This is a genomic window from Rhizobium sp. WYCCWR 11128, from assembly GCF_013416305.1.
Lineage (GTDB): Bacteria > Pseudomonadota > Alphaproteobacteria > Rhizobiales > Rhizobiaceae > Rhizobium > Rhizobium indicum.
This window is the reverse complement of sequence record NZ_JACCEZ010000001.1, coordinates 1,184,145-1,241,815: the sequence shown is the minus strand read 5'-3', so window position 1 is coordinate 1,241,815 and position 57,671 is coordinate 1,184,145. Positions and strand designations below refer to the sequence as shown.

The 57,671-nt window shown below is 61.8% G+C and carries 53 protein-coding genes (2 of these 53 cut by a window edge); 41 read left to right on the top strand and 12 right to left on the bottom strand.

What is annotated here, in order from left to right; all coding sequences use genetic code 11:
* Both HX898_RS06000 and HX898_RS05995 read right to left on the bottom strand, forming a co-directional pair.
* Positions 1–921, bottom strand: partial view of a Gfo/Idh/MocA family oxidoreductase gene (locus HX898_RS06000; protein ID WP_180194224.1) — the 5' portion only. It extends 180 nt beyond the left edge of the window; only the first 921 of its 1,101 coding nucleotides appear in the window; its start codon is at positions 919–921; its stop codon lies off the left edge, out of view.
* Positions 922–955: 34 nt separating this feature from the next.
* Positions 956–2,155, bottom strand: coding sequence for an ROK family transcriptional regulator (locus HX898_RS05995; RefSeq protein ID WP_003539497.1), 1,200 nt, complete (start codon positions 2,153–2,155; stop codon positions 956–958).
* A 202-nt stretch (positions 2,156–2,357) separates the two neighbouring features.
* Here HX898_RS05995 and HX898_RS05990 point away from each other — a divergent pair, with 202 nt between their 5' ends.
* The 6 genes from HX898_RS05990 to HX898_RS05965 all read left to right on the top strand — a co-directional run bounded on the left by HX898_RS05990 (position 2,358) and on the right by HX898_RS05965 (position 8,319).
* A complete protein-coding gene (locus HX898_RS05990) occupies positions 2,358–3,662 on the top strand; it encodes an extracellular solute-binding protein (protein ID WP_180194223.1) in 1,305 nt (434 codons plus the stop codon).
* Positions 3,663–3,745: 83 nt separating this feature from the next.
* Complete coding sequence (locus HX898_RS05985) at positions 3,746–4,684, top strand: sugar ABC transporter permease (protein ID WP_180194222.1); 939 nt, start codon at positions 3,746–3,748, stop codon at positions 4,682–4,684.
* On the top strand, positions 4,677–5,525 hold the full coding sequence (locus HX898_RS05980) for a carbohydrate ABC transporter permease (protein WP_003539503.1): 849 nt from the start codon (positions 4,677–4,679) through the stop codon (positions 5,523–5,525). Before HX898_RS05985 ends, HX898_RS05980 begins: the two co-directional genes overlap by 8 nt.
* 22 nt (positions 5,526–5,547) lie before the next feature.
* A complete protein-coding gene (ugpC, locus tag HX898_RS05975; RefSeq protein WP_180194221.1) occupies positions 5,548–6,621 on the top strand; it encodes a sn-glycerol-3-phosphate ABC transporter ATP-binding protein UgpC in 1,074 nt (357 codons plus the stop codon).
* 342 nt (positions 6,622–6,963) lie between these two features.
* Positions 6,964–7,731: a prolyl oligopeptidase family serine peptidase gene (locus HX898_RS05970; protein WP_180194220.1), complete on the top strand. Its 768-nt coding sequence runs from the start codon at positions 6,964–6,966 to the stop codon at positions 7,729–7,731.
* Between the two features lie 87 nt (positions 7,732–7,818).
* Entirely contained in the window at positions 7,819–8,319 is a 501-nt protein-coding gene (locus tag HX898_RS05965; RefSeq protein WP_180194219.1) for a GFA family protein, read from the top strand.
* Positions 8,320–8,474: 155 nt separating this feature from the next.
* On the opposite strand, the gene HX898_RS05960 is transcribed toward HX898_RS05965, so the two are convergent.
* Entirely contained in the window at positions 8,475–9,245 is a 771-nt protein-coding gene (locus HX898_RS05960; protein WP_180194218.1) for an alpha/beta hydrolase, read from the bottom strand.
* Between the two features lie 168 nt (positions 9,246–9,413).
* Here HX898_RS05960 and HX898_RS05955 point away from each other — a divergent pair, with 168 nt between their 5' ends.
* Positions 9,414–10,412, top strand: a complete 999-nt coding sequence (locus tag HX898_RS05955) for an AraC family transcriptional regulator (protein WP_246697885.1) — start codon at positions 9,414–9,416, stop codon at positions 10,410–10,412.
* A gap of 215 nt (positions 10,413–10,627) precedes the next feature.
* Here the strand turns inward: HX898_RS05955 and kdgD are convergent, their stop codons facing one another.
* From kdgD to HX898_RS05940, 3 genes are all read right to left on the bottom strand, one after another.
* Complete coding sequence (gene kdgD, locus HX898_RS05950; protein WP_180194217.1) at positions 10,628–11,554, bottom strand: 5-dehydro-4-deoxyglucarate dehydratase; 927 nt, start codon at positions 11,552–11,554, stop codon at positions 10,628–10,630.
* Positions 11,555–11,586: 32 nt separating this feature from the next.
* Entirely contained in the window at positions 11,587–12,561 is a 975-nt protein-coding gene (locus tag HX898_RS05945; protein WP_180194216.1) for a mannonate dehydratase, read from the bottom strand.
* A 65-nt stretch (positions 12,562–12,626) separates the two neighbouring features.
* Positions 12,627–13,337: a FadR/GntR family transcriptional regulator gene (locus HX898_RS05940; RefSeq protein ID WP_180194215.1), complete on the bottom strand. Its 711-nt coding sequence runs from the start codon at positions 13,335–13,337 to the stop codon at positions 12,627–12,629.
* Positions 13,338–13,470: 133 nt separating this feature from the next.
* On the opposite strand from HX898_RS05940, the gene HX898_RS05935 reads away from it, so the two are divergent.
* Genes HX898_RS05935 through HX898_RS05915 form a run of 5 tightly spaced genes read left to right on the top strand, consistent with a single transcriptional unit; the run spans position 13,471 to position 18,601 of the window.
* Complete coding sequence (locus HX898_RS05935; protein WP_138389235.1) at positions 13,471–15,066, top strand: ABC transporter substrate-binding protein; 1,596 nt, start codon at positions 13,471–13,473, stop codon at positions 15,064–15,066.
* A gap of 20 nt (positions 15,067–15,086) precedes the next feature.
* Positions 15,087–16,115 (top strand): ABC transporter permease, encoded by a 1,029-nt coding sequence (locus tag HX898_RS05930; protein ID WP_065279877.1) that lies wholly within the window; start codon positions 15,087–15,089, stop codon positions 16,113–16,115.
* Positions 16,112–17,014, top strand: coding sequence for an ABC transporter permease (locus tag HX898_RS05925; RefSeq protein WP_138389234.1), 903 nt, complete (start codon positions 16,112–16,114; stop codon positions 17,012–17,014). The genes HX898_RS05930 and HX898_RS05925 overlap by 4 nt, the downstream gene beginning before the upstream one ends.
* A gap of 1 nt (position 17,015) precedes the next feature.
* Positions 17,016–17,861, top strand: a complete 846-nt coding sequence (locus HX898_RS05920) for an ABC transporter ATP-binding protein (protein ID WP_138330055.1) — start codon at positions 17,016–17,018, stop codon at positions 17,859–17,861.
* Positions 17,858–18,601 (top strand): ABC transporter ATP-binding protein, encoded by a 744-nt coding sequence (locus HX898_RS05915; RefSeq protein WP_018241961.1) that lies wholly within the window; start codon positions 17,858–17,860, stop codon positions 18,599–18,601. The genes HX898_RS05920 and HX898_RS05915 overlap by 4 nt, the downstream gene beginning before the upstream one ends.
* A 22-nt stretch (positions 18,602–18,623) precedes the next feature.
* Here the strand turns inward: HX898_RS05915 and HX898_RS05910 are convergent, their stop codons facing one another.
* Positions 18,624–19,679 carry a LacI family DNA-binding transcriptional regulator gene (locus HX898_RS05910; RefSeq protein WP_180194214.1) on the bottom strand — a complete coding sequence of 352 codons (1,056 nt, stop codon included), beginning with the start codon at positions 19,677–19,679 and terminating at the stop codon, positions 18,624–18,626.
* 247 nt (positions 19,680–19,926) lie between these two features.
* Between HX898_RS05910 and HX898_RS05905 the strand changes: the two genes are divergently transcribed.
* The 12 genes from HX898_RS05905 (at position 19,927) to HX898_RS05850 (ending at position 32,603) form a co-directional block, all read left to right on the top strand.
* The gene (locus tag HX898_RS05905; protein WP_180194213.1) at positions 19,927–22,449 is read left to right on the top strand and encodes a hypothetical protein; all 2,523 of its coding nucleotides are present in this window, start codon (positions 19,927–19,929) and stop codon (positions 22,447–22,449) included.
* A 65-nt stretch (positions 22,450–22,514) separates the two neighbouring features.
* Positions 22,515–23,774, top strand: a complete 1,260-nt coding sequence (locus HX898_RS05900; RefSeq protein WP_180194212.1) for an ABC transporter substrate-binding protein — start codon at positions 22,515–22,517, stop codon at positions 23,772–23,774.
* 11 nt (positions 23,775–23,785) lie between these two features.
* Positions 23,786–24,823, top strand: coding sequence for a sugar ABC transporter permease (locus HX898_RS05895; protein ID WP_180194211.1), 1,038 nt, complete (start codon positions 23,786–23,788; stop codon positions 24,821–24,823).
* Complete coding sequence (locus HX898_RS05890) at positions 24,820–25,869, top strand: carbohydrate ABC transporter permease (protein WP_003539547.1); 1,050 nt, start codon at positions 24,820–24,822, stop codon at positions 25,867–25,869. Before HX898_RS05895 ends, HX898_RS05890 begins: the two co-directional genes overlap by 4 nt.
* Positions 25,870–25,900: 31 nt before the next feature.
* Complete coding sequence (ugpC, locus tag HX898_RS05885; protein ID WP_171598808.1) at positions 25,901–26,980, top strand: sn-glycerol-3-phosphate ABC transporter ATP-binding protein UgpC; 1,080 nt, start codon at positions 25,901–25,903, stop codon at positions 26,978–26,980.
* 315 nt (positions 26,981–27,295) lie between these two features.
* Positions 27,296–27,505 (top strand): hypothetical protein, encoded by a 210-nt coding sequence (locus HX898_RS05880; RefSeq protein ID WP_018069607.1) that lies wholly within the window; start codon positions 27,296–27,298, stop codon positions 27,503–27,505.
* Positions 27,506–27,514: 9 nt separating this feature from the next.
* Positions 27,515–27,889, top strand: a complete 375-nt coding sequence (locus HX898_RS05875; RefSeq protein WP_180194210.1) for a GFA family protein — start codon at positions 27,515–27,517, stop codon at positions 27,887–27,889.
* A 161-nt stretch (positions 27,890–28,050) separates the two neighbouring features.
* A complete protein-coding gene (locus HX898_RS05870) occupies positions 28,051–29,343 on the top strand; it encodes an efflux RND transporter periplasmic adaptor subunit (protein ID WP_180194209.1) in 1,293 nt (430 codons plus the stop codon).
* Positions 29,344–29,355: 12 nt separating this feature from the next.
* Positions 29,356–30,072, top strand: coding sequence for an ABC transporter ATP-binding protein (locus HX898_RS05865; RefSeq protein WP_064647993.1), 717 nt, complete (start codon positions 29,356–29,358; stop codon positions 30,070–30,072).
* Positions 30,062–31,264 carry an ABC transporter permease gene (locus HX898_RS05860; RefSeq protein WP_012757411.1) on the top strand — a complete coding sequence of 401 codons (1,203 nt, stop codon included), beginning with the start codon at positions 30,062–30,064 and terminating at the stop codon, positions 31,262–31,264. The genes HX898_RS05865 and HX898_RS05860 overlap by 11 nt, the downstream gene beginning before the upstream one ends.
* A 74-nt stretch (positions 31,265–31,338) precedes the next feature.
* Positions 31,339–31,698: a VOC family protein gene (locus HX898_RS05855; protein WP_180194208.1), complete on the top strand. Its 360-nt coding sequence runs from the start codon at positions 31,339–31,341 to the stop codon at positions 31,696–31,698.
* A gap of 290 nt (positions 31,699–31,988) precedes the next feature.
* Complete coding sequence (locus HX898_RS05850; protein ID WP_180194207.1) at positions 31,989–32,603, top strand: GntR family transcriptional regulator; 615 nt, start codon at positions 31,989–31,991, stop codon at positions 32,601–32,603.
* Between the two features lie 50 nt (positions 32,604–32,653).
* Here HX898_RS05850 and HX898_RS05845 read toward each other — a convergent pair whose 3' ends face one another.
* Positions 32,654–33,466, bottom strand: coding sequence for a ferredoxin--NADP reductase (locus HX898_RS05845; RefSeq protein ID WP_003539571.1), 813 nt, complete (start codon positions 33,464–33,466; stop codon positions 32,654–32,656).
* Between the two features lie 357 nt (positions 33,467–33,823).
* On the opposite strand from HX898_RS05845, the gene pcsA reads away from it, so the two are divergent.
* The 14 genes from pcsA to HX898_RS05775 all read left to right on the top strand — a co-directional run bounded on the left by pcsA (position 33,824) and on the right by HX898_RS05775 (position 50,211).
* Positions 33,824–34,552: a phosphatidylcholine synthase gene (pcsA, locus tag HX898_RS05840; RefSeq protein WP_026154145.1), complete on the top strand. Its 729-nt coding sequence runs from the start codon at positions 33,824–33,826 to the stop codon at positions 34,550–34,552.
* Positions 34,553–34,561: 9 nt separating this feature from the next.
* Positions 34,562–35,542: a quinone oxidoreductase gene (locus tag HX898_RS05835; protein ID WP_180194206.1), complete on the top strand. Its 981-nt coding sequence runs from the start codon at positions 34,562–34,564 to the stop codon at positions 35,540–35,542.
* Positions 35,543–35,581: 39 nt separating this feature from the next.
* Complete coding sequence (locus HX898_RS05830; protein WP_180194205.1) at positions 35,582–37,150, top strand: ABC transporter ATP-binding protein; 1,569 nt, start codon at positions 35,582–35,584, stop codon at positions 37,148–37,150.
* Positions 37,140–38,225, top strand: a complete 1,086-nt coding sequence (locus tag HX898_RS05825) for an ABC transporter permease (protein ID WP_180194204.1) — start codon at positions 37,140–37,142, stop codon at positions 38,223–38,225. The genes HX898_RS05830 and HX898_RS05825 overlap by 11 nt, the downstream gene beginning before the upstream one ends.
* Entirely contained in the window at positions 38,222–39,142 is a 921-nt protein-coding gene (locus HX898_RS05820) for an ABC transporter permease (RefSeq protein WP_180194203.1), read from the top strand. Before HX898_RS05825 ends, HX898_RS05820 begins: the two co-directional genes overlap by 4 nt.
* 49 nt (positions 39,143–39,191) lie before the next feature.
* Positions 39,192–40,268, top strand: a complete 1,077-nt coding sequence (locus tag HX898_RS05815; RefSeq protein ID WP_138329502.1) for a BMP family ABC transporter substrate-binding protein — start codon at positions 39,192–39,194, stop codon at positions 40,266–40,268.
* A gap of 145 nt (positions 40,269–40,413) precedes the next feature.
* Complete coding sequence (gene ytfQ, locus HX898_RS05810; RefSeq protein WP_003539585.1) at positions 40,414–41,376, top strand: galactofuranose ABC transporter, galactofuranose-binding protein YtfQ; 963 nt, start codon at positions 40,414–40,416, stop codon at positions 41,374–41,376.
* A 230-nt stretch (positions 41,377–41,606) separates the two neighbouring features.
* Entirely contained in the window at positions 41,607–43,130 is a 1,524-nt protein-coding gene (gene ytfR, locus HX898_RS05805; RefSeq protein ID WP_171598799.1) for a galactofuranose ABC transporter, ATP-binding protein YtfR, read from the top strand.
* On the top strand, positions 43,127–44,140 hold the full coding sequence (locus tag HX898_RS05800) for an ABC transporter permease (protein WP_171598798.1): 1,014 nt from the start codon (positions 43,127–43,129) through the stop codon (positions 44,138–44,140). The genes ytfR and HX898_RS05800 overlap by 4 nt, the downstream gene beginning before the upstream one ends.
* Positions 44,137–45,105, top strand: a complete 969-nt coding sequence (gene yjfF, locus HX898_RS05795) for a galactofuranose ABC transporter, permease protein YjfF (protein WP_018445370.1) — start codon at positions 44,137–44,139, stop codon at positions 45,103–45,105. Before HX898_RS05800 ends, yjfF begins: the two co-directional genes overlap by 4 nt.
* 16 nt (positions 45,106–45,121) lie before the next feature.
* Positions 45,122–45,907, top strand: coding sequence for a FadR/GntR family transcriptional regulator (locus HX898_RS05790; protein WP_180194202.1), 786 nt, complete (start codon positions 45,122–45,124; stop codon positions 45,905–45,907).
* Positions 45,908–46,071: 164 nt separating this feature from the next.
* Positions 46,072–47,433 (top strand): bifunctional UDP-N-acetylglucosamine diphosphorylase/glucosamine-1-phosphate N-acetyltransferase GlmU, encoded by a 1,362-nt coding sequence (glmU, locus tag HX898_RS05785; RefSeq protein WP_180194201.1) that lies wholly within the window; start codon positions 46,072–46,074, stop codon positions 47,431–47,433.
* A gap of 108 nt (positions 47,434–47,541) precedes the next feature.
* A complete protein-coding gene (gene glmS / locus HX898_RS05780; protein WP_180194200.1) occupies positions 47,542–49,368 on the top strand; it encodes a glutamine--fructose-6-phosphate transaminase (isomerizing) in 1,827 nt (608 codons plus the stop codon).
* A gap of 135 nt (positions 49,369–49,503) precedes the next feature.
* Positions 49,504–50,211, top strand: a complete 708-nt coding sequence (locus HX898_RS05775) for a DUF502 domain-containing protein (protein WP_062943253.1) — start codon at positions 49,504–49,506, stop codon at positions 50,209–50,211.
* Between the two features lie 81 nt (positions 50,212–50,292).
* Here HX898_RS05775 and recG read toward each other — a convergent pair whose 3' ends face one another.
* Complete coding sequence (recG, locus tag HX898_RS05770) at positions 50,293–52,398, bottom strand: ATP-dependent DNA helicase RecG (protein ID WP_180194199.1); 2,106 nt, start codon at positions 52,396–52,398, stop codon at positions 50,293–50,295.
* A 91-nt stretch (positions 52,399–52,489) separates the two neighbouring features.
* Here recG and HX898_RS05765 point away from each other — a divergent pair, with 91 nt between their 5' ends.
* The 3 genes from HX898_RS05765 to HX898_RS05755 all read left to right on the top strand — a co-directional run bounded on the left by HX898_RS05765 (position 52,490) and on the right by HX898_RS05755 (position 56,824).
* Positions 52,490–52,795: a succinate dehydrogenase assembly factor 2 gene (locus tag HX898_RS05765; RefSeq protein WP_171598794.1), complete on the top strand. Its 306-nt coding sequence runs from the start codon at positions 52,490–52,492 to the stop codon at positions 52,793–52,795.
* Positions 52,792–56,292, top strand: a complete 3,501-nt coding sequence (gene mfd, locus HX898_RS05760; protein ID WP_180194198.1) for a transcription-repair coupling factor — start codon at positions 52,792–52,794, stop codon at positions 56,290–56,292. Before HX898_RS05765 ends, mfd begins: the two co-directional genes overlap by 4 nt.
* 64 nt (positions 56,293–56,356) lie before the next feature.
* Positions 56,357–56,824 (top strand): OsmC family protein, encoded by a 468-nt coding sequence (locus HX898_RS05755; RefSeq protein WP_180194197.1) that lies wholly within the window; start codon positions 56,357–56,359, stop codon positions 56,822–56,824.
* A gap of 13 nt (positions 56,825–56,837) precedes the next feature.
* On the opposite strand, the gene HX898_RS33415 is transcribed toward HX898_RS05755, so the two are convergent.
* The 3 genes in view from HX898_RS33415 to HX898_RS05745 are tightly spaced (at most 11 nt apart) and all read right to left on the bottom strand, a layout consistent with a single transcriptional unit that may run on beyond the window.
* A complete protein-coding gene (locus HX898_RS33415; protein ID WP_348649442.1) occupies positions 56,838–57,071 on the bottom strand; it encodes a GrpB family protein in 234 nt (77 codons plus the stop codon).
* Positions 56,978–57,388, bottom strand: coding sequence for a GrpB family protein (locus tag HX898_RS05750; protein ID WP_281411916.1), 411 nt, complete (start codon positions 57,386–57,388; stop codon positions 56,978–56,980). Before HX898_RS05750 ends, HX898_RS33415 begins: the two co-directional genes overlap by 94 nt.
* 11 nt (positions 57,389–57,399) lie before the next feature.
* Positions 57,400–57,671, bottom strand: the 3' portion of a protein-coding gene (locus HX898_RS05745) for a DsbA family oxidoreductase (protein ID WP_180194196.1). 400 nt of this gene lie beyond the right edge of the window; the window shows 272 of its 672 coding nt (coding positions 401–672); the start codon falls outside the window, past its right edge; it ends in the stop codon at positions 57,400–57,402.

Sequence of the window (57,671 nt, the reverse complement as noted above, 5' to 3'; positions counted from 1 at the left end):
CGCCATGTCGGCAACGCCGAGCGAGCGATAGTTGCCGTCGGCATAGGGTGATGTGACCGGCTGGTCCTCGAACGAACCGCCCTTCTTCAAATATTCCACCGGGCCGCCGAACTTGTTCGGATCGGGAACGATCAGCGTGCCCTCGGTTCCGTAGACCTCCAGCGGCACATGCTTGTGGCCGGCGACATCGAAGCTCATGGCGATCTGGACGACGGCGCCATTGGCACAGGCCATCATGCCGGTGACATGCGTCGGCACATGCACGGGAATGCGTTCGCCGTTTCGCGGTTCGCTGGTGATCAGCCGTTCCGGCCGCGGCGTCGTCGCAAAACCCGCAACTTGTGAAACAGGTCCGAGAAGATTGACGAGATCGGTGATGTAATAGGGGCCCATATCGAGCATCGGCCCGCCGCCGATTTCGTAATAGAAGGCCGGGTTCGGATGCCAGCGCTCATGGCCCGGGCACATGAAGGTTGCCGAGCCGCCGACCGGCTGGCCGATGACGCCTTGGTCGATCAAGGCACGCGCCGTCTGGTGGCCGCCGCCGAGGAAGGTGTCGGGGGCAGCGCCGATGCGGAGATTCCTCGCCTTGGCGGCTTCCGCCAATTTTTTCCCTTCCGCGAAATTAATCCCGAGCGGCTTTTCCGAATAGGTGTGCTTGCCGGCCTCAAGCGCCTGCAATGCCACGGCAACATGGGCCTTCGGGATCGTCAGATTGACGATGATCTCGACCTTGGGATCGGCGAAAAGCTCCTCGACGGCCTTGACGGGAACGTTGAATTCCGCAGCCTTTGCTTCCGCCAGCTCCCGATTGAGATCGGCGACGCCGCGGATCTCGAGGATGGGAAAGGATGCCATCGCCGTGAGATAGGCGCCCGAAATATTGCCGCATCCGATGATGCCGATACCGACCTTGTCCATGAATTCCTCCATTGAGTCTTGATTGTGACGCCCGTCAGAGCGCCGGCCCTGTCGTGCTCCAGGGCGATTCGTAGAGTTCGTAGAGCGCCACCGCAGCCGCACCTTGCGCCCAGAAATCATCAGTCGAATCGTCGAAGACGAGTTCGCTCACCCCGCGCAGCGACGGCGGAATGGCGAGCGCATAGGCATCACGCAGGCTGTTGAGAAAGGGTTCGCCGAGCGCCAGGCTCGATCCCACAAGAATGACCCGCGGCGGCGCAAACAGCGTGACGATATTGGCAATGGTCAATCCGACCGCTTCGCCGGCGCGGATCGCGGCACTGATCAGCCGGTCGTCATCGGCCTTGATCAGCGCCTGGGCATGGTTCATGCCGCGGCCGAGACGGATCGCTTCGGCAAAACGCCCGTCGGCCTGCTGTTCGCCGAGGATCGCGCTTTCGCCGGCCTGGCTGAAAAGCCGGACGACGCCGTTCGGTCCCATGCCGAGCACCAGATCGCCGAGATTGTGGCTGAGGCCGCCGGCGCCGCGAAACAGGCTGTTGCCGTGCAGGACCCCGAGCCCCAGCGTCTGTTCCAGCGAAATTAGCACCATATCCTCGAGATCGCGCGCCTTTCCGAACCAGTGATGGCCAAGCGTGATGGCGTGGGCGTCGCTTTCGACAATGGTCGGCGTTGCCAGCCGCGTCGACATTTCGGCGGCGAAATCGACATTGGTGTCGCGAAAGATCGGGCTGCTTCTGATATAGCCGGTGCGGTGCTCGATGACGCCGGGAAAGCCGAGGCAGACGCTGTCGACATCCTCCAGCGAAAGCCCGGCATCGACGACGCAGCGCCTGACGCCATCCTCGACCAGATCGGCGATGACGCCGATCGGCTGCCGGTCGATGCGGATCGGCAAGGCGAGCTTCGACAGCACATCGCCGCGGAAATTGGTGACGACGAAGACCATCCTGTTGGCGGCGATCTTGGCGCCGACCACGCGGGCGGCATCGGGATTGAGCTCCAGCATCACCCGCGGCCGACCGCGCACCGCCTCATTGCGGATATCGCCTTCGTGACGCGGCAGGATCAGCCCGTCGTCGAGCAATGAGGCGGTGATGGCCGAAACGGTGGTGGTGGAGAGTTCGGTACGCTCGCTGATCTCTATCCGCGAGATCGGACCATGGCGCCTGATGGTATCGAGCACGTTCAAGCGATTGATCGCGCGCATTAATTCGGGATCTGCGGTCTTCATTGGAACTAGCCAGGCGAGCGTTTCGTTGGGGCGGAACCCAAATATTTTTAACGGGTTACGAAATAAATAGCAGGGAATTCAGCGGTCCTGTCAAGCGCATTTGATAAAAATAGAGGCATTGGGTTGACAATATGCGAAAGCTCCGTTGAATTAATCCGCATAGGGGAAAAATTGTGAGGACAGGACCCCTGGGAGGAAAATCATGACTTTTAGGTTCAAGAGCGCCGCTTTTGGCGGCAGGCGTATCGCATCCATGGCCGCGGCTGCCGGCATGTTGCTGGCCGGAGCAGGTGCTGCCTCGGCGGCGACAGTCGTCAAATGGCTGCATCTCGAGCTCGACCCGAAATATGTCGCGGCCTGGGAAGACATCGTCAAGAAATACGAAGCCCAGCATCCCGACGTCGATATCCAGATGCAGTTTCTCGAAAACGAGGCCTTCAAGGCCAAGCTTCCGACATTGCTGCAATCTGACGACGTGCCGGATTTCTTTTTCAGCTGGGGCGGCGGCGTCTTGAAGCAGCAATCCGAAACCGGTGCCCTCCAGGATGTGACACCGGCACTGGATGCCGATGGCGGCAAACTGCGCGGCGCCTATAGCCCGGCTTCGGTCAGCGGCCTGACATTCGAGGGCAAGACCTGGGCTGTTCCCTATAAGGTCGGTCTGGTCAGCTTCTTCTACAACAAGGAACTGTTTGCCAAGGCCGGTGTGAAGGCCGAGGACATCAAGAACTGGGCTGATTTTCTGGGTACTGTGAAGAAGATCAAGGCCGCCGGCATTGTGCCGATCGCCGGTGGCGGCGGTGAGAAGTGGCCGATCCACTTCTACTGGAGCTATCTCGTCATGCGCGAAGGCGGACAGAAGGTCTTCGAAGCGGCAAAGACCGGCCAGGGCGAAGGTTTCCTCGATCCTGCGATCATCAAGGCCGGCGACGATCTCGCCGAACTCGGAAAACTCGAACCGTTCCAGCCCGGCTATCTCGGCTCGACCTGGCCGCAGGCGCTCGGCGTTTTCGGTGACGGCAAGGCTGCGATCATCCTCGGCTTTGAAAATACCGAGGCCAACCAGCGCAAGAATGCCGGTGACGGCAAGGGTCTCGCACCCGAAAATATCGGCCGCTTCGCCTTCCCGGCGGTCGATGGCGGCGCCGGTAAACCGACGGATACGCTGGGCGGTCTGAACGGCTGGGCTGTCACCAAGAAGGCCTCCAAGGAAGCGCTCGATTTCCTCGCCTTCCTGACCAATGCCGACAATGAGCGGGCGATGGCCAAGGCCGGCATGCTTCTGCCCGTTGCCGTCGGCGCCGGCGACGGCGTCACCAACCCGCTGCTTGCCGAATCGGCAAAACAGCTGGCCGGCTCGACCTGGCATCAGAATTATTTCGACCAGGATCTTGGCGCTGCGGTCGGCCGCGTCGTCAACGACGTGTCGGTGGAAATCGTCTCCGGGCAGATGAATTCCAAGGACGGCGCCCAGATGATCCAGGACGCTTTCGAACTGGAACAATAACCAGCGCCTGCAGACCCTTCCTGGCGCTCCGCTAAAATTCGGAGCGCCAGCATTGCTGCCGACGAGATGCGAAAGCAGGACCCATGGCCAATATTTCAGTCCCATCGATAACCACGGCCGCGAGGCCGGTAAAAAGAGCCGCGAACAGCAAGAGCTCGGTCGCCCATGACCGGCTGGCGGTGCTGTTGATCTTCCTGCCGCCGGCGCTGCTGCTTTTCACGCTCTTCGTCATCATGCCGATGGGCGAGGCGGCCTGGTACAGCCTCTACAAGTGGAACGGCTACGGCACGCCGACCGAGTTCATCGCGCTGCGCAATTTCCAGGTCCTGTTTCGAAATGCGGCCTTCACCCAGGCGCTGGTCAATAACGGCCTGATCATCGTGATCTCGATCTGCATCCAGGTGCCGCTTGCCATCTGGCTGGCGACTATGCTGGCGCACCGCATTCCGGGTGTCGTCGGTTACCGCCTGATCTTCTTCCTGCCCTATGTGCTGGCGGACGTTGCTGCGGGTCTCATCTGGCGCTTCGTCTATGATGGCGACTATGGCCTGTTTGCCGCCGTTTCCAACTTCTTCGGCTTCGCCAACCCTTACGTGCTCGCCGACAAGGACGTGGCGATCTATGCCGTGCTTGGGGTGATCGTCTGGAAATATTTCGGCTTCCACATGATGCTGTTCATCGCCGGCCTGCAATCCGTCGACAAGAGCGTGCTGGAGGCCGCCGAAATCGACGGCGCCACCGGCTGGCAGAAGTTCCGTTACGTCACGCTGCCGCTGCTCGGCTCGACCTTGCGTCTTTCCATCTTCTTTGCCGTCGTCGGCTCGCTGCAGCTCTTCGACATGATCATGCCGCTGACCGGCGGCGGGCCATCCAACTCCACCCAGACGATGGTCACCTTCCTCTACACCTATGGCGTCATGCGCATGCAGGTCGGCCTCGGCAGCGCCGTCGGCGTCGTGCTCTTCATCATCTGCGTGACGCTCGCCTTCGGTTACAAAAGGATATTCATGCGCCATGACTGATATGAGCTCTTCCATCCGCATGAGCACATCAACACGCGTCTATCTCTACGTGTCGCTGAGCCTGATTGCCGCAATCGTGCTCGTGCCGCTGCTGACGACGGCGCTCGGCGGCTTCAAGACGCTGGGCGACCTGCGCACCAATCCCTTCGGCCTGCCAACTGAGTGGCAATGGGCGAACTATACCGACATTCTTTTCGGTGAACGCTACTGGCTGCAGATCGGAAATTCTCTGGTGATCGCCTCGCTCACCGTCCTCCTGACGCTGATCGTCTCGTCCATGGCGGCTTTCGCCTTTGCCCATGTCCGCTTTTTCGGATCGTCGTTCCTGCTCAATTATTTCCTACTCGGCCTGATGTTTCCGGCGGCGACCGCGATCCTGCCGCTCTTCATCCGCATCCGCGATCTCGGCCTGCTCGATACCTATTGGGGTGTGGTGCTGCCGCAGGTGGCCTTCGGCCTCGGCATGAGCATCCTGCTGTTTCGAAACTACTTCCGCAATCTTCCGGAAGAATTGTTTCAGGCGGCCTTTGTCGACGGATGCGGTTATCTCCGCTTCTTCTGGCATATCTCGCTGCCGCTTTCGCGCCCGATCGTCGCCACCGTCAGCATCATCTCCTTCGTCGGCAGCTGGAACAGCTACATCCTGCCGCTGATCATGCTGAACTCGGAATCGAAATATCCCTGGCCGCTCGGCATCATGGTCTATCGCGGCGAGTACGGCACGGAGTGGCAGCTGGTGCTGGCCTTCATTACGCTGACCATCCTTCCCACCATCATCGTCTTTTTCGTCGCCCAGAGACACATCATCGCCGGTCTGACCGCCGGTGCCGTGAAGTCCTGAGCCGAACCGTTGGAGTACCATCATGGCATCCGTTGAACTGACCGATATTCGCAAGACCTATGGCGCCGTCGATGTCATCCACGGCATCTCGCTTCATATTGAGGATGGGGAATTCGTCGCTCTCGTCGGCCCGTCCGGTTGCGGAAAGTCGACGCTGCTGCGGATGATCGCCGGCCTTGAGGAGATCACCGATGGCGAGATCGCCATCGGCGGCAAAGTCGTCAACAGCATGACGCCGCGCGAACGCAACATCGCCATGGTCTTCCAATCCTACGCGCTTTACCCGCACATGACGGTTGCTGAAAACATGGGCTTCAATCTGAAGCTCGCCGGCGTTGCCAAACCCCAGATCGAGGCCCGGGTGGCCGAAGCCGCCCGCATGCTGGATCTCGCCAACCTCCTCGACCGCAAGCCGGCCCAGCTTTCCGGCGGCCAGCGCCAGCGCGTCGCCATGGGTCGCGCCGTCGTGCGCAATCCCGCCGTCTTCCTGTTCGACGAGCCGCTGTCCAACCTCGATGCCAAACTGCGCGTGCAGATGCGCTCGGAAATCAAGACGCTGCACCAGAAGGTCAGGACGACCTCGATCTACGTCACCCACGACCAGATCGAAGCGATGACGCTTGCCGACCGCATCGTCGTGCTCAATCAGGGCAGGGTGGAGCAAGAGGGGACGCCGCTCGAACTCTACAGGAAACCCGCCAATCTCTTCGTCGCCGCCTTCATCGGATCGCCGGCGATGAACATGCTCGAAGGCACGGTCGACGGCGAAAATGGTGGGCCTGCTGCTCGTCTCAGCGACGGCACGGCAATCCGCATCGCGCCCGACCGCAAGGTCAAGACCGGCCAGGCCATCACCATCGGCCTGCGCCCCGAACATCTCATTCCAGGTGTTGCCGCCGGCACGCCGCTCGCCGGCCGGACGATGCTGGTGGAACCGACAGGCGCCCAGACCCATGTGGTCTTCGATCTCGCCGGACAGCAGGTGACCGCCATCGTCGACGGCGAATACCCCGCCCGTTACGGCGCCGTCTTCGAGGCAAGCATCACCAGCGATCAGGTCCACGTCTTCGATCGCGGTACTGGCGTGGCGCTGTAGGCGGGGCGGTTTGCCCTACGGCTGTCCGATTTGCGGCGACGAGCGGGGAACGGGACGGTGCGGCATATCCTCTTCTCCCCTCGGGGAGAAGTGCCGGCAGGTGGATGAGGGGGCTGCACGGCACGCCCTCTCCTCATAACCTATCCCGGCATTCCGCCGCCGGCGTATGACGCGTTGTTTAAAAGACCAGCTTCGCCCCCTTATCCGCCCTACGGGCGCGTTCTGGCCGAGGGGAGAACGGACGAGCGGCTAAGCCATTTGGTTTCTCAACCATATCCGCCGCCACCGGACGTTGCCAATGCCACAAGTTGCACTATTGTCTGTCCGGCACGCAAAAACCTGATGGTGTTTATGCCGGTAGTAACTCGACATCTCATTGACCGGGGTGACGGAGCCACGGTTGAGCTTTTTCAAGCTCAAGCCGCAAGCGAAACGCCCGCAGGAGCAATCCTATTTGTCCACGGCAATCAGGGTGGCCGTCTGCTTGGAGGGATAGAGGCGGTCGACAGCGGCGCATTGCTTCGGTTCTGTTCTGGTCTGAATATCACTGCGGCGGCAGTCTCGCAGCCCGGTTTTGGGGCGTCAGATGGCCCTCGAGATTTCTGCGGTCCCAAAACCCAGCAAGCGATCATAGCTGCTCTCGCTTTCCTGCGTGGCCAGCCTTCCGTCGATCCTGACCGAATTGTTCTCTATGGAAACAGTCGTGGCGCCGTTGCATCGGCCATGGTCGCTACCCAGGTTTCTGATCTGCGAGCAGTCATTCTATCCAGCGGCGTCTATGATCTTGAAGTCGCTTATCGCGAGAGTTCTGACGGTTTGCGGTGGGCTATCGAGAAAGAGGCGGGCCTATCGAGAGAGGCCCTTCTGGCTCGCTCTGCATTGCATTATGCGCCCGAAGTTCGGTCTGAGACGTTGTTGCTGCATGGAAAGCATGACGATCGTGCTCCTGTTGCCCAAGCCGAACTCTTCTCAAAAGCTCTGTCCAATGCCGGAGTCCTGGCGACGCTTCACGTCTTTGAGTGTGGACATCAAATTCCAAGGAACCACATGCAGAGAGCTCTCAGGCCCTTCCTGCAAAGGGTGTTCAATCCCGTCGTGACCTACCACTAAGGCAGCATGACAGCTTCGGGCAGCGGGAAAGTGACGAAAACCCTAAAGAGATTAAGCCCAAACCCGCCTCTTGAAGGAGGAGAAAAAATGAAACGCATCGAGATGGGGGTGAGCGGCGGCTGCCAGTGCGGTGCCGTGCGCTACCACGCAACCGCCATGCTTGACAATTCGCATCTCTGCCATTGCCGCATGTGCCAGAAAGCCTCGGGCAACATCTTTGCCGCGCTCGTCGCCGCGCCCGATGATGCGCTCAGCTGGACACGCGGCAAGCCGAGCATCTGGAATAGCTCGGAGCTTGTCGAGCGCGGCTTCTGCGCCAATTGCGGCACGCCATTGTTCTTCCACCAGCTCGAAAACGGTCGCACCAACCTGATGATCGGTTCGCTTGACGATCCGCATGCCTTCTCGCCGCTTGCCAATACCTGCACCGAGAACATGGTGACATGGTTCGATACGATCACGGGCATAGAAAATACCGGTGCGACCGAAAACAACGGCGCCGACTGGGCCGCGGCGATCAAGGAGAGCACCAACCAGCACCCCGATCACGATACCGCCTCATGGGCGGCGAGGAGGCGTGATGGCTGAGTCCCAATCCGGCGGTTGCCAGTGCGGCGTCCGAGGCCGTGGCGCGTTGGCAGTGGCGGGCTTTGCTCGAGCTATTCGCCGCTCTGCGACTGGGATCGTTGCACATCGATGCTACCGACCACCGCTAGGCGGGCGATAGCATCGGTTGACGAGGGCTACTTTGCTCCTGCGGCCGCTTCTATGACCGCAGCCACTTCCTTGGCGTGCGAGGCCAGCGAGGCGTGGCTACCCTCGACCGTCGTCACCTTGGCCTTCATCCGTTCGGCAAAGAAAGCCTGTGCGTGGGGATCAAGGACGAGGTCCTTGGAGCTCAGGACGTACCAGCTTGGCTTGTAGTGCCATGCCGCGACTTGAGCAGGCGCATCGAAGGCAGTGTGGTTGATCGGCATCTGGTGCGCTGCCAGATGTTCACCGATCTTCTTGGGCAGGTCGCCCGCCACTGCACTGGGGAATACTGCAGGATCGATGCTCAAGTAACCCTTTGCGTCGGGCCGAATAGCCGCCGCTCCGGGGGTTGCCGGACCGCTGGCTGCCAATGCAGTGATGGTTTCACCTTTCTCGGGCGCAAAGGCCGAGACATAGACGAGTGATGCCACCTTGGCGTTGTCGCCCGCCTCGCCGATCACCACGCCACCCCAGGAATGGCCCACCAGAACAACCGGGCCATTTTGCGCATCCAGCACCGCATTGGTGGCAGCGACGTCGTCAGCAAGCGAGGTCAGTGGGTTCTTCACCGCAGTCACCTTGTAGCCCTTGGCGGTCAGGATTGCAGCGACGCCGTCCCAGCTGGTTTCGTCGACGAAGGCGCCGTGGACAAGAACGATATTCTTAATTGTCTGATCCGGGAGAGCCGGCTGGGCCCTTGCGGGTGCAGCACCAAGCATGGCGGTCGTCAGCATTAGGGCGGACATAAGAAGAGATTTCATTTGGAGAGCTCCTATAGGGCGCATCAGCCCGATTGCTTAATTCGGATAATCTGCAATGCTGTCACCTACACGACGGCAGAAAGGCCAGGATGGCCTTGCCTTCGCGGAAACACTTGAACTGCCAGATAATTCCTCTTTGAAGACAAAACCAAACTAGGGCTTACCGAGATGGATCACCATGACCCGAGCCCCGCAATGCATGCTCCATCGTCCAAAAATGCGATTATGCTCGCCTCTCGGGTGGATCTGCTCTCCCAGATTTTGGCCATGGTCAGCCTGCATGGCGAAATAGTCTTTACAGTCGAGCTCAGCCAACCATGGGCGCTACGCTTTCATCCAGGAGCGGCTTATTTCTTCATCGTGCTCGAAGGGGGCCTGACGGTTGTCAACGATCAGGGCCATGCCTTGCAGGTGGTAACTGGCGATCTGATCATGCTGCCGCGGGGCCTTGGACACGGCTTGAGCGATGGCGAGTGTGCAACTGAGGCTGACTTGGCAGCCCTGATGGCGGCGCAGGTTACCGCCGAAAAACTCAATGTCTCCTACGGCGGAGGCGGCCAACAGACCAAGCTTATCGCCGGAGCCTTTCGGTTCGAAAGCGCTTCCGTGCCCTGGCTCGTATCGGCATTGCCGTCGGTCATTCACATTCCAAAAGCCAGCGGCGAGACCGCCGGATGGGCCGAGGGGCTTGGCTACTTCATGATGAAGGAAGCCCAGGAGGTGTATCCCGGCGCGTCCATCATGATTTCACGGCTGATCGACGTGCTGGTGATCAGTATCCTGCGGAGCTGGGTGCGGATCGAGCGGGGCGGCAATGTCGGCTGGCTTGGAGCGCTCGGGGATGCGCGCATCAGCCGCGCGCTCAAGGCCATCCACGACGAACCTTATCGGCACTGGACCGTGCTCGATCTGGCTCGGGTGGCGGGCCTGTCCCGGTCCGGCTTCGCGGCGCGATTTACAGCATTGGTGAAAGAAGCGCCACTTTCCTACCACAGCCGCTGGCGGCTGACGCTCGCCTTGGGCTTGATGCGCCAGCCTGATGCCAAGGTTGGGTCGGTCGCCAGACAAGTGGGCTATGACTCCGAAGCAGCCTTCAGCCGAGCCTTCAAGGCGCAGTTTGGTTTTGCGCCCATGAATGCCAAATCGACAACTATTCAGGATCGATGATGGTGTAGATCCGGCGTAATGCATACCAGATTATAACGCGCGAATGTCCGACGTGGGGTCGAATGCCGAATGGCAGCTTCTGCTGAACTCGCCCCGATAACAGATGCGCCGCTTCCGGCCCCATAGCGGTCGTCTATTTAAGCCGAGCCGATGTCCGTTGTTGGTGCGAATCGGACAGCCGCCGGGCCACCCCGGCGGCCGACTGCCGCGATATATTACTCGGCCGCGATCCGTGTGACGCCGTTGGCCTGGACGATCTTTTCGAGCAGCGCGAGCTCTTCCTGGGAAAGATCCGTCAGAGGCGGGCGCACGGGGCCTGGGTTCTGTCCGAGGACGCGAAGGCCGGCCTTGATGATCGAGACGGCGTATCCCTTCTTGCGGTTGCGCAAGGCGACGAAGGGGAAGAAGAAGCCCTTCAGGATCTCATCGACGGTTGCCTGATCGCCGGTACGCAAGGCGCCGTAAAAGCGCTGGGCAAGGGCGGGAACGAAGTTGAAGACGGCCGATGAATAGGTCGTCACGCCTGCAGCGAAATAGGCCTGGGCATAAACCTCGTGGGTCGGCATGCCGCCGACATAGACGAGACGATCGCCAAGCAGGGTGGTGATCTCGATCACCTTGTCGACATCGCCGACGCCGTCCTTGAAGCCGATCAGGTTCGGGCATTCCTCCGCCAGGCGCGCGATGCTGTCGGCGGTCAGGACGGCGTTGTCGCGGTTATAGACGATGACGCCGATGCCGACCGATTGGCAGACCGCCTTGACGTGGGCGATGAGACCCGCCTGTTCGGCAAACATCAGATAGGGCGGCAGCAGCAGCAGCCCGTCCGCGCCGGCCTTCTCGGCCGCGACTGCGATCTCGATGGCGAGCGACGTGCCGTAGCCGGTTCCCGAAATGATCGGCGTCTTGCCCGCCGACGCTTTGGCGGCTCGGATCACCTGCGGAATCTCGGCCGGATTAAGCGAGAAAAATTCACCAGTGCCGCCGGCGGCAAACAGTGCAGCAGCGTCGTAACCTGCAAGCCACTCGACATGACGGCGGTACTTGGCTTCGTCGAATTTGAGTTGATCGTCGAAATGGGTCACCGGAAACGACAGGAGACCACTACCGACGGCCTTCTTCAATTCAATCGGGTTCATCATGAAGTCCTACTTCTTAGGTGTTGAAAACCGGGTCACTCGCTCTCGAGCACTTGCAGAAGTGCGGCGATATAGCCGTAGCAGAAGGCAAATGCGGTGGCGGTTGGATCCTTGCCGCTGACCGTCGGCACATGGTCGGGCATCAGCATGTATTTGAAGCCCACCTCCTTATAGATCCTGGCCGAGCGGACCATGTCCATGTCGCCTTCTTCAGGGAAGGTCTCCATGAAGGACAGCTTGCCGCCGCGAATGTTGCGGAAGTGAACATTGAAGATCTTGCCGCGCTGGCCGAACCAGCGGATGACATCGTCGATTTCCTTGCCGGGATTTTCCAGCATCTCGCCGATCGAACCCTGGCAGAAATTGAGGCCGTGATACGGGTTTTCGTGCATCAGCACGAATTTCTTCAGGCCTTCCACCGTGCCCAGCACCCGCGTGACGCCGCGATAACCTGGCGGCGTATAGGGATCGTGCGGATGGCAGGCGAGCCGGACGCGGTTGCTTGCAGCAACGGGAACGACGCGTTCCAGGAAATAGTCGATCCGCTCCCAGTTTTCGTCCTCGGAAAGCACGCCGGCAAGACCGGGCTCGGCCTGCTGGTCCGTCTTGTCCCAGCGGAAGCTGGCATTCAGCGATCCGCCGCGTCCCGGTTCATCCGGCGTGCGGGGAATGCCGATCAGGTTGAGATTGTACTTCACCGCAGGAATGCCTGCGGCTGCGGCATTCTCGATCAGCTTGCAGACGGCGTCGATCTGTCTGTCGCGCTCGGGGCCGGCAAGCAGGATATTGGGATAGGAAGCCTTCTCGATCGGCTGCGAGGGCAGGGGCAACTGGATCATATCGAGGATCAGGCCGAAGCTTTCGACCTTGTCGCGATGCCGCTCGAGATCGGAGAGCGTCCAGCTGCTCGGCTTTCCCGGAGGGTCGGCGTTGATATGCTTCACACCCAGTTGCGCGAAGATACGATAATCGTCGTCATCCCGCGCTGCGACCTGCGTTCCCAGATACATTTGAGTCTCTTTCGAAATTACACAATGTCATATGACATAATATGAATTTCGAAGGGTGTCGAGCCCTATTGCTGCTCGGCAAGCATGCGGTAGCGGCGCTGGCTGGCCAGCATATGGGCGCGCATTGCCTGGCGGGCGCGTTCTGGATCCTGATCGGCAATTGCCGAGAGGATTTCGACATGTTCGGCATAAACCTTCTGAAGATAGCTGCGGTCATTGGCTTCCGGCAGCGTCGGAAACTGGCCGCGGGGGATGGCTCTGGGGCCGAAATGGCGCAGGACATCGACATAGAATCGGTTGTTCGTGGCGGCGGCAATCGCCATGTGGAAGGCATAATCCGCTTCCACCGTTTGCTGTCCGGTTTCGATTAGGTTTGCCATTCTGCGGTTGGCTTCGCGGATCACCGCTTCCTGCTCGGCGGTGCGGCGATAGGCGGCGATCGCCGCCGCTTCACCCTCGGCGGCCATGCGAAACTCCAGCAATTCCAGGGTTTCCGGAATGCTCTTGATTTCCACTGGCGTTAAAGAAAGGACCGAATGCGCCTTCGGATCCGCGACGAAGACGCCTTTGCCCTGGATCGGCTTGACGAAGCCTGCAGACCTCAGATCGGCAATGGCCTCGCGCACCACGGTGCGGCTGACGCCAAATGTCGCTTCAAGCTGCGGCTCGGTCGGCAGCTGGTCGCCGACCCGTAGCTTCCCCGTCTCGATCTGCGCCCGCAACTGATCGATGACCTGCTGCGCCAGTCTTTGCCGGCCACCGCTGAGTGTCGTCATTGTCCGTTCCCCCAATCCCTTTGCATCATGTCTCCCGCTCGGGTCTTGCAAATCATATCAGACTTCGATAAATCATAATACGACATACGGGAGACATAATATGTCTTTTATAGTAGTCTAGGGAGGACTGACAATGAAGCATTTTTCTAAGGGCTTGTTCGTCGGCGCCGTGATCGGCGCCCTGACGATCGCTGCACCGCTCTCGCAGGCCGCCACACCGCAGGACCAACTGGTGGTCGGCACATCGCTGGCGCAGGTTCTGTCGCTGGATCCGCAGCAGGCGACCGAAGGCAAGGCGGTCGAGATCATGTCGAATCTTTACGATCGGCTGGTCGCCAGCACAGCGGATGGCAAGATCCTTCCGCAGCTGGCGGAAAGCTGGAAAGTTGACGACAAGGGCATCACGTTTACGTTGCGCAAGGCCAATTTCGCCTCCGGCAATCCGGTCACCTCAAAGGATGTCGTCTACTCGCTGGCGCGGCTCCTGAAGATGGACCAGGCCGCCGCCGCTAACCTCAAGCGCGTCGGTTACGACAAGGACAATGTCGAAAAGCTCGTCAAGGCCGTCGATGATCAGACGGTGCGGATCGATCTCTCCGACCAGGTGACGGCAGAGCTTCTGCTCTACCGGCTGACGACGACGACGACCAGCGTGGTCGACAGCGTCGAGGTCGAGAGCCACGCCGTCGATAACGACTACGGAAACGCCTGGATGCGAACCCATTCGGCCGGCTCAGGTCCGTTCACCCTCAATCGCTGGTCTCCGAACGAACTGGTGATCCTCGATGCCAACAAGGATTATATGGCCGGCGCGCCGAAAATGCGCCGCGTCATCGTCCGGCATGTGCCTGAAAGCCAGGTCGAGCGGCTGATGCTCGAACGCGGCGATATCGATATTGCCAGCGCGCTGACCGCATCGGATCTCGCGACCTTCCAGGACAAGAAGGGCTTTGCCATCCAGCGTATTCCGACGGGCGGTTTCTACGTGCTGTCGATGAATGCCGGCAACAAATACCTCGCCAACCCGAAGGTTCGCGAAGCCATTGCCTACGGCATCGACTACAAGGGCATCGAAAAGACGATCATGGGCCCTTATGGCCGGGCCAGAAACGTTCCCGTTCCGGAGAATTTCGAATATGCCATCCCGAACCCCGATTGGCATCTCGACGTCGAAAAGTCCAAGCAGCTGCTGAGCGAGGCAGGTTTCAAGGACGGCTTCTCGCTGTCGCTGAAGACCATCGCGCAAACGCCGCGCATCGATCTGGCCACCGCCATCCAGGCATCGCTTGCCCAGATCGGCATCAAGGTCGACATCCAGCAGGGCAACGGCTCGGAAATCATCGCCGCCCATCGCGCCAGGGATTTCGATCTGCTGATCCCGCAGACCAGCGCCTATATGCCGAACGTCCTCGGCTCGATGGAGCAGTTCTCCTCCAATCCCGACAACTCGAAGGAAGCCAACAATGCCGGCAATTTCGTCTGGCGCTCGGCCTGGGACATCCCGGAACTCACGGCCCTGACGGCCAAGGCATCGATGGAGCCGGACGCCAAGAAGCGTGGCGAAATCTACGTTCAGATGCAGAAGATGTTCGTCGAACAGAAGCCGGCGGTGCTTCCGCTCTTCGAGCGCTTTGAGCCGATCGTCCTGTCAAGCAAGGTCGAGGGATATGTGGGACATCCGTCTCAGCTGACGCGTCTCGAGAACGTGACCAAGGTCGAAACCCAGTAATACTCTCAGGACAGCCGATCATGAAGGAACTCTCCGTAGCCGAATTTGGCCGACGCCTGGCGCATTTGCTGGTCAGCCTGTTCATCCTCTTATGTGTGACCTTCGTGATCGGCCGCGTCTTGCCCACCGATCCGGTCGGCGCGATTGTCGGCGAGCTCGCCGATCCCTCAGCCTATGCGGCCATGCGGGCGCGCCTGGGGCTCGATCTGCCGATCTACCAGCAGTTTTTCCTCTATCTGAACGGGTTGGCGCATGGTGATTTCGGCACGGCCGTCCTCACCGGCAATCCCGTCTCTTCGGATCTCGCTCAAGCCTTTCCGGCGACGTTCGAACTCGCGACGCTGGCGGTGATCATTTCGACCTTCGTCGGAGTTCCGCTCGGGCTGGTCGCGGCGCTGTTTCGCGACAGCTTCATTGACAAGACGGCCCGGGTGGTCGCACTCGTCGGTCATTCGATCCCGGTTTTCTGGTTCGGCATCGTCGGCCTTGTCATCTTCTACGCCGGCCTCAACTGGGTCGGCGGGCCGGGCAGGATCGATGTCTTTTACGAAGGCCTCGTCACGCCGCAAACCGGGCTGTTGTTGGTCGACAGCCTGCTGCAGGGCGAGACGGAAATCTTCTGGAATGCGCTCGGCCATATCATTCTGCCGGCCGTCATCCTCGCCTATGCGGCGATGGCCTACATCACCCGCATGACACGCAGCTTCACCCTGGAGCAGTTGAGCCAGGATTATGTCATTGCGGCCCGAGCCAAGGGTGTGAGCCCGCTCGGCACGATCTGGCACCACGTCCTGCCGAACATTGCGGTGCAGCTGATCACCATCCTGGCCATTTCCTATGGCGGTCTGCTCGAAGGCGCTGTCGTGACCGAGATCGTTTTCTCCTGGCCGGGCATTGGCCAGTACATGACAAACGCCCTGATGATCGGCGACATGAACGCCATCGTCGCCGGCACCATCATTGTGGGATTCATTTTCATGTTGTTGAACTTCCTGGCCGACGTCGCTTACGCCGTCTTTGATCCGCGTATGCGGGAGGCGGCCCGATGAGCGACGTCATCCGCAGCGAGATTCATATCCGCCCGCCAAGTGTGTTGACCCGTATCGCGGCGTCGTTTGCGCGCGCCGGCCGCAAATTGGCCCACGAGCCGCTCGGTCTTGCCGGTTTCGTCATCCTCGGTCTACTTTGCATTGTCGCGATCTTCGCGCCGCTCCTGGCGCCCTACGATCCGGCCATACAGTCGCTTGGCGAGGCCTTGCAGCCGCCGAGCCTCGCGCATCTGGCGGGCACGGACGAATTCGGTCGGGATATCTTGAGCCGCCTCATCTTCGGCACGCGCATCACCATCCAGACCGTGCTGTCGATCTCCTTGATCGTCGGGCCGATCGGCCTGCTGATCGGCGTCGTTGCCGGCTTCTTCGGAGGGCGCACCGATGCGCTGCTGATGCGCGCCACCGATATCGTTCTCTCTTTCCCGTCGCTGATCCTGGCCCTGGCTTTTGCTGCGGCACTCGGCGCCGGCTTGACCACGGCCATCATCGCGATCTCGCTGACCGCATGGCCGCCGATTGCGAGGCTCGCGCGCGCCGAGGCCCTTGTCGTCAGAAACGCCGACTATGTGGTCGCCGCCCGTCTTTATGGCGCCTCGCCGATGCGCATCCTTCTTCTCTATATCGCGCCGATGTGCGTTCCCTCCGTCATTGTTCGCCTGACGCTCAACATGGCGGGCATCATTCTAACGGCGGCTTCGCTTGGCTTCCTCGGCCTTGGCGCCCAGCCGCCGGCGCCGGAATGGGGCGCGATGATCTCCAGCGGCCGCAAGTTCATGCTGGATTATTGGTGGGTTGCCGTCATGCCGGGTATCGCCATCCTCCTCACCAGCCTTGCCTTCAACATCGCCGGAGATGCTCTGCGCGACCTATTGGATCCTCGCCATGCCAGATCGTGAAATGCAAGATCGTGATCTGCAGCCCGTTCTTTCCGTCGAAGGATTGACCGTCCGTTTCGGCCGAGGCGCCGTGCCCGCCGTTTCCAACGTCAGTTTCGACGTCGGGCGCGAACGCGTCGGGATCGTCGGAGAATCCGGTTCCGGCAAATCGACGACGGGTCGCGCCATCATGCGCCTTTTGCCGCCGGCCGCGGTGGTCTCGGCCGAACGCATGGATCTCGGCGGCGATCCGTTGCTTTCAAAGAGCGAGCGTCAGATGGGAGCGCTACGCGGCAAGGACATCGCGCTGATCATGCAGGATCCGCGCTATTCGCTGAATCCGGTGCTCTCGATCGGCAAGCAGATCGCCGAAGCCGCGCGCCTTCACCTCGGTCTTCACAAGAAACAGGCGCATGAGGCTGCCCGCGCCATGCTGGAGCGCGTGCGCATCAGCGATGCGGAGCGGGTCATGGCGCTTTATCCGCACCAGATATCGGGCGGCATGGGCCAGCGCGTGATGATCGCCATGATGCTGTTGGCGCGGCCGAAGCTTGTCATCGCCGACGAGCCGACCTCGGCGCTTGATGTCAGCGTCCGAAAGGACGTGCTGCTGCTGCTCGATGAGTTGGTGCGCGAGAATAATTCCGGACTGCTGTTGATCAGCCACGACATTCGCATGGTGGCAGCCTTTTGTGAGCGCATCATCGTCATGTATGCCGGCCGGATCGTCGAGACCCTGACCCGTCTCGAGGATGCTCGCCATCCCTATACCCGCGGGCTGATCGCTGCGCTGCCCGACCCCAGGAACCCGGTTCGCCGGCTTGCTGTTCTCGACAGGACGAAACTCGATCTGGAGACGGCGCAATGATCAATGTGCGTGACCTCGATGTCGTCTTTGCCTCCGGCAAATCAAGCAACCATGTCGTCAGAGGCATCAGTTTTCAGGTCAACCAAGGGGAGACCCTTGGCATTGTCGGTGAATCCGGATGCGGCAAATCGACGGTGCTGCGGTGTCTCGCCGGCATGGAGGCCGGCTGGACCGGTCACATCGAGCTTGGTGGCAAACCGATCGGCAAGAAACGCTCCCGCGAGGAGCTGAAATTCGCTCAGATGGTGTTTCAGGACCCATACGGATCCTTGCATCCGCGCCATCGTATCGGCACCGCCTTGGCGGAGCCGCTGCGCGCCATGCGCCATTCCGATATCTGGTCGAAGGTCGAGAGGGCGTTGATCCAGGTGGGTTTGCCGGCGAGCTTTGCAAACCGTTTTCCGCATGAGCTTTCCGGCGGCCAGCGGCAGAGGGTGGCAATCGCCCGGGCCCTGATCCTGTCGCCGCCCATCCTGTTGCTCGACGAGCCGACATCGGCGCTCGATGTCTCGGTCCAGGCCGAAATCCTCAACCTGCTGGCCGATCAGCGCGAGGAAAAGGGCCTGACCTATCTGCTTGTCAGCCACGACCTCGCGGTCATCGGCCATATGTGCGACCGGGTGTTGATCATGAAGAATGGTTGCTTCGTCGACGAACTCACCAAAGCGGATCTGCAAGCCGGCACCACGCATGATGCCTATGCGCGAGAACTGTTCGAAGCGAGTTTTATCGAGGCTTGATATTCTCGATCGCGGTGTGGGTTCAGCGATCCTCTGTTGCGACATGGACGCGGTTGACCGCTGCGACGCTGCCCCTTTCGACGAGATGGCAGGCAAGCTCGACCCGCCGCCGCGGGGCCGCAAGGCCGAGCATCATGTCGCGCAGCAGATCGAGCGCGGTGGCACCGAGTTCGCGCATCGGAATATGCACCGTCGACAGCGGCGGATTGAGAAAAGCCGACTGTGGCAGGTCGTCTATGCCCATGACCGAGATGTCCTGCGGTACGGCATACCCCATCGCCTGCAAGCCGCGCACCGCGCCATTGGCAAGACTGTCGCCCGCCGTCAGGATGGCGGTGAAGGAGAGGCCTTTCTCGCGGACAAGACGGGTAACCGCCTCGGCGCCGAGTTCCGGCAGCCAGTCGTCGACCTCGAGCACCAGATCGGCATCCGCGGTCAGCCCATGATGCTGCAGGGCATCGCGCCAACCCTCAAGGCGCCGCTCGATCGTCCGCCGACCCGGCCTCAGCATGAACAGGATGCGTTCATGTCCGGCCTTGATCAGCCGCTCGGCGGCGATGAAGGCGGCCGAGCGGTTGCAGGGCGTCACACTCGAAAGCCGCATATAGGGATCGTCGCTGTTGACCAGCACGACGGGCTTTCCGAGATCGGCCGCCGCCGCCAGCATCTCCTCTTCGTCGACGGTCAGGATCAGCATCCCGCCGAAGCTCGGATCGTCACGCATCTCGGCGACGACGCGGGCTTCATCCCCCTTGTCGGCGACCGGGCGCATCGCCAGTTCGATGCCGAGGGCGGCGGCACGCGCATTCAACCCTTCGAGCACATAGAGCGTGAACTGGTTGCGGACATAGTCGATCATCGCTGCGCCGGAGGCGACGAGCATGACCTTCTTGCCGGCAACGCTGGCCGGCAGGGCGTAGCTGACCGCACTTGCCGTTTCCAGCACCAGCTTGCGAATCTCCGGCCTGACGCCCTTTTCACCGGCCAGCGCACGCGACACCGTGCTGATCGAGACGCCGCATCGGGCGGCAATGTCGTCGAGGCGCGTGCGCCTGCCTTTTTTCTCTTCCGCCGCCATGTTGTCTCCTCGCTTCCAGCCACTATGCAAAAATCTTTCAGATTGCGCAAATGGAATGCCTATGCACAATTGTTGCCTGAGGAGTCCGCGACAAGCGGCAGAGCAGGGAGGCTTTGAAGATGCGGCTAGACGGCCAGTCCATGCGTCGGCGTTTTACCCGGGGTCTCAAGGATCGAGCATGATGCCGAAAAGTGTGAGCGGTTTTCGGACGACATCATGCTCTAGCTGTTCTGGGGCGGGCTGAAGCATGACCGCTGAGCAGCAATCCCATCTCCTCCGTGCAACGGCGAAGGACAGCCCGATCGTCTACTGGCAGCTCGCCAATCTGTGGCAGGAGCGCTATGACGTCGCCGACCGTCCGATGGAAGGCAGCATGGATCCGTTTTTCTTCGTCACCAAGACGAAGAATTTCATCCCGCATGAATATCCCTGCCGCACCGAATTCAAGAAGGCCTTTTCGGACAGGCGACCGCAGCCGGCTGCCGAATTCGAGGCCGTTCGCTGGTGGCTTCCCTTTGCTTCCCCGCGTGTCGATCTCTCCGGCTTCTGGTTTCGCCCGACGCGCATCGGCTGCTGGGCGCGCACCTTCCTCGATGCCCGCTCAGTGGGGCGTGCGACGCTTCGCCTGTCGACCTGCGGCGGCGCGATCCTCTTCGTCAATGGCTGCGAGCAGGGCTTCATGGCGCCTTACCAGCGCAATCTCGAAGCCGAGCAGATGTTCGAGGTCGAGCTGGCGGCCGGCCTCAACGAGATCCGCGTCTATTTCGACGATCTCGCCGAGCGCGACGCCCGTTTCTATTTCCAGCTGGATTATGTCGAAGGGCCTGAGGTCGAAACATCAGTTCCCGTTCCCATCGCCGCCGGCGATGCGGATGCGCTGGAGACGATCCTCGAAGGCATGCGCTTCGACCGCACCGCCTATCTCGGCGAAGATGTGACGATCCTTTTTCCCGCGCCGCTGCCGGTGGCGCTGAGCTGCCATGTCGAGATCGAAGGCGACTTCATGTCGATCGAGCGCTTCGATTATGATTTCGATCTGGAAGCCGGAGCAACCAAGCTGGAACTCGGCACCTCGGCGGATATGCCCGCCGATTTCCGCCATTTCCGCATCACCTTCAAAACAGGCTCGCTTTCGCTCGGTCGCACGCTCGGCGTCGAGATCTGTCATCCTGAGCGACAGGGGGAGGCACCCGCCACCCTTGAGGACCGCGTCGCCGAGGCGCTGGCCGAGGTCGCTGCCCATTCGGAGCCCGACACGGTCTGCGCTTTCGCGCGTCTTGCGCTGGGGCAGGGTGGCGAGGAAACCGAAGCGATGATCTCGGCCATGCTGCCGGTCATCGAGGATTGTCACGACTGCGCCGATTTCGTGCTGGTGCCGCTGCTCTTTGCCTATACGCGCTGGAGCGATCTGCTGTCGCCTGCGCTGCGCGACAGGATCGAGCACGCTGTCCTCAATTACCGCTTCTGGATGGATGAGCCCGGCAACGACGTTCAGTGGTATTTTTCGGAAAACCACGCGCTTCTCTTCCATACCGCCGCCTATCTCGGCGGCAGGCTTTTCCGCGATGCCGTCTTTGTCCGCTCCGGCCGCACCGGCGCCGAGCAGATGCAGGTCGGCGAAGAGCGTGTCCGCGCCTGGCTCGATCATTTCGAGCGCTGGGAAATGGCCGAGTGGAATTCCGTTCCCTATTTCCCGATCGATCTCAAGGGCCTGACGGCGCTGGCCGCCTGTGCGCCGGATGAGACGATCCGCAACCGGGCGGGCGCCAGCATCGTCCGCCTGATGGAGATCGTCGCCCGCTCGGCCCATCACGGCATGCTGACCGGCAGCCAGGGCCGCTCCTACGAACATACGCTGCGCCCCGGCCGCTCGGTCGAACTGTCAGCTATCGCACGGCTGCTCTGGGGCCGCGGCTGGTACGGCCGGCGTGTCCATGCTTTGCCGCAGCTTGCCGTCTGCATTCGCGATCACGGCCTGCGTTTTCCAGAAACGCTGGCTGCGATCGCCGCGCACCAGTCCGACGACGCGCAGGAATGGACCTTTTCCCAGGGCGAGAACCGTTTCGCCGCCCTCTATCACTATAAGACCCGTGACACTGCACTCGGCACCATCGCCCATTATCGTCCCGGCGCCTGGGGCTACCAGGAGACAGTGCTGCACCTGCGTCTGGGCAGCCGGCCGGAAGCGCAGATCTGGATCAACCATCCCGGCGAAACCATCCAGTTCGGTTATGGCCGGCCGAGCTTCTGGGGCGGCTGCGGGACATTGCCGCGCGTGCATCAATATCGCGATCTGGCGATCCTCGATTTCGAGATCCATGAGGGCCAGCCGGATTTCACCCATGCCTGGTTCCCGCTCGAGGCCTTCGACGACACGGTGGCCGACGGCAATCTGGCGCTCGCCCGCTCCGGCAACGGCATTGCGATGCTGATCGGCAACGGCGCGCTGGAGCCGGTAAAACACGGCCCGACGACGGATATCGAGCTGCGTCTGGCCGGCCGCAACGGCCGCTGGATCGTCCGTCTCTCGGATCTCGGGCGCGAGGGTGGCCTTGACGGCATGCAGGCGCGTTTCGCAACGCTTTCGGCCCGCCGCGACGACGAGGGCGCGTTGATCGTTATCGATCCGGATTATGGCCGGGTCCTCTTCGAAGAGGACGGCACCGTGCGCGCCGAAGGCCGTATTCTTCGCCCGGCGGACTGGTCGGTGCGGGGAGACGCGGTACATCTGAAGATACCGGGCAGGCAGCCTCGGCACGCGGCCTCGTAGACGACGTGTCCGGCAGGTGGAGGACCGGCCGGACGCAGGAATTGATCGATCAAGAGGAGGAAAAAATGACCAGAATGAAATCGATCGGCGCAGCTTTTGCTGCAGTTCTGTTGAGTTCCGTTGCCGCCCATGCCGGCGACGTGCGCATCATGTGGTATTCTGACGGCGGCGAAGGCGAGGTGATCAAGGACCTGCTCTCGCGCTTCTCCAAGGCCAATCCCGACGTCAACGTCATCCTCGACGAAGTCTCCTACGACGTCGTCAAGGAACAGCTGCCGGTGCAGCTCGAAGCCGGGCAGGGGCCGGATATCGCCCGCCTCACCAATCTGAAGGCGCCGGCCCAGCACTGGCTCGATCTTCGCCCCTATCTCACCGACGCGAAATATTGGGAGGATAATTTCGGCGCCCAGGCCGACTGGATGCGCCCGGACGGCTCGAACGCCATCACCGGCTTCATGACGCAGCTGACGCTGACCGGTGGCTTCGTCAACAAGACGCTGTTCGAGCAGGCCGGCGTCGAGATCCCCGGCCCGAAAGCCACCTGGGACGACTGGGCGGCGGCCGCCAAGAAGGTTGCCGACAGCCAGAAGGTCTTCGCCATGGCGATCGACCGCTCCGGCCACCGTGTCTCCGGCCCGAACATCTCCTACGGCGCCAACTACATCGCCGCCGACGGCAAGCCGGCGCCGATCGATCAGGGCGCCAAGGACTTCCTCAGCCGCTTCGTCAAGTGGAACGAGGACGGCACCATCAACAAGGATGTCTGGGTCAGTGCTGCCGGCACCACCTACCGCTCCGCCGCCGAGGACTTCATCAATGGCGGCCTTGCCTATCTTTATTCGGGCAGCTGGCAGGTTTCGGGCTTCGCCCAGAAGATTGGCGACAATTTCGACTGGGTGATGGCGGGCAGCCCCTGCGGCACGGCCGCTTGCTCCGGCATGCAGGGCGGCGCCGGTCTCGTCGCCGTGAAATATACCAAGAACCCGAAGGACGTCGCCAAGGTGATGGACTACCTGGCAGGTGCCGACGTGCAGAAGGAATTTGCCGAACGCAGCCTGTTCATTCCGGCGCATAAGGGTGTTGCCGCCGGCCAGATGGACTTCAAGACCGACAATCCGCATGTGCAGGCGGCGCTGAAGGCCTTTGTCGAAGCGGCCGGCCAGACGGCGGCACCCGCCATGAAGCTGCCCGGCTGGAAGTGGTCGGATGCCTATTACAGCGCCATCGTTGCCCGCATCAGCCAGGTGATCGCCGGCGAAATGAAGCTCGACGACGCCTATGCCCGCATCGACGAGGATATCAAGGCTAAGGTCGCCGGCAACTGACGGAAAAACAGATGACGGCGAAGACGGCTTCTTCTGAACCACCGGCGAGAACCGGTCTGCGGCAGGCGCTCTTGGCGCCTGTCCGGCTTGCCATGGGGATCGTCGACATTCGCATGCGTGGCTGGCAGAAACTGACCGGGCTGAACGGCATGGCGGGCGTCTTCCTGGCGCCCAACATGCTGATCTTCACCGTCTTCGTGCTGCTGCCGCTGGTCATCAACTTCATCTATTCGACGACGAGCGGCAGCGCCATCTTCCTGCAGAACAGGACCTATGTCGGCGCCGACCAGTACCGCATCCTCTTCGATTGCCGCAGCTATCTCGATCCCTCGACCTGTGCTGCCGACACCTTCTGGGCGGCGGTGCGCAACACCGCCGTCTTCGTCGTCTTCCAGGTGACTGTGATGCTGATCGCAGCGCTCGCAACGGCGCTGATCCTCAACCGCGAGCTTTCCAATCGCGGCTTCTGGCGCGCCGTCTTCTTCTTCCCGGTGCTGCTGTCGCCCGTCGTCGTCGGCCTGATCTGGAAATGGATCCTGCAGCGCGAAGGCCTGTTGAACTATGCGCTGAGCCCCTTCGGCTTCGAGCCCTTCTCCTGGCTCAGCGATCGTTTCTGGGCCTTCTTCTTTGCCGTCTTCGTCTCGGTCTGGGCGCATATGGGCTTTTATGCGCTGATCCTGCTTGCCGGCCTGCAGGCGATCCCGCGGGATCTCTACGAGGCGGCGGCGATGGACAGCGCCCGTCCGACCCGCATCTTCCGGCGCATCACCCTGCCGCTGCTGATGCCGAACCTCATCGTCGTGCTGGTCTTGGCGCTGATCCGCGCCGTGCAGATCTTCGACGAGGTCTTCGTGCTGACCGGCGGCGGGCCGGGCACCAGCACCATGTACATCACCCAATACATCTACGAGACCGGCTTTGCGAGTTCGCTGCGCAATCCGGGACTGGCATCGGCCGCCTCGATCCTGATGGGCATCGTGCTCGTCATCCTGACGCTGGTCCAGCTCGGCGTCAGTAGCCGCAACGAGAAGAAGGGAGCACGCCAATGAGCGCCGTCTCTGCCTTTCTGCTCCGCCGCCGAGGACGAGGCTGGCACTGGACGGATGTGGTCACCTGGATCTGGCTGATATCAGGCGTCTTCCTGATGTTCGGCCCGGCCGTCTGGCTGGTCTTCTCCTCGTTCAAGACGCCGGCGGCCCTTGCCGAGTTCCCGCCCTCCTTCCTGCCCTATGTCACCGAACAGGCAGTGGTGCCGGGCTACGACAAGCCGTTGCCGCTCTATAATGTCGCAATGCCGGATGGCAGCACGCGTGTGCTCGCCGAAGTCCGCCGCATCGGCATCATCGGCCAGATGGTCGATCCGAAACAGCCGGGCGAAATCGTCAAGGCGAATATCAAGGACCGCACACCGGTGCGCCAGGTCGAATTCGCCGGCGGCAACTACACCGAACCGTTCCAGCGCTTCGATTTCTTCCTGTTTCTGCGCAACTCCGTCTTCGTCACCGTCGTGGCGACGGCGATTACGCTGCTCGTCAATTCCATGGCCGCCTTCGCGCTGTCGAAATATCAGTTCCCCGGCCGCACCGCCGTCATGCTGATGATCCTGGCGACGCTGATGGTGCCGCTCTCGGTCATCGTCGTGCCGCTCTATTCCGTCATCGGCACGCTGAACCTCTTCGACAGTCTCTGGGGCGTCATCCTGCCGACGGTCGCCACCCCGACGGGGGTCTTCCTGCTCAGGCAATACATGCTGACGATCCCCGACGAATTGCTCGACGCAGCGCGCATGGACAAGGCCAGCGAATGGCAGATCTACTGGCGCATCATCCTGCCGCTGTCGGCGCCCGCTCTCGCAGTGCTGGCGATCTTCTCGGTCGTCTGGCGCTGGAACGACTTCCTCTGGCCGCTGATCGTGCTCTCGCGCAAGGAACTCTATACGCTGCAGGTCGGCCTCAACGTCTATGCCGGCGAGCTCAATGTGCAATGGCACTACATCCTCGCCATGACCGTCGTCTCGATGATCCCGGTCGTGCTGATCTTCGTCTTCCTGCAGCGCTTCATCACCACGGGCATTGCCGGCTCGGGGCTCAAATAGGCCACCTTAAAAGAAGAAAACAGGAGAGTGCATGAGCGGGCTCGAGCTCAGGAACATCGTCAAGAATTTCGGCGCCGTCGAGGTCATTCGCGATGTCTCGCTTCATGTCAATGACGGCGAGTTCGTCGCTTTCGTCGGCCCTTCCGGTTGCGGGAAATCGACGCTGCTGCGCCTGATCGCCGGCCTCGATAAGCCGACTGGCGGCAGCATTGCCATCGACGGCAAGGATGTTACCGCTATCAGTGCCGCCGATCGCGGCCTGGCCATGGTCTTCCAGTCCTATGCGCTCTATCCGCATATGAGCGTCAGGGAAAACCTCGCCTTCGGTCTCGAGAACACCAAGGTGGCGAAAGCCGAGATCGAAGCGCGCATCACCGACGCCGCGCGCATGCTGGAGATTGAGCCTTTCCTGCAGCGCCGTCCGGGCCAGCTCTCCGGCGGCCAGCGCCAGCGCGTTGCGATCGGCCGCGCCATCGTGCGGCGGCCGGATGCCTTCCTGCTCGACGAGCCGCTATCCAATCTCGACGCCGAACTCAGGGTCAGCATGCGGGCCGAACTGGCGGCCCTTCACGCTCGCCTGAAGGCGACGATGATCTATGTCACCCACGATCAGGTCGAGGCAATGACGCTGGCCGACCGCATCGTCGTGTTGAGAGGCGGCAGGATCGAGCAGGTGGGAACACCGCTGGAACTCTACAACAAGCCGGCCAACCGCTTCGTCGCCGGCTTCATCGGCGCGCCACACATGAATTTCCTCGAAGGTGCGATTGTCGGTCACGAGGGCGGGTTCGCTGAGGTCGAAACCGTCGGCGGCCATCGTCTTTCCGTGTTTGCCAAGGAGGCACGCCCAGCGGGCGAAAGGGTCAGCATCGGCATCCGGCCGCAGCATATCACCCTTGCCGACGCGGGCTCAGCGGGCAGGCTGGATACAAGCGTCACCCTTGTCGAGGAACTGGGCTCGGAGACCGTCGTCCACGCCGAGGCGGCCGGGAAGAAGCTGATCGCGGTTTTTGCCGGCCAGCAGCGGCTGAAATCAGGCGACAGCCTGCCGCTGCATCTCGACCCCGACGTGCTGCATCTCTTCGGCGAGGATGGCCGGCGCCTGTCTTAACGAATGTCTCGCAAAAGTGAGCAGCGGTTTTCCATTCGAACAGAGCGGGATGAGGGAGCGGACCGGGCGGGTAGGGAGTCGCCTGCCATTTCGTTGGCCACCGGGAGAAAGCGGAAAAATCCCGATGTTCTCCAGCACCGCCGCGTCCGCTTGGCGCGGCCCGCAACCTCGGTCCGACAACCCACATATCGGCGAAAAGGTTCCAGGAAAACAACCGCATTCCCCCATGCCGGAAGCCTCGATGCGGCGCGCCGGCTCTTTCCAAATCGACGGGTCGCACTAGCTTAAAGGGGACGTGACGAAAAGGAGAAGACCATGACCGACGCACCGAATACGGCGACCCCGGCGCGGAGAGTGTTGCGTGGCCGCCCCTACAGCATCGGTGAATTTGCCAGGAAATACCGGTTGGACGACAAGGAGGCAAAGCGCCTCTACGACAAGTTCGGCCCGTCGGCCACCGAACTCGACCTGTTGATGGCGGCAAAGCGGCGCCCGCCGAGCCTGCCGACCAATCTCGACGCCTGACGGCCCACCATGAGGATCCGAACCGGAAGCTGCCTTTGCGGGGCGGTGGCCTACAGGGTGGAGGGCGAGCCGCTTCGCACCGGTCTCTGCCACTGCGCCGACTGCCGCAAATCGAGCGGCTCCGCCTTCACCTTCTTCGCGGTCTGGCAGCGCCGGGCTTTCTCCCACAGCGGCGAGATCGCCACGTTCGCCGGTCGCAGCTTCTGCCCCGTCTGCGGCGGCAGGCTTTTCTGCCTCAGGGAAGATGAGGCGGAACTCCGCCTGGGCTCGCTCGACACTCCGCCGACCGACCTTGCGCCTGGTTATGAAGTCTGGATCAAGCGGCGCGAGCCTTGGTTGCATTCGTTGCCCGGCGCGGACCAATATGCCGAGGATGCGGATTGACGGGCGCTTTCGGCGCTTGAACCAACCTTTCCTTACCAAGATTTCATTTCACCCATCCGCAATTCCGTGCCAGTTCGGCGGCACGCTAATCGCCGGTTCATCTGCGTTGTGATTATTTCACCACAGAGGCCGCAGGCGGCCACTGACGGATTGAGGACGACATGAACAAAATCGTAAGCGGCAGCGAGACCGGAGCAAAGACAGGCGCAGCGTCCGATCTCGCCACGGTCCTTGCTGCATCGGGACGGCAGGGCAAGCGTGGCCGCTGGCTCGGACGCCTGCTCATCCTGCTGATCCTCATGGCTGCCGCCGCCGTCGCCGCTTATTTCTATATGGGCCGTGGGCAAAGTGAATTGAGCTATGACACCCAGCCGGTAAAACGCGGTGACCTGACGGTGCTCGTCACCGCCACCGGCTCCGTGCAGCCGACCGAGCAGGTGGATATATCGAGCGAGCTTTCCGGCACGGTTCGAGACGTCAATGTCGATTACAACAGCACGGTCAAATCAGGCGAAGTGCTCGCTCTCCTCGATACGAACAAGCTCGAGGCGGATGTGAAGAGCTCGCGCGCCAAGCTCAATTCGGCCAAGGCGAACGTCGTCAAAGCCAATGCCGATATGCAATCGGCAGGCACCTCGCTCGAGCGGCTGAAGAGTCTGGTCAAGAGCAACGTTTCCACCCAGCAGAGCCTCGACGACGCCAGCTACAAATATGATTCCGCCGTCGCCGCCAAACAGATCAACGAGGCCGAGGTCCTCGCCTCGGAGGCCGACCTGCAGCTCGCCGAAGTCAATCTCGCCAAGGCGAAGATCATATCGCCGATCGACGGTGTCATCCTCACCCGCTCCGTCAATCCGGGCGCTACGGTCGCAGCCTCGCTTTCGGCGCCGATCCTTTTCACCATCGCCGGCGACCTGAAGAAGATGGAGCTGCAGGTTGATGTCGACGAGGCCGATGTCGGCCAAATCGCTGTCGGCCAGAAGGCGAAGTTCACGGTCGATGCCTATCCCGACCGGACCTTTCCCGCCGAGATCGAGCAGATCCGCTTCGCCTCCGAAGTGGTCAACAATGTCGTGACCTATAAGGCGGTCCTATCCGTCGACAATGCCGATCTGCTGTTGCGCCCCGGCATGACGGCGACGGCCGATGTCACCGTCGAGGCCGTCAAGGACACGCTGATGGTGTCGAATGCGGCGCTGCGCTATGCTCCGGCGCAGGCCGAAAGGCGCGGCCGCGGCATTTTCGGCATCTTCGGCCCGCCACGCCAGCGCAACAACAATGCCGGTTCGGCGCTGACGGGCACGCAACGTCGCGTCTGGGTGCTGCGCAACGGCCGCCCGGTGCCTGTCGTCATCCAGGTCGGTTCCTCCGACGGCCAGTTCACCCAGGTCGTCTCCGGCGAAATCAGGGAAAACGACGCACTGGTGACCGACGCCACGACGCGTGCGAACTAGGCGGAGAGACGGATGGCAAGCCCGCCGCTCATCGAATTCAGACAGGTCTCGAAAATCTACGGCGAGGGCGAGGCGGCGATCCGCGCGCTCGACCACGTCGACCTCGCGATCAACGCCCATGAATTCGTCGCGATCATGGGTCCATCAGGCTCCGGCAAGTCGACGGCGATGAACATTCTCGGCTGCCTCGACGTACCGACATCAGGCGACTACATCTTCGAGGGCATTCCGACCAGCGGCTTCGACCGTAGCCAGCTGACGCTGCTGCGCCGCCACATGCTCGGCTTCGTCTTCCAGGGCTTCAACCTCCTGTCGCGTACCTCGGCCGTCGAGAATGTCGAACTGCCGCTGATCTATCGCGGCATGGCGGTGCGCGAGCGGCGCGAACGGGCCCGCGAAGCCTTGGCGCTGGTCGGCCTCACCGGGCGCGAACATCACAAGACACAGGAACTGTCAGGCGGCCAGCAGCAGCGCGTCGCCATCGCCCGCGCCATCGTCACCGAGCCGGCTCTGCTGCTCGCCGATGAGCCCACAGGCAATCTCGACACGAAGACCAGCGTCGAAATCATGGATCTGATGACGCGGCTGAACCGCGAGCAGGGCATCACCATCGTCATGGTCACCCACGAGCCCGATATCGCCGCCTATGCGCAGCGGCTGTTGCGTTTCGTCGACGGCAAACTGGAGACGGAAGTCGAGCACCGCAGGAGGGCGGATCATGTTCTTTGAGACGCTGAAGCTGGCGCTGCGGGCCATCAGCCGCAACATGCTGCGCTCGTTCCTGACCGTGCTCGGCGTCGTCATCGGCGTTGCCGCCGTCATCGCGCTGGTGACGATCGGCAACGGCACCACTGCGCAGGTCTCGACCGAGCTGTCGCGGCTCGGCACCAACATGCTGTTCGTCCGCCCCGGCCAGTTCGGCCCCGGCCGGGCAAGCTCCGAGGCCAAGCGCTTCAGCGTCAAGGACGTCGCGGCGATCCGCGACCAGATCGGCGGCCTCAGGGCCGTGGCGCCGCTCAATCAGTCGACGGCGACGGTGATTTTCGGCGGCCAGAACCATTCGACCAGCGTCTCCGGCACCACCAACGACTATTTCATCGCACAGGACTGGAATCTGGCGCTCGGCCGCAATTTTCTCCCCGCCGAGGAACGCGGCCAGGCGCGCTGCATCATCGGCGAAACGGTGCGCTCGCAGCTCTTCGGCAGCGCCGACCCCACAGGCCAGCAGATCCGCGTCGGCAAGGTCTCGTGCCCGGTCATCGGCGTGCTTGCCAAGCGCGGCCAGTCCGGCATGGGCAACGACCAGGACGATGTCGTCATCATGCCGGTCAAGGTGTTTCAGCGGCGCATCAGCGGCAGCAGCAACGTGCCGCAGATCATCATCTCGGCGCGCGACGGCGTCTCCACTGCCAAGGTGCAGTCCGATGTCGAAAATCTCCTGCGCGAACGCCGCAAGATCGTGCCCGGCCGCCAGGACGATTTCAACGTCAACGACATGACCCAGATCGCCGAGGCGATGACCGGCACGACGACGCTGCTGACCGGCCTGCTCGGCGCCGTCGCCGCGATCAGCCTGCTCGTCGGCGGCATCGGCATCATGAACATCATGCTGGTCTCCGTCACCGAGCGCACCCGCGAAATCGGCATCCGCCTGGCGATCGGCGCGCTGGAAAACCAGGTGCTCACCCAGTTCCTGGTCGAAGCCGTGGCGCTATCGCTGTTCGGCGGCATTACCGGCATCGTGCTCGGCCTCAGCCTCGGCTTCGGCGCCGTGACGCTCCTGAAGGTGCCCTTCGTCTTCAGCCCGCTCATGGTCGCCGTCGCCTTCCTCTTCTCTGCCGCGATCGGCATGATCTTCGGCTATTTCCCGGCGAGAAGGGCAGCGCAACTCAATCCCATCGAGGCGCTGCGGCACGAATAATGCGCCGTGGCAAAACGCATGATGTCTCTCTACTCTTGTCAATCGAACGCAACCGCTATCGGAGGCCAAGCATCATGCCGCTCAACAGGCTGGTGATCTATGCTGGGAATGTCGAAGAAACGGCGCGCTTTTATGAGAAGCACTTCGGTTTCAAGGCGACCAGCCTGCCGGGCGACAGGATCATTGAACTGGTCGCTCAGGACGGCGGTGCGAATATCATGCTGCACCAGGCCGCCAAGGGGCAGCGGAGCGGCCAATCCTCGGTCAAGCTGGTCTTCGACGTGGAAGATGTCGAGGCCTTTTGCAGTCGATGCGCGGAGAATGGCCTGAAGTTCGGTGCCATCCATAAGGCCGATGGCTATCAGTTCGCTAATGCAAAAGACCCTTGTCAAAATTCGATCTCGGTTTCCAGCCGGGCTTTTCGCAAGGGGTGACCAAGGGATAGTGCCGGCCTGATGACGTAGGCGAGGCGGTGTGCTTAAGTAGGCGAGGGCGAGTTTTGCCAGAAGGCCAACCACACTCTCCGTCCTCCTCGGCCTTGAGCCGAGGATCCATGCCGGGGCTGCTGATGGATACGGGGTGGATGCTCGGCTCAAGGCTGAGCATTCAGCAGCCTCGCCAATGTTATCTATCTGTCTCTATTCTGATATTTCGGTGCCGACTTGTCTTCGGTTTTTGACCGTGCCACTATGTGATATATCAGACTTGGCGACGGAGTTCCTTATTGCAGACTTCACAGAGCCATCTTGCCTATCTGGCGCTGGAGCATCTGATCGTGACGCTGGCGCTGAAGCCTGGCGCGCTGATAACTGAAAAGCAGCTGATTGATATGGCGGGCCACGGGCGTACGCCGGTGCGCGAGGCGATCCAGAAGCTCGCCTGGCAGGGGCTGATCCTGGTCAAGCCGCGCGTCGGGCTGCAGGTCGCCGAGATCGCGCCTGAGGATCATGGCAATGTCATGCAGGTGCGCCGCGAGCTGGAGCCGATCGCGGCAAGCCTCGTTGCCGAACACGCGAGCGACGAGCAGCGGGCGCGCCTCATCGATTGCGCCCGCGCGATGGAGGAATGCGCCGTCACCGGCGATCTCGCCGGCTTCTTCGCGGCCGACAAGGCCTTCGACGAAATCCTCGAAGATGCCTGCCCGAATGGCTTCATCACGGCAGCACTTGGCCCGGTGCAGACGCATTCGCGCCGCATCTGGTACTCCAAGGCAAGCCCGGAGCGCATGGATCGCGCCATCTCGCTCCACGTCGCCGTCATCCGCGCCATCCATCAGGGCAGGCCGGATGAAGCGCGCGCCACCATGGCGGTGCTGATCGACTACCTCAGCCAGACATAGAAACGGCCCCGTTTCCGGAGCCGTTCACTGATCGGATTGTCAGAAATGCTTTAGCCGACGAAAGCGCGCTCGATGACGAATTCGGCAGGCTTGCTGTTGGCGCCTTCATCGAGGCCGGCCTTTTCGAGCAGTTCCTTGGTATCCTTCAGCATGGCCGAGGAACCGCAGATCATGCCGCGGTCGATCACCGGGTCGAGCGGCGGCACACCGAGATCGGTGAACAGCTTGCCGGAGGAGATCAGGTCGGTGATGCGGCCGCGATATTCGAAATCCTCGCGCGTGACTGTCGGATAGTGGCGCAGCTTGTCGCCGACGACTTCCTTCAGCAGCTCGTCATTCTGAATCTCGTGCACGAGGTCGAAGCCGTATTTCAGCTCGGCGACATCGCGTGTCGTATGGGTGAGGATGACCTCCTCGAACTTTTCATAGGTCTCAGGATCGCGGATCAGGCTGGCGAAAGGCGCAATGCCCGTTCCAGTCGAGAACATGTAGAGACGACGGCCGGGCGTCAGCGCGTCGAGTACCAGCGTGCCCGTCGGCTTCTTGCGCATCAGCACCTGGTCGCCTGGCTTGATCGCCTGCAAATGGGAGGTGAGTGGGCCGTCCGGCACCTTGATCGAGAAGAATTCAAGCTCCTCGGCCCAGGCGGGGCTGGCGATCGAATAGGCGCGGAACACCGGCTTGCCCTCGACCATCAGGCCGATCATCGCGAATTCGCCGGAACGGAAACGGAAGCCCTGCGGCCGGGTCATCGTGAAGCGGAAAAGCCGGTCGGTATAGTGCGTGACATCGAGCACCGTCTCGGCATAGACGCCGGCGGGGATGGACAAGGCGAAGTCTTCGGTCTTTGCAGGCGCGTTCATTTCGGTAGCGGATCCCGTTTTCGTCGGATGAACTGTCGGATGCGAGCGAGATATTACAAATCCGGCCGGAATTAAAGGCATTCCATTCCACGCGACGCTTCTAAAGGGAAATATGCATGTCATTGTCAGGATTCAATGGGGAACAGGGGCAGGCGGGGAATGTCGTATTTCCCGCTGGCGAAGCCCGGCAAAGGATGCATATTAGAGCAGCACGCCGGAAACGGATGCCGGTTTTCGGCAAAAATGGTGCGACAACAAAGACCTACGGCGTCGAACCCGATTCAGTAACAGGTTCGGCGATGGTGGCGAAAAAAAAGATGCTTGCCGGGGCGAGCGCGATAGGGCGGTCGGGGGAATATGAAGATTTTCAACTACAAGCGTGTTCCTTACGCGGAGATGCGCGCCTTTTCCGTCCATATCCTGACGGCATCCGGCTCCTTCCTTGCCTTTCTCGGTGTCGTTGCCGCCGCCGAGCACCGCTTCATCGACATGTTCTGGTGGCTGGGACTTGCGCTTCTCGTCGACGGCATAGACGGGCCGATCGCCCGCAAGGTGCGCGTCAAGGAAGTGCTGCCGAACTGGTCGGGCGATACGCTCGACAATATCATCGATTACGTCACCTATGTGCTTCTGCCGGCCTTCGCGCTTTATCAGAGCGGCATGATCGGCGAGCCCTGGTCCTTCGCCGCCGCCGGCATGATCGTCGTCTCCAGCGCCATCTACTATGCCGATATGGGCATGAAGACGGATGAGTATTTCTTCTCCGGCTTCCCCGTCGTCTGGAACATGATCGTCTTCACGCTGTTCGTCATCGATGCCAGTGCCACGACGGCGCTCACCGTTGTCATCGTTTCGGTGGTGCTGACCTTCCTGCCGATCAATTTCCTCCACCCGGTCCGGGTCAAAAGGCTGCGCCCGCTCAACCTCGGCGTCTTTTTCCTATGGTCGGCGCTCGGCATTTTTTCGCTGCTGATGCATTTCGACACGCCCGAATGGGCGCTCATTCTCTTCATCGTGACCGGCGCCTATCTTTACGTCATCGGCGCGGTGCTGCAATTCTTCCCCGCCCTTGGACGCGAAGCTTAGGATAGGCAGATGACCAAAACGCAGGCGGTTTCATTCTCGAGGACGGGCGGGCCGGAGGTTTTCGACTATGTCGAGATCGATCTTCCCTCACCCTCGGCGGGCGAAGTGCAGATCAGGCAGGCGGCGGTCGGGCTTAATTTCATCGATGTCTATTTCCGCAACGGCACCTACAAGACGCCGCATCTGCCCTTCGTCACCGGCAAGGAGGGCGCCGGCACCGTGACATCGGTCGGCCCCGGCGTCGAGGGTTTCAAGGTCGGCGACCGTGTCGCCTACGCCAGTGCCGACGGCGCCTATAGCGCCGAGCGCAATGTCGAGACGCGGCATCTGGTGCATGTGCCCGAGGGAATCGAGCTCGAAACGGCAGCGGCGATGATGCTGAAGGGTATGACCGCCGAATATCTCTTGAACAGCACCTTCAAGGTCGGCCCGCAGACGGTCCTGCTGTTCCACGCCGCTGCCGGCGGTGTCGGCTTGATCGCTGGCCAATGGGCAAAGGCGCTCGGCGCCACCGTTATCGGCACGGCGGGGTCGCAAGACAAGATCGAGCTGGCGCTCGCCCATGGCTACGACCATGTGATCAACTACAAGAGTGACAGCTTCGTCGACCGTGTCCGCGAAATCACCGGCGGCAAGGGCGTGGATGTCGTCTACGATTCGATCGGCCGCGATACTTTTCCACAGTCGCTTGACTGCTTGAAACCGCGCGGCCTTTTTGCCTCCTTCGGCCAATCTTCCGGTCCGATCGAGAATTTCACCCTTGCGGCGCTGGCCCAGAGGGGCTCGCTCTTTGCGACGCGGCCGACGCTCTTCACCTACATCGCGGCGCGCCAGGAACTGATCGACAGTGCCAAAGCGCTATTTGATATTGTGCAAAGCAACAAAGTGCGTATCAATATCAATCAAACCTATCCGCTGCGTGAGGTTGGGCAGGCTCACGCGGATCTGGAAACAAGAAAAACAACAGGAACGACGCTGCTGATTCCATGAGATCCGAACGGACCGGTTGGCAGAAGAAATGAGGGGAACGTGTCGCCATTGAATGTGCCGGATTCCGGCGCGTTATTATCGGTCCAGAAGCTGACGAAGTTCTTCGGTGGCTTTGCAGCCTGCAATGAAATCGATCTCGATATCGCGCCGGGCGAAATTCATGCGCTTCTCGGCGAAAATGGCGCAGGCAAATCCACCCTGGTGAAGATGCTGTTCGGCGTTCTCGAGCCGACAGGCGGGCATATCCTCTGGCAGGGCCAGCCGGTCGCGATCGCGTCGCCCGGTGAAGCCCGCAAGCTCGGCATCGGCATGGTCTTCCAGCATTTCTCGCTGTTCGAGGCGCTGACGGTTGCCGAAAACATTGCCCTGTCGCTCGATCACGCCATCCCGATCGACAAAATCGCCGAGGAGGCGAGGGCGCTGTCGATCGCCTACGGCCTGCCGCTCGATCCGCATGCCCATGTCGCCGATCTCTCGGTCGGCGAGCGCCAGCGCATCGAGATCGTCCGCGCGCTGCTGCAGAACCCGAAGCTGATCATCCTCGATGAGCCGACCTCTGTGCTGACCCCGCAGGAGGCGGACAGGCTGTTCGAGACGCTGTTCAAGCTGCGCGCCGAAGGGCGCTCGGTTCTCTATATCAGCCACCGCCTGGAAGAGGTGCAGCGTATCTGCGATCGCGCCACCGTCTTGCGCCATGGTCGCGTGACCGGCGCCTGCGATCCGAAACAGGAAACGCCGGCCTCGCTCGCCCGCATGATGGTCGGCAGTGAAGTGGCGACCGTCACGCATCCGGAGCGTAGTGACAGAGGCGAGGTGCAGCTTGCCGTCGCCAGTCTTTCCGTCGCCGCGCGCACCCCTTTTGCCATGCCGCTGCGCGATGTGTCGATGGCGGTGCGCTCCGGCGAAATCCTCGCCATTGCCGGTGTCGCGGGCAACGGCCAGAGCGAGCTCTTCGATGCTCTCTCCGGCGAATATCCGGTCGCCACGGCCGAGGCGATCGTCATCCGCAGAAAGCCGGTCGGCAACCAGGGTATTACCGCCCGCCGTCTTCTCGGCGCCGGCTTCGTGCCGGAGGAGCGCCATGGCCATGCTGCCGTCTCCGCCATGAAACTGTCGGACAATCTCGTCCTTGCCCGCAGCCAGTCGGACCGCAAGGCGTTTCTGGGTCTGCTCGGCATCATCCGCCACGCCGCGGTGAAATCTGCCGCAAGGCGCATTTCCGAGGCCATGGATGTCCGCAAGAGCGGCGATGACCCAGCGGCCGGCTCGCTGTCCGGCGGTAACCTGCAGAAGTTCATCGTCGGCCGCGAGCTCGACCGCCAGCCGGCAGTACTCGTCGTCAACCAGCCGACCTGGGGTGTCGATGCCGGGGCCGCGAGCCGCATCCGCCAGGCGATCGTCGATCTCGCAAGGGCTGGTTCGGCCGTCGTCGTCATCAGCCAGGATCTCGACGAGATCTTCGAAGTGGCGACCGATATTGCCGTCATCTGCGAAGGCCGTCTTTCCCGCCCGTTTCCAGCGGGCGAACTGACGCGGGAAAGGATCGGCTTGCTGATGGGCGGACTGCACGAGAGCAGCTCTCCCCCGGAGGCGTCCCATGCGCATTGAACTCGAAAAACGCCCCGACGTCTCGAAGCTCTTTGCTTTCGTCTCGCCGCTGCTTGCCCTTGTCCTGACGCTGGTATTCGGCGCCATCATGTTCGCCATGCTCGGCAAGGATCCGGTCGAAGCACTCGACGCCTTCTTCATCGAGCCGCTGCTCGAGGTCTGGTCGCTGCACGAACTGGCAATCAAGGCCGCGCCGCTGATCCTGATCGCCGTCGGCTTGGCCGTTTGTTATCGCTCGAACAACTGGAATATCGGCGCTGAAGGCCAGTTCACCATCGGCGCGATCACCGGCTCCTATCTGCCGATCATCTTCTACGACTGGCATTCCCCGCTGGTGCTGCCGCTGATGCTGATATTGGGCGCGCTCGGCGGTGCGCTCTTCGCCGCCATTCCGGCGCTGTTGAAAGCGCATTTCAACACCAATGAAATCCTGACATCGCTGATGCTGGTCTATATCGCCCAGCTCTTCCTCGACTGGCTGATTCGTGGCGCCTGGCGCGATCCGCAGGGCTTCAACTTTCCAGTCTCGCGTGATTTCGCGCCGGAAGCGGTGCTGCCGGCGATCTGGGAAGAGTCGGGCCGCGCCCATTGGGCCTTCATCTTCGCCATCATTGCGGCGGTCGGCGCCTGGTTCATGCTGCGCTATACGTTGAAAGGCTTCGAGATCGTCGTACTCGGCCAATCGGAGCGGGCAGGGCGCTTTGCCGGATTCTCGTCGAAGAAGATGATCTGGTTCAGCTTTCTCTTCTCGGGCGCTCTTGCCGGCCTTGCTGGCATCAGCGAGGTTTCCGGCTCGATCGGCCACCTGCAGCCGGCGATCTCGCCGGGCTACGGCTTCACCGCCATCATCGTCGCCTTCCTCGGCCGCCTCAATCCGCTCGGCATCATCGCATCGGGCCTGGTGCTGGCGCTGACTTATCTCGGCGGCGAGGCAGCACAGCTTTCGCTCGGCGTTTCCGACAAGGTCACCCGCGTCTTCCAGGGGCTGCTGCTCTTCTTCGTGCTCTCCTGCGATACGCTGATCTATTACAAAATCCGCCTGGTCTGGTCGCGGGTAAGGGGCAGGGCGGCATGAGCATCTTCGAAGCGATTCTGCTGACCGTCATCACCGCCTCCACACCGCTCGTCATCGCCGCACTCGGCGAACTGGTGACCGAGCGCTCCGGCGTTCTCAATCTCGGTGTCGAAGGCATGATGATCATGGGCGCGGTCGGTGCCTTTGCCACGGCACAGCTCACCGGCTCGGCCTATATCGGCATTGTCGGCGGCGTCGTCAGCGGCGCGCTGTTTTCGCTGCTCTTCGCCTTCCTGACGTTGACGCTCGTCGCCAATCAAGTGGCGACAGGCCTTGCGCTGACGATCCTTGGCCTCGGCGCCTCCGGCATGCTCGGCGAGGCTTTCGTCGGCGCGCCCGGCGTCCGGCTGCTGCCAATCGAAATCCCGGTGCTTTCGGCCATTCCCTATGTCGGAACGGTCCTCTTCAGGCAGGATCTGATCTTCTACCTGTCGATCCTGCTTGTTATCGCCGTCAACTGGTTCCTCTTCAAGAGTCGCACCGGCCTGAAGATCCGCGCCATCGGCGACAATCACGCCTCGGCGCATGCGCTCGGTATCGACGTCATCCGCATGCGCTACCTCGCCGTGATGTTCGGCGGCGCCTGCGCCGGCCTTGCCGGCGCGCAGCTGTCGCTGATCTATACGCCGCAATGGACAGAGAACATGTCCGGCGGGCGCGGCTGGATCGCGCTGGCGCTCGTCGTCTTCTCCTCCTGGCGGCCTTGGCGCCTGCTGGCCGGCGGTTATCTCTTTGGGGCGGTAACGATCCTGCAACTGCACGCGCAGGCCTTCGGCATCGGTGTTCCCTCGCAGTTCCTCTCGATGCTGCCCTATGCGGCGACAGTTGTGGTCCTCATCATCATCTCGCATAATCGGCGCACGACGTTGATCAATACGCCGGCCTCGCTCGGCAAAGCTTTCGTGCCGGACCGGTGAACAACAACAAGCAGACGGGTTTCGAAACTTCCAACCAACAGGGATCAATATGAAAAAACTTGCACTTGCTCTCGCAGCGACAGCTGCTCTCGTCCTGAGCATCGGTTCGGCCGCCGAGGCGGCTGACAAGACCAAGGTCTGCTTCGTTTATGTCGGCACCCGCACCGACGGCGGCTGGACGCAGGCCCATGAGAACGGCCGCCTCCAGGTCGAGAAGGAATTCGGCGACAAGATCGAGACGCCCTACCTCGAAAGCGTCCCGGAAGGCCCGGATGCCGAACGCGCCATCGAGCGCATGGCCCGCTCCGGTTGCTCGCTGATTTTCACCACGTCCTTCGGTTTCATGGACCCGACTATTGCCGTCGCCAAGAAGTTCCCGAAAGTGAAGTTCGAGCATGCGACAGGCTTCAAGGCCGCCGACAACGTCGCGACCTACAATTCGCGCTTTTATGAAGGCCGCTACATCAGTGGCATTATCGCCGGCAAGCTCTCTAAAACCGGCACGGCCGGCTATATCGCCTCCTTCCCGATCCCCGAGGTGGTGATGGGCATCAATGCCTTCGAAACTGGCGCCAAGTCGGTCAATCCGAACTTCAAGATGAAGGTTATCTGGGTCAACACGTGGTTCGACCCGGGCAAGGAAGCCGATGCCGCCAAGGCGCTGATCGACCAGGGCGTCGATATCCTCACCCAGCACACGGACACGACCGCTCCAATGCAGGTCGCCGAGCAGCGCGGCGTCAAGGCCTTCGGCCAGGCTTCCGACATGATCAAGGCTGGTCCGAACGTCCAGCTGACCGCGATCATCGACACCTGGGGCAATTATTACGTCAAGCGCGTTAAGGCGCTTCTCGACGGCACCTGGAAGTCAGAGCAGAGCTGGGATGGCCTCAAGGACGGCATCCTAACGATGGCGCCCTATACCAACATGCCCGACGACGTGAAGAAGATGGCCGAGGAAACCGAAGCCAAGATCAAGTCCGGAGAACTGCATCCCTTCACCGGGCCGATCAACAAGCAGGACGGCACGCCCTGGTTGAAGGCCGGCGAGAAGGCCGATGACGGAACGCTGCTTGGCATGAACTTCTATGTCGAAGGCATCGACGACAAGCTGCCTGGTAAATAATCTCGCAAGCCATCTCGCGGATGCGAAGAGCGCCCTTTTGGGCGCTCTTTTTTTGCTGCAATGCATCCCAAGATTCCGATTTACAAAAGTAATACTATATGATTTTTTGACCCTGCGCCGCGAGATGCGGCATTGGGAGGAAATCATGAAATTGAAGACTGCACTTTTGAGTGCCACGATTCTGGCTGCCTGCATGTTCGGTTCGGCTTCGGCCGCCGGCCTCACTGTCGGCTTCTCGCAGATCGGCTCGGAATCGGGCTGGCGTGCGGCTGAAACGACCGTGACCAAGGAACAGGCCAAGAAGCGCGGCATCGATCTGAAGTTTGCCGATGCGCAGCAGAAGCAGGAAAACCAGATCAAGGCTCTGCGCTCCTTCATTGCTCAGGGCGTCGATGCCATTCTCATTGCTCCGGTCGTCGAAACCGGCTGGGACGACGTTCTCAAGGAAGCCAAGGAAGCCGAAATCCCGGTCATCCTTCTCGACCGTACCATCAAGGCTCCCGACGATCTCTACCTGACGGCGGTGACGTCGGACCTGGTCCATGAAGGCAAGGTCGCAGGCGACTTCCTGGTCAAGACCGTCGGCGACAAGAAGTGCAATGTCGTCGAGCTTCAGGGCACCACCGGTTCGTCGCCGGCCATCGCCCGCAAGAAGGGCTTCGAAGAAGCTCTTGCCGGCCACGACAACCTCAAGATCGTTCGCAGCCAGACCGGTGACTTCACCCGCACCAAGGGCAAGGAAGTCATGGAAAGCTTCCTGAAGGCCGAGAATGGCGGCAAGGATATCTGCGCTCTCTACGCCCATAACGACGACATGGCTGTCGGCGCCATCCAGGCGATCAAGGAAGCCGGCCTGAAGCCTGGCAAGGATATCCTCGTCGTCTCCATCGACGCCGTGCCGGATATCTTCAAGGCGATGTCCGAAGGCGAGGCCAATGCCACGGTCGAGCTGACGCCGAATATGGCAGGTCCGGCCTTCGATGCGCTCGAAGCCTATCTGAAGGACAAGAAGGCTCCGGCCAAGTGGATCCAGACCGAATCGAAGCTCTACACGCCGGCCGACGAACCGATGAAGGTCTACGAAGAGAAGAAGGGTCAGGGCTACTGATCTGATGTGACGCCGCTGCATAATTCCTGAAATCGGAATTCGATTTCCGGACAAAATCATGCAGCAATTCAAAGCGCTACAGCGTCCTCTACGCGTCTGAAAAGACCAGGCGGCGCTGTAGAACCGCACCGGCCCGTCATGGACCGGTGCGGAACTGCCTTTGCCGCCTTGGGACGTCATGTCCGGCCGCGGCGCGGCTTTTGCCGTCAATATCAGGAAAACAGACCCTTATGATTCACGATTTCGAGAACGTTCTCGCGGCCTCCGGAATATCGAAATTCTTTCCCGGCGCAGTGGCGCTGGATAAGGTCGATTTCACGCTCCGCAGAGGCGAGGTGCACGCATTGCTGGGCGAAAACGGCGCCGGCAAGTCGACGCTGATCAAGTGCATCACTGGCGCCTATCATCGTGACGAGGGCAGCCTGACGCTGAACGACCAGGAAATCAATCCGGCCAATACGCTCGCCGCCCAGAAGCTCGGCATCGGCACGGTCTACCAGGAGGTCAACCTGCTGGCCAATCTGAGCGTTGCCGAAAATCTCTTTCTCGGCCGCCAGCCACGGCGCTTCGGCATGACCGACGTGCGTGCGATGAACCGCAAGGCGCGCGACCTGCTCACCGGCTACGGCGTCGATATCGACGTCACCGCCGAGCTCGGCCGTTTCTCCGTCGCCGTCCAGCAGGTGGTTGCCATCGCCCGTGCCGTCGATCTCTCCGGCAAGGTGCTGATCCTCGACGAGCCCACCGCAAGTCTCGACAATCAAGAAGTGGCGCTGCTCTTCCGCATCATCGAAGACCTGAAGAAGCGCGGCCTGGGCATCGTCTTCATCACCCATTTTCTCGAACAGGTCTATGCGATTAGCGACCGCATTACCGTGCTGCGCAACGGCAAGCTCGTCGGCACCCGCGACGTCGCCGATCTGCCGCGCCAGGGCCTGATCGCCATGATGCTCGGCCGCGAACTGGCGCATGTTGAGGAGACGGTGAGGGAACGCAGCCTTGCGGCCGGCGATGTCCGATACCGTTTCTCAGGCTATGGCAAACGCGGCAGGGTAAAACCGTTCGACCTTGAGGTGCGCGCCGGAGAGGTGGTCGGCGTCGCCGGTCTGCTTGGCTCCGGCCGCACCGAAACCGCCGAACTGCTCTTCGGCATCGAGCATGCCGACAGCGGCAGCGCCACGATCGACGGCCAGCCGGTGACGATTTCGAGCCCGCGCGCGGCGATCGGAAAGGGCTTCGGCTTCTGCCCCGAGGACCGCAAGACCGATGGCATTATCGGCGACCTGTCGATCAGGGAGAACATAGCGCTGGCGCTGCAGGCCCGCCGCGGCTGGACGCGGCCGCTGTCGCGCGCCGAGCAGAATACGCTTGCCGACCGCTACATCAAGGCGCTCGATATCCGCACCACCGATCGCGAAAAACCGATCCGGCTGCTCTCCGGCGGCAATCAGCAGAAGGCGATCCTCGCCCGCTGGCTGGCGACCAATCCGAAGTTTCTGATCCTCGACGAGCCGACCCGCGGCATCGATGTCGGTGCCCATGCCGAGATCATCCGGCTCATCGAAGAGCTCTGTGCCGGCGGTATGTCTCTGATCGTGATTTCCTCGGAACTTGAAGAGCTTGTCGCCTATAGTTCACGTGTCATCGTACTGCGCGACAGGCAGCATATCGCCGAACTGACAGGCGAGCGTATCACCGCTGCCGGCATCGTCGAAGCCATCGCTGCGGCCGAACACAAGATGGAGGATGCATGAGGTCCTCGCTGAAAGCGCTGGCATATCGCCTGGCGCCACAATTGATCGCGCTCGTTGTCATTCTTTTGTTGAATTTCATCACGTCACCGCAGTTTTTTAATGTCGTGGTTCAGAATGACCGGCTTTACGGCAGCCTGATCGATGTGCTGAATCGCGGTGCGCCGGTGGCGCTGCTGGCGATCGGCATGACGCTGGTCATTGCCACCAAGGGCATCGACCTGTCCGTCGGCGCGGTCATCGCCATCTGCGGCGCCATCGCTGCATCGTCGATTGTTTCAGGAAATTCAGTTACATACACCATTATCTTAACGCTTGTTATCGGGCTTGCCTGCGGCGTCTGGAACGGGTTCCTGGTGGCAGTCCTCAATATCCAGCCGATCATTGCGACGCTGGTGCTGATGGTGGCCGGCCGCGGCATCGCCCAGCTGATCACCGAAGGCGCCATCCTGACCTTCAACGATGACGGGCTGACGTTCTTCGGCAGCGGCTCCATGCTGCTTCTGCCGATGCCTGTCATCATCTGGCTTGTCGTCGGCCTGCTCGTCATCCTGCTCGTCCGCCGCACGGCGCTCGGCATGCTGATCGAGGCCGTCGGCATCAATCGCCGCGCCAGCACGCTCTCCGGCATTCAAACGCCGGTGCTGCTGATGGCGGTCTATATGCTGAGTGGGATCTGCGCCTCGATTGCAGGCATCATCGTCGCAGCCGACATCAAGGGCGCCGATGCCAACAACGCCGGCCTATGGCTGGAACTGGACGCGATCCTCGCCGTCGTCGTCGGCGGCAATTCGCTGCTCGGCGGCCGCTTCAGCATTCTCGGATCGCTGATCGGCGCGATGATCATCCAGGCGGTGAACACAGGCATCCTGTCTGCCGGCTTCCCACCTGAATTCAACCTGATCATCAAGGCCGTCATCATTATCGTCATCCTCGTCATCCAGTCGCCGGCGGTGCAATCGCTCGCCATCTTCGCCAGCCGCCGGCAGGGCGGTAGGGAGCAGCCGAAATGAACTCCAAATACCTGCCGCTGCTTGCGACCATCGTCATCTTCGTGCTCGCCTATGCCGGCTGCGCGCTGCAATATCCGAACATTCTGTCGACGCGCGTCATCGGCAATCTTCTGACCGACAATGCCTTTCTCGGCATCGCCGCCGTCGGCATGACCTTCGTCATCATTTCGGGCGGCATCGATCTGTCGATCGGCTCGGTCATCGCCTTTACCGGCGTCTTCCTCGCGGTGATCCTGCAGAACACCTCGATCCATCCGCTGCTCGCCTTCGCGATCGTGCTCGTCATCACCACTGCCTTTGGCGGTATCATGGGCGCGATCATCCACTATCTCGAAATGCCGGCCTTCATCGTCACCCTTGCCGGCATGTTCCTGGCGCGCGGCATGGCCTTCGTGCTCTCGATCGACAGCATCCCGATCGACCACGAATATTATTCGACGCTGACGAGCCTCTATTACCGTCTGCCCGGCGGCGGGCGGCTGACGCTGATCGGCGGCATCATGCTTCTGGTCTTTGCCGTCGGCATCTTCATCGCCCAGCGCACCCGCTTCGGCACCAATGTCTATGCACTCGGCGGCGGCACGCAGACGGCGCGGCTGATGGGCGTGCCGGTCGGCCGCACGACAATCCAGATCTATGCGCTGTCGGGCTTTCTGGCGGGCCTATCCGGGATCGTTTTTTCGCTGTACACCTCTGCCGGATATTCTCTTGCAGCAGTCGGCGTCGAACTCGATGCCATCGCGGCGGTGGTCATTGGGGGGACGCTGCTGACCGGAGGAGCGGGATTCGTGGCGGGAACCTTGATCGGTATCCTGATCCAGGGGCTCATTCAGACCTACATCACCTTCGACGGCACGCTGTCGAGCTGGTGGACCAAGATCCTGATTGGCCTTCTGCTATTTGCATTCATCCTGATGCAGAAAGCTATCCTGTTCGTTTCCAGTCTGAACAAGAGGTACGCCTGAGGGGGAGACGGATCGCTTGCGCTACAAATTGGACGAGACACGCAAGACGGGGCGCAGAACCCGTACGAGCCATGCCCAGGTCGTCGACGAACTCGGCAAGGCGATCGTCGCCGGCACCTATCCCGTTGGCTCGATCCTGCCAGGCGATACGGAACTGGCGCAGCGTTTCAAAGTGTCCCGCACCGTTTTGCGCGAGACGATGAAGACGCTCGCCGCCAAGGGCATGGTCGTCGCCAAGGCGCGGGTCGGCACGCGTGTGACCGAAAAGAACCTCTGGAACATGTTCGACAGCGAGATCATCGCCTGGCACTTCGACAACGGTGTGACGGAAGAGTTTCTGCTGCAGCTCTACGATATTCGCCTCGCCTTCGAACCCTTCGCCGCCGGTCTCGTCACCGAGCGGGCGAATGCCGAGGATATCGAGATGCTGCGTGGGCTGGCGCTCGAAATGGCAGCGGCTGGTCATACGGCCGACAGCCTCGCACTCGCCGACCTTCGTTTTCACCTGGCGATCGCCGAAGCCTCGCACAATCCCTTCATGCGGACACTGGGCAGCCTCATCGAAGCGGCTCTCGTCGGCATGTTCCGCATAAGCACGCCGCCATCCGAAAATGGCTTCGCCAATATCGCCGACACCCATATGCGCATCGTCGACGCGATCGTTTCCGGCGATAGCAGTGCTGCGCGCCGCGCGATGGAGGACGTCATCCTGGACGGCCGCCATCATGTGCACGAAGCCTTCGTGGCCCGCGGTTCCGAGGCCGCAATAGGGTCGATTTCGGCCGCAATTTCACCTTTGTGAAGGCTTTGTTTATCGACAGCGCCACGCGTCTTTTCGGGAGCCGCAAAGGACACTGCAGCACTTTGAATGGCTGGATAATTTATCCTCAAATCGATTCCGATTTAAGGAATTTTGCAGTATGAGGCGATAAAGCCGCCTCGTGGCGCGGATTCGCGGAGCAAATCATGGAACGCACTTGTCTTGCCGTCATCCTTGCCGCCGGTGACAGCACGCGGATGAAATCCTCGAAATCGAAGGTGCTGCATCCTGTCGCCGGACGGCCGATGATCGCCCATGTGGTCGAGGCGGTTGCCTCCGCCGGCATCTCGTCCGTCGCCCTTGTCGTCGGCCGCGATGCTGAGGATGTGGCAAAGGCGGCGAGCATCGGCGGCGTCAGCATCGAATCCTATCTGCAGAAGGAACGCCTCGGCACCGGCCACGCAGTGTTGGCGGCCCGCGACGCGATCGCCAAGGGTTATGACGATATCCTCGTCACCTATGGCGACGTGCCGCTCCAGACCGACGGGCCGCTCAAAGCCGCCCGCCAGGGCCTTGCCGATGGCAGCGATGTCGTCGTCATCGGCTTCCACACCGACCGCCCGACCGGCTATGGCCGCCTGCTCGTCAAGGACGGCGAACTCATCGCCATCCGCGAGGAGAAAGATGCGACCGATGCCGAGCGCACCGTCACCTGGTGCAACAGCGGGCTGATGGCGATCAATGGCCGCAAGGCGCTCGATCTTCTCACGCGCATCGGCAATGCCAATGCCAAGGGCGAATTCTATCTGACCGATCTCGTCGAGATCGCCCGTTCGCTCGGCGGACGCGTGACCGCGGTCGATGCTCCTGAGATCGAGATGACCGGCTGCAACACCCGTGCCGAACTCGCCGTCATCGAGCGCTTCTGGCAGGAGCGCCGCCGCCACCAGATGATGCTTTCAGGCGTCACCATGATCGCGCCGGAAACCGTTTTTCTCTCCTACGATACCACCATCGGCCAGGATGCGTTGATCGAGCCGAACGTCGTCTTCGGTCCCGGCGCGGTGATCGACAGCGGCGCCGTCATCCATGCTTTCTCGCATATCGAAGGCGCGCATGTCAGCCAGGGCGCGACGGTCGGCCCCTTTGCGCGGCTGCGGCCGGGTGCGGATCTTGGTACCGGTTCGAAGGTCGGCAATTTCTGCGAGGTCAAGAACGGCCGGCTGGGCGAAGGCGCCAAGGTCAATCACCTCACCTATATCGGCGATGCGGTCATCGGCGCCGGCAGCAATATTGGCGCCGGCACGATCACCTGCAACTATGACGGCGTCAACAAGAGCGAGACGGTGATCGGCGAAAACGCCTTCATCGGTTCCAATTCCTCACTGGTCGCGCCAGTGACGATCGGCGACGGCGCCTATATCGCCTCCGGCAGCGTCATCACCGTCGATGTGCCGGCCGACGCGCTGGCGCTCGGCCGTGCCCGGCAGGAAATCAAGCCCGGCCGCGCGACGCTGCTGCGTGAGCGTGCGCTCGCCATCAAGGCGGCGAAGAAGGCGAAAGCCTGACCGGCCTTGCGTAACCGGCGGAAATTCAAAGTGACCGCCGAGGTGATTGAGAAATAAGCAGGAATCGTTAGGACTGGCCTCATTGTTGAGGCCTAGTGGGGATGTTGCATGTGTGGAATTGTGGGGATCGTCGGGACTGCGCCTGTTGCCGGGCGCCTGGTCGATGCGCTGAAGCGTCTCGAATATCGCGGTTACGATTCCGCCGGTGTCGCCACCATTCATGACGGCGTGATGGATCGCCGCCGCGCCGAGGGCAAGCTGTTTAATCTGGAAAAGCGCCTCGACAGCGAACCGCTGCCCGGCACCGTCGGCATCGCCCACACGCGCTGGGCGACCCACGGCGTTCCGAACGAGACCAATGCCCATCCGCATTTCGTCGAAGGCGTCGCCGTCGTCCACAACGGCATCATCGAGAACTTCTCCGAGCTTCGCGACGAACTAACTGAAGAGGGTTCGGTGTTCCAAACCCAGACCGACACCGAGGTGGTCGCCCATCTGATGGCGAAATACCTGCGCGAAGGCCTCGAGCCGCGCGACGCCATGCTGAAGATGCTGAACCGCGTGACCGGCGCCTATGCGCTGGCCATCATGCTCAAGGCCGATCCCGGCACGATCATGGCCGCCCGTTCCGGCCCGCCGCTTGCCGTCGGCTATGGCCGCGGCGAAATGTTCCTCGGCTCGGACGCGATCGCGCTCTCGCCCTTCACCAACGAGATCACCTATCTCGTCGACGGCGATTGCGCCATCCTCACCCGCGACAGCGTCGCGGTGCTCGATTTCGCCGGCAAGCCGGTCAAACGCGCCCGGCAGATCTCGCAGGCGACCGCCTATGTCGTCGACAAGGGCAACCACCGCCACTTCATGGAAAAGGAAATCTACGAGCAGCCGGAGGTGATCTCTCACGCGCTCAGCCACTATGTCGATTTCGCCGAGAATACGATTGGTGCCAATGCCGCCGCGATCGACTTCAAGGCGGCGACCGGCTTGGCGATCTCGGCCTGCGGCACCGCCTATCTCGCCGGCCTCGTCGGCAAATACTGGTTCGAGCGTTATGCCCGCCTGCCGGTCGAGATCGACGTCGCCTCCGAATTCCGCTACCGCGAAATGCCGCTGTCGCCGTCACAGGCGGCCCTCTTCATCTCGCAGTCAGGCGAGACCGCCGATACGTTGGCCTCGTTGCGCTATTGCCGCGACAACGGGTTGAAGATCGGCGCCGTCGTCAATGTCCGCGAATCGACGATTGCGCGTGAATCCGACGCCGTCTTCCCGATCATGGCCGGGCCCGAAATCGGCGTCGCCTCGACCAAGGCCTTCACCTGCCAGCTTGCCGTGCTGGCAGCGTTGGCGATCGGCGCCGGCAAGGCGCGCGGCACGGTGAGTGCTGACGAGGAGAGGGCGCTGGTGCGCCATCTCGCCGAAATGCCGCGCATCATGAGCCGGGTGCTGAACCTCATCCAGCCGCAGATGGAAAGCCTGTCGCGCGAGCTGTCGAAGTGCAAGGACGTGCTCTATCTCGGCCGCGGCACCAGCTTCCCGCTTGCCATGGAAGGTGCGCTGAAGCTCAAGGAAATTTCCTATATCCATGCCGAAGGTTACGCCGCCGGCGAATTGAAGCACGGACCGATCGCGCTGATCGATGAGAACATGCCTGTCATCGTCATCGCCCCCTACGACCGGTTCTTCGAAAAGACCGTCTCGAACATGCAGGAAGTCGCAGCCCGCGGCGGCCGCATCATCTTCATCACCGACGAGGCCGGCGCGGCGGCCTCGAAACTGCCGACCATGGCGACGATCACCCTGCCTGTGGTCGACGAAATCATCGCGCCGATGATCTTCTCGCTGCCGATCCAACTGCTCGCCTATCACACCGCCGTCTTCATGGGCACCGATGTCGACCAGCCGCGCAACCTGGCGAAATCCGTGACCGTGGAATAAGCCTGTAACGCTGCGACCTTCGCTTCGAAACATATTGTGCGGGACCCCGAATTCTGGCAATTTTGGTCTGCGGACAAGGGGGAAGGGCCGGCGTTCCGGCCTGTCCACGACTGAGATGGAGATCATCAGGAAACGATGACCGACAACATCCCCAGAATGCCGGTCGCGACCCGGCTGAGAAATAATTTTCTCGCAGGGCTGATCATCTGCGCGCCGATCGCGATTACCATCTGGCTGACCTGGACCTTCATCCATTGGTCGGACAGCTGGGTCCGGCCCTATATTCCGGCGCGCTGGAATCCGGAAAGTTACCTCAATTTCGCCATTCCCGGTTTCGGCCTGCTGATCGCCGTCGTTCTGATCACCGTCGTCGGCTTTCTTGGCAAGAACCTCATTGGCCAGAGCATCGTCCGTTTCGGCGAATCGATCGTCCAGCGCATGCCGCTGGTGCGCACGATCTACAGAAGCGTGAAGCAGATTTTCGAAACCGTGCTGAAGGAACAGGCGAACTCCTTCAAGAAGGTCGGCCTCATCGAATATCCGGGTCCCGGACTCTGGGCACTGATCTTCATCGCCACCGACGCCAAGGGCGAAATCGCTTCGAAGTTCAATGCCATGGGCCAGGACATGGTCGCCGTCTTCCTGCCGCCGACGCCGGTGCCGACAGCCGGTTTCCTCATCTTCGTGCCGCGCGAGAAGATCGTCATGCTCGATATGTCGCCGGAAGACGCCGCCAAGTTCCTGATTTCAGGCGGGCTCGTGGCGCCCGAACACAAGCCGGCCGATCCGAAGCAGAAGCATTTGCCGCGGCCGAAGCCGGTGGCGGTTTCCAAGGCTGAATGATGCATGTCGCCCAAAAGTGTTCAGCGGTTTTGGGGTAACGACATGCATAGGACAAAGACTTAAAGCGCGCCTCGGTGCGCTTTAACCCGCTCTAAGAAAACGGATCGCCTCGTCGCGGCGGAAGAGATAGAGCAGGGTGCGGATCGCCGCTCCCCTTTCGCTGGTCAGCTCCGGATCCCGCTCGATGAGGTAAGCGGCATCCTTGCGGGCGATCTCCAGCAGGTCGGCATGCGCCTCGAGGCTGGCGATGCGAAAGCCCGGCGTGCCGGATTGCCTTGTGCCGAGCAATTCGCCTTCGCCGCGCAGCTTCAGATCCTCCTCGGCAATGCGGAAACCGTCTTCCGTCTCCCGCATGATCGAAAGCCTGGCATGGCCGGTCTCGCCGAGCGGCCCCTTATAGAGCAGGATGCAGGTCGATGCCTCGTCGCCACGCCCGACGCGGCCGCGCAGCTGATGCAATTGCGCCAGGCCGAAGCGTTCGGCATGTTCGATCACCATGATCGTCGCATCCGGCACGTCGACGCCGACCTCGACGACGGTCGTGGCGACGAGCAGCCGGGTCTCGCCGTTCTTGAACGCCATCATCGCCGCGTCCTTCTCCGGTCCGCTCATGCGGCCGTGGATGAGGCCGATGCCCGGACCCAGTGCTGAGACCAGCGTCGCATGCCGCTCCTCGGCCGACATCAGGTCGAGTTCCTCGGACTCCTCGACCAGCGGGCAGATCCAGTAGGCCTTCTTGCCCTCGGCGATTGCGCTTTGCAGCCGGCCGACGATTTCGCCGGTCCGTTCCATCGGCACGGTGATCGTCTGGATCGGCTTGCGGCCGGCCGGTTTTTCGGTGAGCTTGGAGACGTCCATATCGCCGAAGGCGGCGAGCACCAGCGTGCGCGGGATCGGCGTCGCCGTCATGACCAGCATATGCGGCGAGAGGCCCTTGGCGGTCAACCGCAGGCGCTGATGCACGCCGAAACGGTGCTGCTCGTCGACGACAGCAAGCATCAGATTGGCGTAGCCAACACTGTCCTGGAACAGCGCATGCGTGCCGATGATGATCTGGGCAGCACCCGAGGCGATGCGCTCCAGGATTTCCTCCCGTTCGCGTCCCTTCGTGCGCCCGGTCAGCACCTCGATGCCGAGCCCGGCGGAGGCGGCGAATTTCGAGATCGTTGCGTGGTGCTGCCGAGCCAGGATTTCGGTCGGCGCCATCAGCACGGCCTGGCCGCCGCTCTCGATCACCGCCGCCATCGCCATCAGCGCCACCAGCGTCTTGCCGGAACCGACATCGCCCTGCAGCAGCCGCAGCATGCGCTCGTTGCCGGCCATATCCTGCAAAACCTCGGCGATCGCCTCGTTCTGGCTGCCGGTCAGCGAGAAGGGCAAGGTCTTCAGGATCTTGCTGCTGATGGCGCCGGTGGCATGCACCGGCTGGCCCGCTACCTTGCGCAGCCTTTGCCGCACCAGGCTCAGCGACAGCTGGCCGGCGAGGAACTCGTCATAGGCAAGCCGCCGCCGGGCAGGGGCCTGCGGGTCGATATCGCTGGGATCGCGCGGCTCATGCAGCATGTGGAAACTGTCGCGGATCGACGGCAGGCCTTGCTTCTCCGTCAGCGCCAGGTCGATCCATTCCGGCAGCTCGGGAAAACGCGGCAGGCCGGCGTCGATGATCTTGCGGAGCGTCTTCGGCGAAAGCCCCGCCGTCAGCGGATAGATTGGCTCGACGAGCGGCAGGCTCTCCGCCTCGTCGGCCCTGACGATATAGTCGGGATGCACCATCGAGGCGCGGCCGTTGAACCAGTCGATCTTGCCGCTGACCGTCACCTCCGCGTCAACAGGCAGCTGCTTTTCCAGCCACGCCGCCTGTCCGCGGAAGAAGACCAGCGTCAGTTCGCCGGTCTCGTCATGCAGGAAGACGCGGTAGGGAATATTGCTTTTGCCGCCCGGCGGCACCTGATGGCGGTCGACGCGCGCCGTGATCGTCACGATCGCGCCCTGCGGCGCGCGCGCGATGCCAGGCTGGTTGCGCCTGTCGATCAGCGAAAAGGGCGCGTGGAAGAGCAGGTCGATCACCCGGCAATCCTCCAGCGTCTCGCGCCCGAGCAGCTTGACCAACAGGTCGGCGATCTTCGGGCCGACGCCCGGAAGGCCAGAAATGGGGGAAAACAGAGGATCGAGAATGGCGGGGCGCATGCGGCCAAAATGCGATGAACAATGCGGCCTTGGCAAGGCTGACAAGCCGCTTTCCAGGGTCTATAGAGGCGCATCAACAGGAAGGTATGCCATGACAGGTGTCACGCTCACCAGTGCCGGTCTCGACCCGCGCCGCCGCCGGATCCTTTTCCGCTGCTGGCATCGCGGCATCCGCGAAATGGATCTGGTCTTCGGCCAGTTCGCCGAAGCTGAGATCGCCAGGCTGTCGGAAGCCGAGCTCGACGAGTTCGAGACGATCATGGCGGAAGAGGACAATGATCTCGTTCGCTGGGTCATGGGAACATGGCCGGTGCCTGAGCGTTTCCAGACACCGATGTTTGCCCGCATCGCCGCCTACAAGCCCGATTTTGACAAGCCCCTCAGGACGCCGGAATGATCCCTGGTTTCGATGCGAAGAAGCTTGCGGCCATCACCGAGCCGCTGACGATCGGCAATGTGCCGGCAGGTCTTGAAACGCTGCTGCTCGCCGAGCTCGCCCGAACGGGAGAGCCGGTCGCCTATGTCATGTCCGACGGCCACCGCATGGCCGATCTCGAACAGATGCTGAGCTTTGTCGCCCCCGACATTCCGGTTCTCACCCTGCCGGCCTGGGACTGTCTGCCCTATGACCGCGTCTCGCCGAGCGCCGACACCTCGGCCCGCCGGCTGGCGGCACTCGGCGGCCTCATCGCCCATCGCAAGAAGCCGCATGCGGCAATCGTGCTCGTCACGGCCAATGCCATGCTGCAGAAGGTGGCGCCGCAGGATGTCATCGAAAGCCTGACTTTTTCGGCCCGTCCCGGCAACCAGCTGCGCATGGACGATCTTGCCGGTCGCCTGGAGCGCAATGGCTTCGAGCGCGTCGCGACCGTTCGCGAGGTCGGCGAATATGCCGTGCGCGGCGGCATTCTCGATGTCTTCGTGCCCGGTTCCGAAGAGCCGGTCCGCCTCGATTTCTTCGGCGACACGCTGGAAAGCATCCGCAGCTTCGATCCGGCAAGCCAGCGCACGATCGGACAGGTGCGCTCCCTCGATCTCAATCCGATGAGCGAGGTGACGCTGACGCCCGATACGATCAGCCGTTTCCGCAAGAATTACCTCTCCGCTTTCGGCGCGACCACACGCGACGACGCGCTCTATCTTGCCGTCTCCGAAGGCCGCCGTTACCCTGGCATGGAGCACTGGCTGCCGCTCTTCTACGAGAAGCTCGATACCGTCTTCGATTATCTCAGCGGCTTCCGTATTGTCATCGACCATACTGTGCGTGAAGCAGCCGAAGAGCGCTCCAAGCTCGTTTTCGACTATTACGACGCCCGCCTGAATTCCGGCCAGCCGGCCAAGGGGATGACGCAGGGCACGCCCTACAAGCCGGTGACACCGGGCCAGCTCTATCTCGACAGCAAGCTTTTCGTCAAAACCCTCGACGCACTCGGCGCGATCCGTATCAGCCCCTTCAACGAGCATGAGGGCGAGGCGCGCCGGGTCGTCAATGTCGACGCCCGCCAGGGCCAGCGCTGGGCCCGTTCGAATGCCGAAGGCGGCGGCGATGCCGAACGCATCAATATCTTCGACGTCGTCGTCAAGCATATTGCCGACCGCCGTGCCGCCGGCGCGAAAGTTCTGGTCACCGCCTGGACCGAAGGTTCGCTGGAGCGCCTGCTGCAGGTGCTGAACGAACACGGCCTGGAAAAGGTCAAGCCGATCGATGCGCTGAAGGATGTCGGTTCGCTGGCGAGAGGCGAGGCGGCGGCTGCCGTGCTCAGTCTCGAAGCCGGCTTCGAGGCCGGCGATCTCGTCGTCATCGGCGAGCAGGACATCCTCGGCGACCGCATGGTGCGCCGCTCCAAGCGTCGCAAGCGCGCAGCCGATTTCATCTCGGAAGTCGCGGGCCTCGACGAGGGCTCGATCGTTGTCCACGCTGAACACGGCATCGGGCGCTTCATCGGGCTGAGGACCATCGAGGCGGCAGGCGCCCCGCATGCCTGCCTCGAACTGCAATATGCCGACGAGGCCAAGCTGTTCCTGCCGGTCGAAAACATCGATCTGCTTTCGCGCTATGGCGGCGAGGGGACCGAAGCGCAGCTCGACAAGCTCGGCGGCGGCGCCTGGCAGATGCGCAAGGCCAAGCTCAAGAAGCGCCTGCTCGACATGGCCGATGCGCTGATCCGCATCGCCGCCGAGCGCCTGACGCGCCATGCGCCGATGCTGACGACGCCGGAAGGTCTCTACGACGAATTCGCCGCCCGCTTCCCCTATGACGAGACCGAGGACCAGGAAAACGCCATCGAGGCGGTGCGCTCCGACCTCGGCGCCGGCCGGCCGATGGACCGCCTCGTCTGCGGCGACGTCGGTTTCGGCAAGACGGAAGTGGCGCTGCGCGCCGCCTTCGTCGCCGCGATGAACGGCGCCCAGGTCGCCATCGTCGTGCCGACGACACTGCTTTCCCGCCAGCATTTCAAGACCTTTTCCGATCGTTTCCGTGGTTTGCCGGTGCGCATCCAGCAGGCCTCGCGCCTCGTGGGCGCCAAGGAGCTGGCGCTGACCAAGAAGGAAGTGGCGGAAGGCAAGACCGATATCGTCGTCGGCACGCATGCGCTGCTCGGCGCCGGCATCAAATTCGCCAATCTCGGTCTGCTTGTCATCGATGAGGAACAGCATTTCGGCGTCAAGCACAAGGAGCGGCTGAAGGAGCTGAAGAGCGACGTGCACGTGCTGACGCTATCGGCGACACCGATCCCGCGCACGCTGCAGCTTGCCATGACCGGTGTGCGCGAACTGTCGCTGATCACCACGCCGCCGGTCGACCGCATGGCGGTGCGCACCTTCATTTCGCCCTTCGACAGCCTGGTCATCCGCGAGACGCTGATGCGCGAGCATTATCGCGGCGGCCAGAGCTTCTATGTATGCCCCAGGCTTGCCGACCTCGAGGACGTGCATGCCTTCCTGCAGTCGGATGTGCCGGAGCTGAAGGTCGCCATCGCCCATGGCCAGATGCCGGCCGGCGAACTCGAAGACATCATGAACGCCTTTTATGAAGGCCGTTACGACGTGCTTCTCTCGACCACCATCGTCGAATCCGGCCTCGACGTTCCCACAGCCAACACGCTGATCGTCCACCGCGCCGACATGTTCGGCCTTGCCCAGCTCTATCAGCTGCGCGGCCGCGTCGGCCGCTCGAAGGTGCGCGCCTTCGCGCTCTTCACCCTGCCGGTCAACAAGGTGCTGACGGCAACCGCCGAACGCCGGTTGAAGGTGCTGCAGTCGCTGGATACGCTCGGCGCCGGCTTCCAGTTGGCAAGCCACGACCTCGACATTCGCGGCGCCGGCAACCTGCTCGGCGAGGAGCAGTCCGGCCATATCAAGGAGGTCGGCTTCGAACTCTACCAGCAGATGCTGGAAGAGGCGGTCGCTGAGGTCAAGGGTGTCGACGAGATCCACGACACCGGCTGGTCGCCGCAGATCTCCGTCGGCACGACGGTGATGATCCCGGAAGGCTACGTGCCCGATCTGCACCTGCGCATGGCCCTCTACCGCCGCCTTGGCGAAATCACCGAGCTCAAGGAGATCGACGGCTTCGGCGCCGAGATGATCGACCGCTTCGGCCCGATGCCGATCGAAGTCCAGCATCTGCTGAAGATCGTCTACATCAAATCACTCTGCCGCACCGCCAATGTCGAAAAGCTCGATGCCGGCCCGAAGGGCGTCGTCGTGCAGTTCCGCAACAAGGAATTCCCCAATCCGGCAAACCTCGTCGGTTATATCGGCAAGCAGGGCACGATGGCGAAGATCCGCCCCGACCACAGCCTGTTCCTGACCCGCGACCTGCCGACGCCGGAAAAACGCCTGCAGGGCGCTGCCGTCATCATGACGCAGCTGGCCGAATTCGCGAAATAGAGCAATTCCAGCAAAACTGTGCCGCGGTTTTGCGTCCGGAATTGCGTGGAAAAAGGAGACAAGGATGGCGAAATACGGCGCAACGATTGCCTGGCAGCGCAACGGCGAGACCTTCACCGACAACCGCTACAGCCGCGCCCACCGCTGGACCTTCGACGGCGGCATCGAGGTGAGGGCGTCCTCGTCCGCGCATGTCGTGCCGCTGCCCTATTCCGCCGAGGATGCCGTCGATCCGGAAGAGGCTTTCGTCGCCTCGCTCTCCAGCTGCCACATGCTCTGGTTCCTGTCGCTCGCCGCCAAACAGCGCTTTTGCGTCGACAGCTACACCGATGCCGCCGAGGGCATCATGGAGAAGAATGCCGACGGCCGTCTTGCCATGACCGTCGTGACGCTGCGTCCGCATGTCGTCTTCAACGGTGAGAAGCAGCCGTCGTTAAGCGAGTTCGAAGCCCTGCATCATCGCGCTCACGACGAATGCTTCATTGCCAATTCGGTGAAGACCGATGTGCGCTGCGTTCCGGTTCTGGGCTGAGGGCCAAAGCCGGTTAGTCGCCCGGCGGCTCAGACCAGCCGAACAGCTTTGCCCATTCATTGGCGCCGTCCATGATGATGTCGAACACCGGGTCCTTGATGTCGTAGTAGAAATCGACGTCATCGGGAAAACGCTGGGCGAGCCGCTGCTTGATCAGGGCGTAGGCGTTTGCCCCTGTCGGATGGGCGCGCAGGAAGTCGCGGCAAAGAAGAGAGTAACGCTGATTGAAACGGCCTCTTTGCCGGATATGCAGATTGGCGGGGCGTCCTTTGCTGCGATAGAAGGCCTTGCGCCTTCCGCCAGTTCAAGTCCCGGAGGGCAGTGATCAATGACGATTGGCCTGCGCTCGAAACCCGCCCGTTCGAATGCGTCGGCATCGACATCGGCCAGTTCGTTCACGGTGAGCTGAATATCAATGATATCCTTGGCGGGAAGGCCGGGTATGGCCGTCGAGCCGATATGATGCAGATAGGCTCCGGCCGGCGCCGCGCCCATGACGGCGCGCTTGAGAATCACGAAATCCTCGACCCAACTCTGTCGCGGCTGTTCGATCTCGATCCGCATGGCCAGCGGCCTCAGTTGAGGCCTGATCGCGCCTCGGCCTTCGCCTTGGCGATATCGCGCAGTGCGTTCGCCAGCACGTCAGGCGTCTGTGCGCCGCTGACGGCATATTGCTGGTCGAAGATGAAGAACGGCACGCCGTTGACGCCCATCTCCTGGGCCGCCTTGATCTCGGCGGCGATCAGATCGCGATCGGCATCGGAGGCAAGCAGCGAGGCGATGACCGAGCGGTCGAGGCCGGACTTTTCGGCGATATCGAGCAACACCGCATGGTCGCCGACATTGC

Coding starts and splice junctions, on each gene's coding strand:
- HX898_RS05995 (WP_003539497.1), bottom strand. CDS start 2,155: ATGAAGACCGCAGATCCCGAATTAATGCGCGCGATCAATCGCTTGAAC.
- HX898_RS05990 (WP_180194223.1), top strand. CDS start 2,358: ATGACTTTTAGGTTCAAGAGCGCCGCTTTTGGCGGCAGGCGTATCGCA.
- HX898_RS05985 (WP_180194222.1), top strand. CDS start 3,746: ATGGCCAATATTTCAGTCCCATCGATAACCACGGCCGCGAGGCCGGTA.
- HX898_RS05980 (WP_003539503.1), top strand. CDS start 4,677: ATGACTGATATGAGCTCTTCCATCCGCATGAGCACATCAACACGCGTC.
- ugpC (WP_180194221.1), top strand. CDS start 5,548: ATGGCATCCGTTGAACTGACCGATATTCGCAAGACCTATGGCGCCGTC.
- HX898_RS05970 (WP_180194220.1), top strand. CDS start 6,964: ATGGTGTTTATGCCGGTAGTAACTCGACATCTCATTGACCGGGGTGAC.
- HX898_RS05965 (WP_180194219.1), top strand. CDS start 7,819: ATGAAACGCATCGAGATGGGGGTGAGCGGCGGCTGCCAGTGCGGTGCC.
- HX898_RS05960 (WP_180194218.1), bottom strand. CDS start 9,245: ATGAAATCTCTTCTTATGTCCGCCCTAATGCTGACGACCGCCATGCTT.
- HX898_RS05955 (WP_246697885.1), top strand. CDS start 9,414: ATGGATCACCATGACCCGAGCCCCGCAATGCATGCTCCATCGTCCAAA.
- kdgD (WP_180194217.1), bottom strand. CDS start 11,554: ATGATGAACCCGATTGAATTGAAGAAGGCCGTCGGTAGTGGTCTCCTG.
- HX898_RS05945 (WP_180194216.1), bottom strand. CDS start 12,561: ATGTATCTGGGAACGCAGGTCGCAGCGCGGGATGACGACGATTATCGT.
- HX898_RS05940 (WP_180194215.1), bottom strand. CDS start 13,337: ATGACGACACTCAGCGGTGGCCGGCAAAGACTGGCGCAGCAGGTCATC.
- HX898_RS05935 (WP_138389235.1), top strand. CDS start 13,471: ATGAAGCATTTTTCTAAGGGCTTGTTCGTCGGCGCCGTGATCGGCGCC.
- HX898_RS05930 (WP_065279877.1), top strand. CDS start 15,087: ATGAAGGAACTCTCCGTAGCCGAATTTGGCCGACGCCTGGCGCATTTG.
- HX898_RS05925 (WP_138389234.1), top strand. CDS start 16,112: ATGAGCGACGTCATCCGCAGCGAGATTCATATCCGCCCGCCAAGTGTG.
- HX898_RS05920 (WP_138330055.1), top strand. CDS start 17,016: ATGCAAGATCGTGATCTGCAGCCCGTTCTTTCCGTCGAAGGATTGACC.
- HX898_RS05915 (WP_018241961.1), top strand. CDS start 17,858: ATGATCAATGTGCGTGACCTCGATGTCGTCTTTGCCTCCGGCAAATCA.
- HX898_RS05910 (WP_180194214.1), bottom strand. CDS start 19,679: ATGGCGGCGGAAGAGAAAAAAGGCAGGCGCACGCGCCTCGACGACATT.
- HX898_RS05905 (WP_180194213.1), top strand. CDS start 19,927: ATGACCGCTGAGCAGCAATCCCATCTCCTCCGTGCAACGGCGAAGGAC.
- HX898_RS05900 (WP_180194212.1), top strand. CDS start 22,515: ATGACCAGAATGAAATCGATCGGCGCAGCTTTTGCTGCAGTTCTGTTG.
- HX898_RS05895 (WP_180194211.1), top strand. CDS start 23,786: ATGACGGCGAAGACGGCTTCTTCTGAACCACCGGCGAGAACCGGTCTG.
- HX898_RS05890 (WP_003539547.1), top strand. CDS start 24,820: ATGAGCGCCGTCTCTGCCTTTCTGCTCCGCCGCCGAGGACGAGGCTGG.
- ugpC (WP_171598808.1), top strand. CDS start 25,901: ATGAGCGGGCTCGAGCTCAGGAACATCGTCAAGAATTTCGGCGCCGTC.
- HX898_RS05880 (WP_018069607.1), top strand. CDS start 27,296: ATGACCGACGCACCGAATACGGCGACCCCGGCGCGGAGAGTGTTGCGT.
- HX898_RS05875 (WP_180194210.1), top strand. CDS start 27,515: ATGAGGATCCGAACCGGAAGCTGCCTTTGCGGGGCGGTGGCCTACAGG.
- HX898_RS05870 (WP_180194209.1), top strand. CDS start 28,051: ATGAACAAAATCGTAAGCGGCAGCGAGACCGGAGCAAAGACAGGCGCA.
- HX898_RS05865 (WP_064647993.1), top strand. CDS start 29,356: ATGGCAAGCCCGCCGCTCATCGAATTCAGACAGGTCTCGAAAATCTAC.
- HX898_RS05860 (WP_012757411.1), top strand. CDS start 30,062: ATGTTCTTTGAGACGCTGAAGCTGGCGCTGCGGGCCATCAGCCGCAAC.
- HX898_RS05855 (WP_180194208.1), top strand. CDS start 31,339: ATGCCGCTCAACAGGCTGGTGATCTATGCTGGGAATGTCGAAGAAACG.
- HX898_RS05845 (WP_003539571.1), bottom strand. CDS start 33,466: ATGAACGCGCCTGCAAAGACCGAAGACTTCGCCTTGTCCATCCCCGCC.
- pcsA (WP_026154145.1), top strand. CDS start 33,824: ATGAAGATTTTCAACTACAAGCGTGTTCCTTACGCGGAGATGCGCGCC.
- HX898_RS05835 (WP_180194206.1), top strand. CDS start 34,562: ATGACCAAAACGCAGGCGGTTTCATTCTCGAGGACGGGCGGGCCGGAG.
- HX898_RS05825 (WP_180194204.1), top strand. CDS start 37,140: ATGCGCATTGAACTCGAAAAACGCCCCGACGTCTCGAAGCTCTTTGCT.
- HX898_RS05820 (WP_180194203.1), top strand. CDS start 38,222: ATGAGCATCTTCGAAGCGATTCTGCTGACCGTCATCACCGCCTCCACA.
- HX898_RS05815 (WP_138329502.1), top strand. CDS start 39,192: ATGAAAAAACTTGCACTTGCTCTCGCAGCGACAGCTGCTCTCGTCCTG.
- ytfQ (WP_003539585.1), top strand. CDS start 40,414: ATGAAATTGAAGACTGCACTTTTGAGTGCCACGATTCTGGCTGCCTGC.
- ytfR (WP_171598799.1), top strand. CDS start 41,607: ATGATTCACGATTTCGAGAACGTTCTCGCGGCCTCCGGAATATCGAAA.
- HX898_RS05800 (WP_171598798.1), top strand. CDS start 43,127: ATGAGGTCCTCGCTGAAAGCGCTGGCATATCGCCTGGCGCCACAATTG.
- yjfF (WP_018445370.1), top strand. CDS start 44,137: ATGAACTCCAAATACCTGCCGCTGCTTGCGACCATCGTCATCTTCGTG.
- glmU (WP_180194201.1), top strand. CDS start 46,072: ATGGAACGCACTTGTCTTGCCGTCATCCTTGCCGCCGGTGACAGCACG.
- glmS (WP_180194200.1), top strand. CDS start 47,542: ATGTGTGGAATTGTGGGGATCGTCGGGACTGCGCCTGTTGCCGGGCGC.
- HX898_RS05775 (WP_062943253.1), top strand. CDS start 49,504: ATGACCGACAACATCCCCAGAATGCCGGTCGCGACCCGGCTGAGAAAT.
- recG (WP_180194199.1), bottom strand. CDS start 52,398: ATGCGCCCCGCCATTCTCGATCCTCTGTTTTCCCCCATTTCTGGCCTT.
- HX898_RS05765 (WP_171598794.1), top strand. CDS start 52,490: ATGACAGGTGTCACGCTCACCAGTGCCGGTCTCGACCCGCGCCGCCGC.
- mfd (WP_180194198.1), top strand. CDS start 52,792: ATGATCCCTGGTTTCGATGCGAAGAAGCTTGCGGCCATCACCGAGCCG.
- HX898_RS05755 (WP_180194197.1), top strand. CDS start 56,357: ATGGCGAAATACGGCGCAACGATTGCCTGGCAGCGCAACGGCGAGACC.
- HX898_RS05750 (WP_281411916.1), bottom strand. CDS start 57,388: ATGCGGATCGAGATCGAACAGCCGCGACAGAGTTGGGTCGAGGATTTC.